Genomic DNA, 55274 nt, shown 5'->3' with positions numbered 1-55274 from the left:
CGCCTTCGTCGACCTTCGCCTGGTTCACCCAGTTCCTGAGCGCGCCCTCAGGAAGGTCGAGATCTCGAGCCACCTGAGAGATCGGCTTGCTTGACCGCTGGCAGATCTTGACGGCCTCGGCCTTCTGTTGCGGTGTAAATGTCCTGCGTTTCTTGCGTGGCACGGTGCTTGTCCTCCAGTTTCCTTCTTCCGGAGGTGTCCATCAAACTGGGGCAGATCTAGTGGAGAGGTCGAGGGAGATCGTCCCTTTCGCCTCTCGCTCGTTCAGGATGAGCGCCTGTAGCCTTGACACCAGGGGCGGCAGACACTCGACGAGAGCCGCGTCATAGTCGACACCATAGTCGGGGTTCTCGTAGTAGCCTTGGCACTGAGCGGGATACGAGTTTATAATCTCCAGCTCTGCACATACGATGTCATGGATGATATATGGCCAACTGCTACAGTCGAGGGCATGGATTTTAAAGTAGAGCTCTTGCTCGAGCTCTTTTGTTTGAGGCAGCTCAGCCTGCTTCCTCAGCGCAGCTAGAGACTCACCCTCCTTCCCCCCGACGTCAACGGCTTTCTTCATCTCCTTCGCAACGTTCGCGAACGTGTTCCCATCGGACATCTCAGAACCCGCGCCCACGACATACCTCCGCATCTCCTCGAGGTGTTTGAAGATGCGATCGAAGGCGAGCTTCTTCTCACCCGTCACCTTTCGCGTGTCGTCGGCGAGCGCAGACGCCTCCTCGATCCATCGCTGTCGGGCTGATTCGTCGAGAAATATTCGCCCTTCGACGGTGGTGATCGGGGGCAATGTGGGGGTTCGGTTCGCCTGCGGACGCTCGAAGGGCCGCGGGCGGTCGGGGGCATTTGCCTCGCGCAGCGCCTTCTCTGCCAGGTGCATATCGGCGAGTGACTTCCGCGCAGCAATATCCTCTCGCATGAAATTGTACTTCAGGGCTGGATACTCCGGCAGCGACTCCAGCATCTTGAGGCTGGGATTTGCTCGCACGATCTTCAGAGAATTGACCTCGAGCCGAATATCGGCTCGAGTTTCGAACCAGCCGTAGGTCGACAACGCGATCCCTAGTCCAGTAGCAACGCCACCGAGCAAGGCCAACCATGAGAACTTGCCTCGCGGCGGTGCTTGGACGCCGGACGGTCCCCCGTCCGGCGAAGATGGAGCGTTAGAATCCTGCATTGGGACCCTCGAGATCGGATGGTGAGATCGAAAGAAGGGGACCGTCGCGCGGCCCTCCGGATCCTCGCCTCAGGTGCTCGGGGCGCCCTCGATGTCGTAGCTGATCTCGAACCGGGTCTTGAAATTGGTGAACGCCGCGTCCCAGTCTCGGCTCAGATCCTCGTCGTCAATCTCGGAGCCCACGCAGGTTCCAACCACGCGAGCACCGACGATATCACCAATCGCCATGGCGAGACCGCCCGCTGCCTTGAAGAGGGTGCCAGCGAGCTGGCCGGAACCCGGGACCCCGCTGACGATCGTCCCGGCCGCCTCGGAGACGGCGCTGATGACCTTCGCGGCCTGCTTCGCCGTGTCCGTGAGCGTGAGCGTGGCGACCCAGCCGAGGGCTTTGGGGGGCGCGTCGAAGGACGCGATGAGCAAGCCGTCGCCGCCCGCTCCGGGCGTCGTGTGGAGGAAATCCACACGCTTCGTCTTCAGTTTGCGGGCGAATTTGATCGCCGGTATTGCGGCGACCGGCCTGATTCCATCCTTCCCATCGTAGGCGACCGCGGAGATGACCCCCCATCCGAGGAGTTTGGTCGGCTTGTGGGCGAGGAGCGTGCAACGGGTGAGGCGTAGCGTGACGTGAGACATTTGAAAGCACAGTCCGCGTTCGCGCCAGTCCCGTTCGTTTTTTGCGGCCCGAGCATTCGCGTGCACCACGCGGGTGGGTGTTCGCGCTTGGGCCGAGCGTCCTCGAGACGCTCCCGCGCTTGGAGACACGTTGGCGACGGCCGGGGTCGGCGGGGCCTCGACTTGCGCGCTGCAGCGACTGCTGGATCAACGCGGTCGACCTTGGATGGGTGCGCGATGCCGAAGATCCGGCGCGGCGCTGATCGATCGCTGGCGCCGTGGCACTAACCCCATGATGCTCCCCCTGACTCGCAGGCCCCTGGTCCTGGCTTGGCTCGCCGTGCTCGCGCTCGCCGGGTGCAGCGACGAGCCCGGGGTCGAGGCCGGGGACCCGGTCGAGGACCCGTTCGAGGACGACCCGCTGCTCGAGGACCCCGAGCCGTCCGGGAACCTCGTGTTGCAGCTCGGAACCATCGTCCGGTTCGACAACCTCACCCCGACCTTCGTCGGGCAAATGGCGCTCGCAGACGTCTCCCTGCCGGGGGCGCTCGACCTGTCCGTGGTCACCACGTCGGATGTGTCGCGCGGCGACCTCTTGGTCGAGCGCGCGCCGAACTCGAGCTGGGTGTTGTACGAGTTTGAAAACGGCGACGCTGCCGAGCTACAGGGCGACGGGTCCCAGTTCCTGGTCGATCTCGCTCGGGCTCCCACGGTGCCCGTGCCGCTCGCGGGCCACAACCCCGTCGCACGTTTCGCCCCCGACGGCCGGTACCTCGCCCGCGTCGACGGCGAGGGCCAGCGGACGCTCGCGCTCCATCCCCTATCCGAAGCTGGCGTCGGCGAGCCGACAGAGCTGGCGAGCGCAGACAGCATCGAGATACTCGGCTTCTCGAGCGACTCCGACTACCTCGTGTTCACGAGCACGGGTACGAACGCGGACCGCATCCAGCTGGGGGCCGTCCGTCTCGGCGCCAACGGACCGAGCGAGGCGCTGGTGTTCGCCGAGCTCCCCGTAGGCGCGGATCTCCGGGAGCTCCGGGCTCTCCCGGCGCGCGTCGACATCTCCGTCGAGCGCCTCGACGCCGAGACCGGGACCTGGAACGAGCGGCTCTACGCGATCGAGCTCGACAGCTGGCCCGAGCCCACGCTCGAGGAGCTGCACCACCACGCGTCCAACATCGAAGGTCTGCTTCGCTGGCAGTTCTCGAGCGACGGAAAGTGTGCCATCGCCCAGGAGGCCGACCGGTCGACGCTGCTGCTTCGGTTCGATGACGAGGGGCGGGTCATCCACGATCAGACGCTCGTCGACTTCGGCCTCAGCAGCAGGTGGAAGCTCTCTCCCACGGGCTGCTTCGGCTTCGTGACGAACTCGGTCGTCAGCTTCTCCTACGTCGGCTACCAGGACCTCCTGCTCGAAGGCGAGGTCCCGTTCCCGCAGTTCACCGACCCGCAAGGAGCCCGGGACACTCCCATGTACGTCGGCAACGACTGGGCGACCTGGAAGGGCGAGGACGAAGCGCTGATGGTCATCCGCTTCGACGTAGAGACGCGCGAGGTCAGCCCCTCGGCGGTGATGATGCCCTACGCAGGGTACGGACTGGAGGTCCACCAGTTCGGCGAGCGGGTGTTGGTTCGGGAGGCAAGGACGCTGTCGCTGTGGGATCCGGCGGGGCCCAACGAGCTCGAGCCGTTGGTCGCCTTCCAAGACGGCGCGGGCTTCGAGCAGCTCGCCTACTCGCCCCTCGACGGGCGCGTGTTCTACACCTACGACTGGGTCGACAGGCTCGAGCTCGGCGTGGTCGATGCAGACCAGCCGGGTCAGGCGCGGACGGTGCTGCGCGAAACCACGGACACCTACGGCCCGCTGTTGGACCTCTACGCCCCGGGCTACGGCGAGCTGCTGCTCGATTAGCCCTCCCAACCCATCCAGCGCCGGAAAGTCGACGTCGCCGATGAGCGGAGCACGCTATGATCCCGGCGATGGCACGCGCAGCCAGCTTTGTCGCCGCGGTCTCGATCGCTGGCTGCACGTTGCCCAACCCGGCCTTCGATGAGCGCGAGGCCGAGACCCGGGCCGAACTCGGTGACACGCGGAGCGACGGCGATGGTGACGGCGACCACGACGGTGAGAGCGGCGAGGCGAACGGCGACGGCGACGGCGACGGCGAGAGCGAGAGCGGCGACGGCGATGGCGACTCCCCGTGCCCGCCACCGCTCAGCGACTGCGAGGGCCAGTGCGTGGACCTCGACAAGGATCCCAACAACTGCGGCGACTGTGGTGCGCCATGCGGGCAGCACGAGGTGTGTGCCTTCGACGGCTGCGTCGAGAGCAAGTACATCTTCGTGACCTCGACCCCGACTGTCGGCGGACTCGGTGGCCTCGAGATGGCCCACGAGCTGTGTCAGACACACGCGAGCGAGGCCCGGCTACCCGGCGACTACTTGGCGTGGCTGAGCACCACCAACGTGGGAGCGGCCAGTTTCCACAGCCATGTCGGCCCCTACGTGCGCCGCGACGGCAAGATCATCGCCCACAACTGGCAGGATCTCATCGATGGTCAGCTCAATGTGCCGATCGATCTCGACGAGACCGGCGCGCCGATCGAGCCTGCGGCCGCGCCAAGCTGCCAGCTCGACTTCGCGGTCTGGACCGGAACCGACAACGCAGGCTCGTGGGGCGGCGACACCTGCGGGGAGTGGGCGTCCTCCCCCGAGATGGACGAGATCGGCAACGTGGGCAACGCCAAGAGCGTCGACGCGTGGTCGACCAGCGGACAATGCAGCGAGGCGTGCGAGCTGATGCTGCCGCTCTACTGCGTGCGGCAATGAGAACGTGGGTGGGCAGCTAGCACGGTAGGGACCCAGGCAGGCCCCTAACCTAACCCGGGATCGCAGACACCAACCGCGACTCGACCGGCGCGAAGTCCTCGAGCCGCACCTCCGAGTACCCACCCGCAGCGTGACGCAAGTACGCAACCACCTCGAACTCGCGCTCGCCCGCATCCCGCAGCGTGAACGCCTCGAGCTCCGGCACCGACGACTCGTCCCGCCCCCGCACAAACTCCATCAACGACCCACGAACACGATCCAGCTCAGCGCACAGCTGCTCCGCATGATCAAACAGATGCCGCCCAAGCGGAGAGTCGTCATGCTCATGGCGGAACAAGTACCGGATCCCGGCAGCGTCGTGCCCAACCGACGGATCCCCCGGGTCACCGCCATCGAGCTCGATCAAGTTCAGCCCAAAGTTGCGCTCCCACTCGGGCTCGCTGTTCCACGTCAGCCGCCACCACAGCTGGTGCGGCGACGGCAGCAGCAGCTCGTCGGACGCGGCTTCGAATTCTCGCAAGAGCTCACCCGGCAGCGCCTTGGCCTCGACGCCGCAGCGAGCGACGAACTCCAGCCACGGCTCACCGAGCTTGCGCGAGAGGCTGCGCTGAAACACGCGAGCGTGCCGAGGACCGGCGGTGGGCAGCGCTTCGGTGAGCGCGCCGTCGCGGTCGAGCACCAAGACGACAGCGACCGTCGCTGAGCCCCGCTCGGTGAGGGCGTCAATGACGGTCGGGAGATCGGCGAACGACCATGCGGCCTGGGGCCGCGCGTGTGATCTGTAGCGTCGGGCTAGTTCAATTGCTTCACCAAGTCGCATGTGACCCCCATACTCGCGAAAACCACGGCGCATGGCAAAGTAGCGCATAGCCAATTTCGGTCACTGGGTCATGCACACGCGCGCCGCGTGCCACCAGGCGCAGCGCGCGGGAGTCGTGGGCGGGCTGCCGCACTGCGATTAGACTGAGCCCGCCCATGCCCTACCGCGCCTGGTTCTCCTGCGTCGCTGGCTGCCCCGGTCAGCACCCCCTGTCTCAGGTCATCTATCGGTGTCCCGCGTGCGCCGGGTTGCTCGAGGTCGTCCACGACGAGGACGCGCTGGGCAAGCGGTCGCCCGCGGCATGGATGCAGCTGTTCGACCAGCGCTTCTTGCGAACCAGCTGGCCCTACGGCAGCGGCGTGTGGGGCAAGAAGGAGTGGGTCCAGCCGATGCTCAGCGCGGACAACGTCGTGTCGCTGTTCGAGGGCGGCAGCAACCTGTTCTGGGCCGAGCGCTACGGGGAGCAGCTCGGGGTTCCGGACCTGTGGATCAAGCAGTGCGGCACCAGCCACACCGGCTCGTTCAAGGATCTCGGCATGACCGTGCTCGTCTCCACGGTCAAGCAGATGCGCGCCGACGGAGCGGGGATCCGCGCGGTCGCGTGCGCGTCGACGGGCGACACTTCGGCGGCGCTGGCGGCCTACGGTGCGGCAGCCGGGATCCCCGTGATTGTCTTGCTGCCCGCGAACAAGGTCACGGCGGCGCAGCTGGTTCAGCCGATCGCCAACGGGGCCCTGGTCGTCAGCCTCGACACCGACTTCGACGGCTGCATGCGGGTTGTGCAGCGGCTGACCGACACCGAAAAAGGTGACAGCGGGATCTACCTGGCCAACTCGATGAACTCGCTGCGGGTCGAGGGCCAAAAGACAATCGCCGTCGAGATCGTGCAGCAGTTCGACTGGGAGGTGCCCGACTGGGTGCTGGTCCCCGGCGGCAACCTCGGCAACGTGTCGGCGATCGCCAAGGGCTTCCTGGAGATGCAGCGGCTGGGCATGATCTCGACCCCTCCCCGCCTGGTCTGCTGCCAGGCTCAGGCCGCGAACCCGCTGTTCCTGGCCTACGAGCGGGCGCGGGCGGCGGGGCGCGAGCTGAACCTGAACGACTTCGAGCCCGTGAGCGCGCAACCCACCTTGGCGTCGGCGATCCAGATCGGTGATCCGGTGAGCCTGCCCAAGGCCGTCAAGGCGATCGTCGAGACCAACGGGATCGTGCTGCAGGCCAGCGAGGCCCAGCTCGCCAACGCGAGCGCGCGCGCGGATCGAACCGGGCTGTTCTCGTGCCCGCACACGGGGGTGGCGCTCGCTTGCCTCGAGCAGCTGATCGAGGCGGGGACGATCGGTCGCGACGATCGGGTGGTCGTGGTCTCGACCGCCCATGGGCTCAAGTTCACCGAGTTCAAGGCGGGCTACCACGAGCAGCGGTTGGGCTTCGACAGCCGCTACGCCAATCAACCGGTCTCGATGACCGGCGATCCAGACCAGGCGATCGGCGAGCTGCACAGGCTGCTCGACCAGCGCGGCTGACTACGGCTGGTCGTCGTCTGCGGGCTCGCCTGACGGCTCATCGGACGCGTGGCAGCGCAGGTTGGCGGGCGGATCCGGGAGGTCGCGCGTGGCCGTGAACCCGGCCGCGATCTCGCGGGTGGTCTCGGCGCGCTCGCCTGGATCGGGGTGGGTCGAGAGCACCGCGAAGCCCCGGCGCATGCCCTCGGGCATGGCCTCGTACTCCTCCTCGAGCCGCTCGAAGAAGGTCGCCATGCCGATCGGGTCGACGCCCGCGGCCATCAGTAGCTCGCGGCCACCGTCGTCGGCGTCGCGCTCTTGATCGCGGCTGTGCGCTTGCCCGACGAGACCCTCCGCCGCGTAGGCGATGGTCTCGAGCCCGGTGCCGCCGAACATCACCGAGAGCACGGTCACCGCACCGAGCCGCCGCATGACGGCTCGCATGCCGTGGCGATTGGTCACGTGGGTCATCTCATGTGAGAGCACGGCCGCGATCTCCTCGCCGTTCTCTGCAGCCTCGAGCAGGCCCATGTTCACGGTCACGAACCCGCCCGGCAGCGCGAAGGCGTTGATCTCTTCGGACTCGACGACCACGAATTGAAATTCGAACTCGCTGTTGGCCTCGTCCACGAGTGGTTGGGCCAGCTCTTCGACGTAAGCCAGCGGACCAGGATCGGTGCAGTGAGTCGCGGCCGGAGCCACTTCTTCCCAGCTCGACTCACCGATCTCGACATCGACCGTAGTGGGCACGAAGCCGACCATGCGCGGCGGAAGCACCCACATGACCAGCCACAGCACGACGGCGATGCCCAGCAGCGCCAGCATCCCGTTGCGCCACAGCTTCTTGCTGTTGCGCTTGTCGCCAAATCCCCCCTGCTGCGGTTGAACGCCCGAGGGCGGAGGAGGCGGTGGCGGTGGGGTGTAGTTGCTGCCACCCGCGTCGCCGCGCGAGTAGGTGGGCTGGGGTTGGCCGTGAGTTGGCGGTTGCCCGTACGCGGGGGCCTGTCCGTACGGCTGCTGCGGTTGGCCGTAAGGCTGCTGCGGTTGCCCGTACGCCTGCTGTTGGGGCTGAGCGTAGGGCTGCTGCGGCGGCGGAGCGTACGGCTGCGGCTGAGCGTAGGGCTGCTGCGGCGGCGGAGCGTACGGCTGCGGCTGTGGAGCAGCGTGATGCGTGGGCGTAGGGTGAGCCGCGTCGGGCCCTCGCGGACCGACGTAGCCCCCTCGAGCGGGCGGGACATGACCGGCGTGCCCGGCATGACCGGCATGACCAGCATGACCAGCATGACCAGCGTGTCCCTGAACGTAGGGATTGGAAGGAATCCACGCGCCCTGGGAGCCCGGAGGCGGCTCGGGACGCGTGGGGTCACTCGGATGTCCTGGTGAACCCACTTGCGGCAGCCCCACCGAATATCCGATTGTTTGCCCCGTCCTGCAACCCGCCGCGGGCTCCGCCGGCGGTTTGCACTCCCTTTCTTCCCATCCCACCCCGACTTTTCCCGCTCACCCCTCGCTGCGCAGACACGCGCAGCCACGCGATCCCGCGCCATCTCGCGCGCCTCTCGGAGAGCTCATGCAGCACCAAATCGAATTCGGGCCGTCCTTCGCATGGTTGAAGGTCCAGCTCGCTCCCAACGAAATGATCCAAGCCGAGGCTGGGGCCATGGTCCGCCAGACCCCCGGCTTGCAGATGGACACCCGCCTCAACGCCGGCCGCAACGCCGGTTTCTTCGCGAAGTTCAAGGCGTTCTTCGCGGCGATCGCCCGCAAGTTCCTTGGCGGCGAGACCATGTTCGTCAACGACTTCCACGGCCCCCAGGGTGGTGAAGTCGTGCTCGCGCCGTCGCTGTCTGGGCACATCATGCACCAGCAGCTCGACGGCAACCGCACGCTCTTCATCCAGGCCAGCGGCTACCTCGCCAGCACCGGGAACGTCGACACCAAGCTGCGCTTCGGCGGGCTCAAGTCGATGATCGGCGGCGAGGGCCTGGTCCTGCAAGAGTGCAAGGGCACCGGCGACGTGTTCATCAACAGCTACGGCGGCATCACAGAGATCCCCGTCAACGGCTCGTTCATCGTCGACACGGGGCACATCGTCGCGTTCGACGGCAACATGAACTTCAAGCTCAAGGGTGTGTCCGGCGGGCTCAAGTCGTTCTTCTTCTCCGGTGAGGGGCTCGTCTGCGAGTTCTCGGGTCAGGGTCGGGTCTGGATTCAGTCTCGCAACCTCGGCGCCCTCGTCGGCTGGATCACCCCACACCTGCGCTAACGGAGGTCGACCCAATGGAATTCCAAATCCTCTACCGGCCGGCTCACTCGCTGGCGATGTGTCAACTCAACCCCAACGAGACCGTGCGCGCCGAAGCTGGCGCGATGGTCTCCATGACCCGCAACATCAACGTGGTCGCGGCCGCCAAGAACCCCAACGAGGGCGGGCTCAAGCGCCTGTTCAAGGGGCTCAAGCGGATGGCGCTCGGTGGTGAGTCGTTCTTCACGAACACCTACACCGCCATGGACCAGCCGGGGCACGTCAGCTTCGCGCCGTCGCTGACCGGCGACATGGTCGTCCACCAGTGCCAGGGCGAGCAGCTGATCATTCAGGGCAGCAGCTACGTCGCGGCGCCCGACAGCGTCACGATCGACACCGCCTTCCAGGGCTTCAAGGGCTTCTTCTCGGGCGAGTCGCTGTTCTTCTTGACCGCGACCGGCCACGGGCCCGTGCTCATGAACGCGTTCGGGGCGATCGAGACCATCGATCTCAACGGCGAGATGATCGTCGACACCGGCCACATCGTGGCGTTCACCGCCGGCATTCAGTACTCGGTCGTCAAGGCGTCCAAGGGCTGGATCTCGAGCTTCCTGTCAGGCGAGGGCCTGGTCCTCAAGATGCAAGGCCAAGGGCGCATGTACGTCCAGAGCCGCAACCCCAACGAGTACGGCTCGACGGTCGGCGGCATGCTGCCCCCGCGCGAGAACTGATCGAAAGGACCAAGAGCCATGCAACACCAGCTCATCGATACTCCCGACTTCGGGATGCTCCAAGTCACCTTCGACCAGCCCGGCGAGGTCATCGTCGCCGAGTCCGGCGCGATGGTGGCCATGGACACCGGCATCGACATGAAGACCAGCATGCGGGGCGGCCTGCTGGCCGCCGCCAAGCGCAAGCTGCTCGGTGGCGAGTCGCTGTTCCAGAACACCTTCACCGCCGGCGGGGCGGGCCAGCGCCTGTACCTCGCCCCCGGTCCCGAGGGTGATCTCCGCGCCATGAACCTGCAGGCGGGTGAGAGCTTCTTCCTTCAAAGTGGCGCCTACGTGGCCCACGTTGGGGATCAGCTCAACCTCGACACCAAGTTCGGCGGCGTGAAGGGCTTCTTCGGCGGCGCCGGGTTCTTCATGCTCCGCGTCACCGGGCCCGGCACCGTGTACTACTGCGCCTACGGGGCGCTGCACGAGATCGACGTCCCGCCCGAGGGCTACACGATCGACAACGATCACCTCGTCGGCTTCAGCGAGGGACTGCAGTACAACGTCCGCAAGTTCGGCGGCATGCGTGGACTGTTCTTCTCTGGCGAAGGCCTGGTCTGCGACTTCTCCGGCCAGGGGAAGATCTACCTGCAGACCCGCAACGCGGGCGCGCTCGCGGCGTTCCTGCACCCGTTCCGGCCCGTCAAGGCCAAGGGCTAGCAGCCCGCACGACGGGATGCGGATTTCCGCAACGATGGCGCGGCCTTGGCCCGCATCCCGCCGTGATTGTTTGGGTTTCTCGTGCCGTGTGGTCCCGGTGAGGGCTTCGAGTTTTCGGGTCTACCCAAAACAGAGGCTTCGAGCGTGTGGATTGTACACAACCGGGGGTTCTGCTCTCTACCGTTCCCGAGTTGGGGCGGTCGTTCACGCATAGTGGATCGCGCCGCCCGAGTTCGACACCGCGTTCAGGGCCATGCTCCGGGAAATGGGGCGCCGGGCGGCGATGCTCTGAGCGTACCGCTGAGGCGCCAGTTACCCCGCGCCTCAGCCCGCGCGAGGATCGCGAGCCTGGTCCGGCTCGCGGTTCGAGCCACGACGCCGCCATCGCAACCTGGTTGGGGTCGCGTCGCTCAGACAGCGAACGTCAGCTCGAGCTGGCCAGGGAGCGGCGGCCTCGGTCGCGCTGGTGGCCGCAGCCCGAGCCCGACTGTCGCTAGACTCGCGCGATCGGGTCGCGGTGTTGAAGTTGGTGCTCGTGAGGGCTAGCCGCCGCTACCCAAGCGAAAACGGCCGGCCCCACACGAGGGGTCGGCCGTTTTGTTTTGGAGCTCGGGCTCGTGGACGCAGGTCAGGAGTCGGACGTATAGCCGGCTCGCCTGAACGCTGACCGCTCGCGGAGTCGGGCCTGGACCTCGGCGAGCCGGGACTGAATCTCGTCGTTGGTCTCGCGCACGATCGCGCCCGAGTTGCTGATCGAGTCGGTCGACGAGCCGCCCGACGCGGACCCGTGGGTGTAGGACGACGCGCTGGTCTCGTCGGTGGTGACGGAGCCAAAGCGGTCGCGCAGCGCGATGATCTTGGTCCTCGCGCCGATCCGCTCGGCGCGGTCAAAGCCGACGAATTCACACGCAGAGTGCAGCTCGCCCCACCGGAACGACTTGATGTTGGTGCCGAGCCACGAGGCCGCCTTGGCCAGCGCCGCGTTGTGGCGAGCTTCGGTCACGACCGCGACCGTGAGCTGCTGCTCGCGCATCTGCTTGTTGGCCCGGCGCCACTGCTGGTTGCTGGGCGCCGTGGGACCCCACGCGCAGATCATCAAGTACCCGGTGGTCGGCTGGGCGACGGCCTCGAGCCATTGATCCCAGAGCTTGTCCTGGAACGGGGTGTCGGCCTCCATGTACGTGACCAAGCACGGGCCAAGTTGGAGCCACCGAAGCTCGCGCTTGCCTTCAAACGTGACTTTGTCGGCCATGAAGACACCCTACCCGTGTTCACGGCGATTGCTAGTGGTCGCTGCCACCGCCAATCATAATATTTCAATCGGGTCACCATGGGACTGTAGCGTTTCGGGGCAGTTCGCCGATTGGGTCTAAATGACCACTGGGGCGGTCTGGAACACCAGCAGAACATCGTTGCATATCCCGCTGGTGGACACTCTGGAGCGCACGCCCCACCTCGTCATGAGTCTGTTGAATAGTGAGTGCTACGTGTCGGACAGCGTGCGCCATACTGGACACTCTGTGACGCGATTACAGCGCCGGGCGGTTTCGAACCTGCGTGGATACGCGCGGCGGGCGGAGGTCGTCGCCGCCGGGCCCCGCCGATCGCAGCCCGCGTCGGCTACCCTCGCGTCAACCCATGCCAGCTCCTCCAAAACCACCGCCGAAGACGGTCAAGCCGCGGTCGCGCCTCGGACGGGTACGATCGCGTGTGCGAAGCGGCGTGCGGCGGCTGCAGTCGTCGGCGCACAACGTTCAGGAGATGGTCGAGTTCGGTCGGCTCGGGGATCCGTGGGGCTCGCCCTACGAGATCGTCCACGCGAGCCAGCACTATCGCCTGCGTCGCTACGCGGGCGCACACGACAACGGCGAGGCGAGCTCCGAGCCGAGCGCGGGCGCGTTGCTGCTGGTGCCGCCGCTGATGGTCACCTCCGAGGTCTACGACGTCGCGCCAGACGTGTCGGCCGTGGCTGCGCTGACAGCCGCCGGTCTCGACGTGTGGCTCGTCGATTTTGGCGCGCCCGAGCGCGAAGAGGGCGGGCTCGAGCGAACCCTGGACGATCACGTGCTCGCGGTCGACGACGCGATCGCTCGGGTAGCGACGACGACCGGTCGCCCGCTGCACCTGGTCGGCTACTCGCAGGGCGGGATGTTCTGCTACCTGGCGGCGGCCTATCGCCGCTGCGAAGACATCGCCTCGCTCGTGACCTTTGGCAGCCCGGTCGACATCCACCGCAACCTCCCGGCGGTCGACGCTGCGCTCGGCGGTCGCGTGATCGGAGCGGCCCGCCGGGCGATCGCCAAGCCGCTCGCGGGGCTCGACGCGCTGCCGGGGGTCCTGACCTCGACCGGCTTCAAGGCCCTGTCGCTGCGCAAGGAGCTGCAGCAGATCAGCGAGTTTTTGACCAAGCTCCACGACCGCGACGCGCTGATCAAGCGCGAGAGTCGGCGTCGGTTCCTCGGCGGCGAGGGCTTCGTCGCGTGGCCGGGCCCGGCTCTGCGCACCTTCATCGACGAGTTCATCGTGGCCAACCGCATGAGCGCGGGCGGGTTCGTGATCGCCGGACGAACGGCCAGCCTGGCCGAGCTCACCGTCCCGATCTTGTGCTGCTACGGCGAGCGCGACGACATCGCCCGGGCGGCCTCGGTCCGGGCGATCGTCGAGGCCGCGCCGCAAGCCGAGATCCACCAGCTCGCCCTGCCCGCCGGTCACTTCGGTCTGGTGGTCGGCTCGACGGCGACGCAGCGGACCTGGCCGACCGTCAGCGAGTGGGTGGCCTGGCGGGATCTCGACGGTCCGCGGCCGCGCTTGATCGCCCCACCGGAGGCGCAGGCCAGCCCCGCGCTCGACGACGGCTACGACGAGATCGAGGGCCTGGAGATCGAGGCCGACTTCGAGCCGATCGTCGACATCGTGGGTGACGCCGTCAGCTCGTTCGTCGGCTCGGTCAAGGACGCCGTCGACCACGGCAGCCGCGAGCTCGGCGGGGCGATCGACGACTTCCGCTACCAGCTCCCGCGCCTGCGCAAGCTCGAGCGACTCGACGCGACGACCCGGGTCAGCCTGGGTCTCGAGCTGTCCGATCGGGCCGCGCGACACCCCGAGCGAACCTTCTTCTTGTGGGAGGGGCGCGCGTTCTCCTACGCCGAGGCCGATCGTCGGGTCGACGCGATCGTTCGCGGTCTGATCGATCGCGGCGTCAAGCCGGGCGCCCGCGTCGGCGTGCTGATGGACGGGCGGCCCAGCTACCTCTCGGTCGTGGCGGCGATCAACCGGCTGGGTGCGATCGCGGTGTTGCTCAAGCCGGACTCGGCCCGGGCCCGCGACGATGATCCGCGCAGGCTCGAGATCCTCGCGACCGCGGTCGCCGGGGCCGAGCTCGTCGCGTTGATCGCCGATCCGCTCAACGTCGACGACGCGATCGCGGCGTGGGCCTCACAGACCCAGTCCGGCAAGCAGCCAGTGCTGGTCCTCGGTGGCGGCCGCCGCAGCCCCGAGCGCCCGCTGCCGGCCGACTGCTACGACATGGAGACGATCAATCCAGAGCTGGTGCGACTCCCAGACTGGTACGTGCCCAATCCCGGGCGGGCCGCCGACGTGGCCATGACGATCGTGACCACGCGAGCGTGGGCGCCCGCGCGCGAGGCCAACATCAGCAATGGTCGCTGGGCGGTGTCGGCCTACGGGGCCGCGGCGACCTGCCTGCTGTCGAGTCGGGACACGGTCTACTGCGTGCTGCCGCTGCATCACCCCGCGGGGGCGTTGGTCGCGGTCGGCGGCGCCCTGGTTGGGCGCGCGCGCCTGGCCCTGGCGCGAGACTTCGACGCGGCCACGTTCTGGCCCGAGGTCCGCCGCTACGGCGCCACGGTGGTGTTCTACGCGGGCGAGATGTGCCGCGCGCTCATCAACGCCCCGCCCTCGGCCTCCGAGAACAACCACTCGCTGCGCCTCCTGGCTGGCTCGGGCATGCGCGCGCAGCTGTGGCGGGACCTCGTCGAGCGGTTTGGCCCGCTCGAGATCCGTGAGTTCTACGCCTCGACCGAGGGCAACCTGGTGCTCGCCAACGTCACCGGTAAGCGTGGCGCGCTGGGCCGGCCGCTGCCGGGCACCGACGAGATTGCGATCGTCGCCTATGACTTTGAGCGCCGCGACTTCGAGCGCGACGCCCAGGGGCGGGCCCGACGCTGTCGCGTCGGCGAGGCCGGCCTCCTGATCGCCAAGGTCGGCCCCACCCACCCCAGTCACGGCAAGCAGGGCAAGGCCGGGACCGACGCCGTCGCCAGCTTCGAGCGCGGGGTGTTCGGCGGACGGCGCACCACCTGGTTCGTGACCGGGGACATCGTTCGCTGCGACTCCGACGGCGACTACTGGTACGTGGATCGCAGCAGCCACCTGATCCGCGGGCCTCACGGCTGGATCGCCAGCCGCCAGATCGAAGACGCGCTGTTCGAGCTGCCCGGCCTGGACTTCGTGGTCGTGTTTGGGCTGGATCGCGCTCGGGTCGAGCCCAGCCTGCGCGAGCGGATCGGGCTCGACGACCTCGGGACGACCCAGGTCGTGGTCGCCGTGGTGATCGTCTCGGAGCCCGAGACCTTCGATCCGGCCCGACTCAGCCAGCGGGTCGCCACGCTGCGCCCCGAGCAGCGGCCAAGCCTCGTGATCCTGCGGACCCGCGTGCCCCTCACCGACGGGTTTCGCCCGCTCAAGACCCCCCTGGTCGCCGCGGGCGTCGACGCGAGTGATCCCGCCCTGCTCATTTGGGACGCCGCGCAATCACGGTATCAATAGCCCTCGCAGCCGCCGGCCCCCGCTCTCGCGCCGCTGAGTCTCCATGCCGACGATCTTCGTGTTCCTGCTCGACCTGATGCTGACGGCGCTCGCCGTCGAGGCTGCGGGTTGGATGGTGCGGCTTGGATTTCACCCCGACGCGACCCTGGGTCTGCAAGGCACGACCGTGGCCGCGAGCGCGGCGATGTTCACCGCGGCGCTCGGCTGCTACCTGACCGGGCTCCACGCGCCCTCGTTGCTGCTGCAGCGCAAGCAGATCGTCGCTCGGGTCGCGCTGGTCAGCGTGGGCGCGATGCTGGCCACCTTGGTCGTCGCCTACTTCGTCTGGTACCAGCCGATCGGCCGGACCGGGCTGGTGTTGATCGGCGCCCTCACCTTCGTGGTGCTCACGATCTGGCGGCTGACGTACGCGCGCTTCATCGCCAAGGGGCCGCGGATCCCGATCCTCGTGCTCGGCCGCGGGCCCGTCGAGCGTCGGTTCGCGGGCCGACTCAACAGCCTGGCGCACACGCGCTACGAGATCCGTGGCTTCGTCGAAGGCGGCGAACTGGCGACGGAGCTGCCGCCCGAGAGCAGCGCCGTCGTGCTTGGCGAGCCGATCCCCGACGGCCCCGAGCCACCCGTGCTCGGGGCGCTCGCCGACGTCATCGAGATCTGCCAGCGCGAGCAGATCACCCACGCCGTGATCGTCGGGGTCTCGGGTCTGAGCGAGGCGCAGGTCCGGGCGATGTCACAGCTGCAGGCCCACGGCATTCGGGTGCGGACCGCGGCGATCATGTGGATGAACCTGGCCCTGCAGGTGCCGATCGACATGGTGGACGCGCGCTGGGTGCTCAACACCTTCGAGCAGCTCGATCGCCCGGTCGTGCTCGCCGCCAAGCGGCTGCTGGATCTGTTCGTCGCTGGCCTTGGCCTGCTGCTGTTCGCCGTGATGTTCCCGGGGCTGTGGCTGCTGCAGCGGATCGACTCACCGGGGCCGTTCTTCTACAGCCAGGATCGAGTCGGCGTCGCTGGCCAGGTGTTTCGCGTGCACAAGATCCGAACCATGCGCGTGGCCGAGCGCGAGGAACAGCGCTGGGCCAGCCAGGCCGACGACCGCACCACCGCCTTCAGTCGGCTGCTGCGACGCTCGCGGATCGACGAGTTCCCACAGTTTTGGAATGTCGTGCGCGGCGAGATGTCGCTGGTCGGCCCGCGCCCCGAGCAACCCAAGATCGTCGAGGAGCTCGAGCGCAAGATCCCCTACTTTGGGTACCGGCACCTGGTGAAGCCGGGCATCACCGGGTGGGCCCAGATCCACCAGGGCTACGCCGCGTCCGTCGACGAGTCGGCCGTGAAGCTCTCGTTCGATCTTTATTACGTCGGGCGGCTGAGCATCCTGATGGACCTCGACATCATGCTGCGGACCGCGTTCGTGATGCTGGCCCGGATCGGCAGCCGCTAGCCGATCTGGCGAGAATTTTGCGCTTTTCGCCTCACGACTACATTCGTAGTTGACACATCGACAGGCGTAGTACTACACCTGTCGTCGTGGAGCAGCTCAGCGAAGTCCAGCTCGCGTTCATGCGCGCGCTGTGGGCCCAGCCCGGTTCGAGCGTCACGCAGGTCAAGGACTTCTTGACCATGGAGGGGCGAGACCTCGCCCCGACCACGGTGGCGACGCAGCTCGGTCGGCTGGAGAAGAAGGGCCTCGTCGATCACGGCGTCGATGGGCGGGTGTTCTTGTACAGCGCCCGCGTGTCCGAGCAGGAGGTCCAGCGCTCGGTGCTCGCGCGGGTCACTGACGGGCTGTTTGGCGGTGACATGACCGCCCTGGTTCATCAGCTGCTCGAGCACGACGAAGTGAGCGCCGCCGACCTCGCCGAGGTCAAGCGCCTGATCGCAGCCAAAGAAGCACAGGAGGCATCATGAACATCACCTTGGCCCTGAGTTGGATGCTGACCTACCTGATCCACAGCACGATCTTGGTGCTCGCGGTGTGGTTGATCTGTCGCGCGATTCGACCGCTGGCCCAGCGGATCGGTCCCGGCGGCGAGAACGTGGGATGGAAGCTGGCGCTGGTCGGTGGCCTCGTGACCGCGACGGTGCAGGTCGCCGCGGGCGTGACCCCGGCCCTTGGCGCGCTGGAGCTCGAGACCGGTCCCAAGCTGGTCGAGCAGGCCGCCCCGGCCGCGCAGCACGAACGCGCGGCGCAGCTGGTCCCCGTTGGTCAACACGGTGAATTCGTGGCGCTGGGTGTACGTCCGCTGCCGAGCGCGGCTCCGGTCGCCGCGGTCGAGCCTGTGGTCGAGCGCAGCCCCGCGCCGCTGTGGCCCGTGTTGCTGTTGTTCGCGTGGGCGCTCGGGGCCGTGATCGCGCTGGTGCGGCTGCGGGGGTCGGTTCGCGGCCTGCGTCGGCGGCTCGCGGATCGCAGCGAGGTCCTCGAGGATCCGGTGCTCGAGTCGTTCTTGACGCTGTGCCGTGACGCCGAGGTCAGCCGCAAGATCCGGCTTACCCAGTCCACGCGGATCGCCGCTCCGATCGCGCTGTGGCGCAGCGAGATCGTGATCCCACGCCGTGCGATCGAGGAGCTCTCGCCCGCTGCGATGCGCTCGGTGCTGGCCCACGAGCTCGCCCACCTCGAGCGTCGTGACCCGCACTGGCTCGCGCTCGCGGGCGTGCTCGAGGCGCTGCTGTTCTTCCAGCCGCTCAACCGGCTTGCGCGGCGGGGCATGCAGGAGTCGGCCGAGCTGCTGTGTGACGACTGGGCGATCGCCCACACGGGTGACGGTGTGGTGTTTGCCAAGTCGCTGGCTGAAGTTGCGAGCTGGACCAACGCGAACCGATCGTCGCTGTTGCTGGCGGGGATGCTCAGCGGTGAGCGGCCGCTGGTTGGCCGGGTCAAGCGGGCGCTGGACGGAGATCCGCAGCGCTTTGATCCCGACGACGGCGCCCGTCCGGCGCGGCTGCTGGTTGGGCTTGGGGCCCTGTCGGCGCTGATCATGTTCGCGCCTGGGGCCGTCGACGCGAGCCCGCCCAAGCGGGCCGCGGTGGATGAGAAAGAGGACCGCGAAGATCGTCGGATCCGAAAGGCACGCGAGCAGGCTGAGCGTGACGCTGCCAAGGCCGAAGCCCGCGCACGAAAGGCGCGCGAGCAGGCCGAGGCCGCCGAGCGAGAGGCCGCGCGGCTCGAGCAAGAGGCCGACCGCGCCAGGCAGAAGCTTGGTCGAGGTGGGGCCGCGGCCGGGGGGCAGCATCTGATCATTCGTGATGGTAAGAACTATTTGATCGTCGATGAGAACGGCCTGCGACTGCACAGCGACGAGGCTGACATCGAGATTATCGAGGGGAGCAATCCCAAGATGCGCCTGCGTGTGCACGAGGATGATCTCGACTTTGACGTGGACGTGGACTTCGACACGCTCACCGGTATGGCCGAGATGTTTGCGGGTGAGCTGTTTGGGCCTGGTGGGTTTGATCCGGGTGAGCTCGAGGCGTTTGAGCAGGGCTGGGACGCGTGGGGGGATGAGCTCGAGCGTGAGCTGGAGCAGCAGTTTGATAGCGACGCGATCGAGCGGCAGGTTGAAGACGCGGCGCGGCAGCTGCTCGAGCATCAACGTCGACATCGGCAGGGTGGGCCCGGCGCTGCACCTACGCCGCCGGGCCCACCTGCAGCGCCGATGTCACCTCCACCGCCCGCTGCGGCGCCACCGAAGCCGCCGCTGCCTCGTGGGTGGGCGCCGACTGCGCCGGTCGCGCCGACTGCCCCGGTCGGGCCGACGATTCCAATCTGATTGGGGGATTCGATATGAGTAGTTTGGCTATCGCGGCGCTGATCCTGCTCTTGCCGCTGTTGATCGACGACGTTTAGGCGGTACTGCCCGTATCACCTGCAGGTCACCGTGCCGTCCACCTTCGTGAAGCTACCGGCGCAGGCCAGGACGCTGCTGCACGAGTCGATCTTGTCCGAGCCGATCGTGACGCAGCCATCGCCGGTCTTCGTCTTTACGTCGACCTTCTGACAGCAGAAAATGTGGACCTTCTCGATGTCATCGGGCGGCTTCTTCTCAGGCCGCTCGGTCGGCGGCTCGGTGGGCGAGTCGCTGGAGTTGACGCCGCATGCGGCGAGGAAGGCGAGGAGAAGCGACTTGGTCAGCATGCTCGATCCCCTAGCACCGCCTAGTCGCGCCGCTAGAGCGCCGCTCGATGACACCTCTCAGGCTTTGAAGCCGCTTGCAGATGGCACCGAGACATCTGCACTTGCACGCCCGATCTCGCTGGCGGAGGATCGCAACCATGAAGCGTCTACTCGCCGGAGTCCCCCTGCTGTTCGTGCTCGCATGCGAGGACGCTGCCACGACCGCCCCCTGTGACGTCGCCCCCGCTCAACCCGCTCAACCCGCGGCCAGCGGTGACAGCCCCGCACTGAAGCCGGCGATCCGCGAGGTCGCCACCTCAACCGCCAAGATCGAGCGGGTCAAGCTACGCGTCGACGAGGCCGGGGTGATCGTCAAGCAGAGCGTCTACCACGACGACGCCTCAGCGATCCCCGAGGCAGTCCGCAAGCTGGCCGAGCAGCAGTTCCCCGGCTCGACCCCAATCAGCTACGAGACCGAGCACTACGCCGACCTCGGCGACATCTACGAGGTCGAACTCAACACCGCGGACGGTCAGCAGTGCGAGGTCGCCGGCCGGGCCGACGGCAGCTTGGTCTACACGGAGTGTCGGCTCGACCCCGCGTCCATGCCCGAGCCAATCGCGGCCCAGGTATCAGCCGCGATCCCCGGCGGCGAGGTCGTCGAGGCCGAGCGCAAGACCAGGGACGGCTCCGAAGAGTTCACGGTCGAGGTCACGCACGACGGGCGCGAGTTCTATCTGCGGATCGCGGCGGACGGCTCGCTGCTGTCCAAGCACGTCCGGTTGCCGGCTCTGCTCGAGCTGCCCGTGCCCTGATCTCAGTCGCTCAGTACCGAGCCACAGAGGCGTCAACCTCTTGCGACCAGGCATCGATGCCACCGGCCACGTTGTAGACCTCGGTAAACCCCATCCCGACGAAGTGCTGCCCCGCCGCCAGGCTCCGCATGCCGTGGTGGCAGTGGAAGTACAGCGGCGTATCCCGCGGCAGCTTCTCGATCTCGTCGGCCACGTCCGCGTCCAGCAACACCGAGCCCTCGATCCGCGCGATCTCCCGCTCATCCTCGCCGCGAACGTCATACAGCCGCAGGTCGCCCTCCTTCATCCGCCGGGCCAGCTCCTTGACCGACAGCTCGCTCACGTGCGGCGGCTCGTTCGGGTTCTCGATCTTGAACCCGGCCCCTTCCGCCGAGCTCACGAAGTCGATCACGACCCCCTTGGCCCGCCTCGCGCTGCGCGGGTCCAGCACCAACTGCACGCCGTTGCTCTCGACCTGCACATCCCCGCCCTTGCGCGCACCGATGCTCAGATCATTGTGAAACCGCCCGTCGATCGTCAGCCGCAGCACGTCGTCGTCCTCGATGTCGGACCCCTCGATCGCGGCCTTGAACTGGGCCGCAGCGGCCGCCGTGATCGTCAGCTGCGGCACCTCGGGCGGCTTGGCGCCAAGCGTGGCGGCCAGCTCTCCGCTGTCCTCGAGCTCGCGCACGATGTCGGCCCCGCCGACGAACTCCCCGTCCACGTAGATCTGCGGGATCGTCGGCCAGTCCGAGAACGCCTTGATCGCGTCGCGCAGCTCGGCGTCCGCGAGCACGTCCACCGTCGCGTAGTCGTCCAGCCAGCCGTCGAGCAGCTCCACGACCGAGGCCGAGAACCCGCACTGCGGCGAGCGGCGCACGCCCTTCATGAACACCACCACGCGATCGCTGGCGACGAGGTCGTTGATCTTGGCGCGGGTCGACTCGGATAGCTCGCTCACAGGGGCGACCATATCGAAGCCAGTCCGGTCCGCAACGCGCAACCCTCGCGAAGTTCTTTCCGCCCCACCTGAGCGGGTGAGGCGCCGAAGTTGGACTTGGCTGGCGCTGCGAACCCGCGGCCCCGGTCCGAGCCCTGCCGAGGCCGCCCGCGGGGGCCGGATGCTCGAGGCTGATCTGTCCGGGTTGCCCGAGCCCAAGCGCGAAGCGGGGTTCGGAGAGCCGCTCAGAACTCCGCGGCGATCGCCTGGCCGATCTCCGCGAGCGCGCCGCCGAAGGTCTCGTCGCAGATCGACCATGCGCGCTGGCCACTCGCGGGCCCGTGTGTCTCGAGCACCGTCCAGATGCGCCCTGGCGGGACCGCAGCCTCGAACCCGTTGCTGGTCATACCCGCGCAGCCCGGTCCGATGCCAAAGCTGTTCTGAAACTCGGGGTCAGTGCCGGCCACGTCGGCGTAGTGGGGCGCCCCCGAGCAATCGACGCCGACGATGCCGAAGGTCCGCAGCGCCGAGGAATTGCTGGCGTTCCAGCAGATCACAGGCGCCTGCTTTGCTCGTCCCCTGGTCAAATGAACCACTGCGGCCTCGAGCCGGCGGACCGTCGCTGCAATCACCCACGCGGTGACGAGCCGCGCCTCCGCGACCTTTTCCCCTGACGGGGGCCACATGATCGGGAGCACACGGCATGTGATGAATGTGGTCTGTCTCGCGCTGGTCAGTTGACAACCAGTGACCTAGGTGCCAACTGTCACGCGTGCACACGGTCGTTCGAAGTCAAATAGCGACGATGATCTTGGTGTTGGGCAGCGCTTGTCATCAGACGGATCCCATCGCTGCACAGGACGCGACTGGAACTTCGGACGCGACTTCGGACGCGACTTCGGACGCGACTTCGGACGCGACTTCGGACGCGACCACCAGCGACACCAGCGACACCACCACCCCCGATGACACCGGCGACGAAACCGGCCAGAACACCGGTGCCTGCGACGACGTCGACTGCGGCAACGGGGTCTGCGTCGAACAGAGCGCAGAGGCCACCTGTGTATGTGACGAGGGCTTCCACGCGCAGGGGCTGACCTGCGAGCTCGACCTGTGCGAGGGCCCGGACTGCCCGATGACGGTCGAGGAGTTCCAGCTGATGTTCGACGAGGTCTGGGACGGCGAACAAGGCCAAGACTGCATCGACCGCGCCGCGAGCACCGGCTACGCGCAGGAGTACTACTTCCTGAGCTACTGCATCGATGGGCTGACCTCGATGTGGCGTGCGACCGGGGAGCTCGAGTATCTCGACACCGCCCTCGAGCTCGTCGACAACACGCTCGCCGACACCATGACCGACGAAGACGGCTACCGGCGATGGGACTCGAATCTCGGACCCGATGGGGTCCCGCTGTGGGAGACCTACTACTGGCGCCACGTGATGACGATCATCGTGGTCCTCCACGATAACCCGCAGCTGCGAGCGATGGCCGACTATCAAAGCCAGTACGAGGCGCTCTTGGCCTTCTCGCAGACCCACATCTGGGACAAGTGGCTGCAAGCCGGCATCGGTAATTTCTACCGTTCCCAGACCCACATGGCATCCCACCCGGCTCGGATCGGCCTCGACCTCTACCTCTTGACCGGCGAGACCGCGTACCTCGATGTGTTCAACGCCATCTCCTTCGAGGGCATGCCCAATCGCGACGGGGCCAACCTCGCCGACCAACTCGAGGTCAACCCGGAGACTCCATCCGCGTTGTTCTGGTCTCGCTCCTGGCCGCCCGAATACGACATCCAGGACACCAGCCACGCCGGGGCGATCGTCTCGTTTTGGGCCCACGCCTACGATGTGGGCCAGGGCTGGGACATCACGCATATCGAGGCGTTGATCTCGACGCTCCTGGACGTGGTCTGGCGGCCGGACCTCGATGGGGCCTACGCGCGCAACGTGGATGGGACCAGCTCGGAGCTCAACGGGGATCCGGCGAACCCCTACGCGATCCCCAACGCCGGAGGACCAACCGGGCGCCTCCACGAGTGGCTGGTTCTCGGTCGCTACGATGACCGGGTTCAAGAACGGATCGAGGACGTCTACCTCGACCCGGCCCACAAAAACCTGGCCTTCTTTGGACACCAGGCTTTGGGGATCGCGGCTCTGAACGCTCGCATCCTCGCCTATGGTGAGCCGGTGTACTGAGCGACTCGCGAGCTGTCGCTCGCTGCGATACGCTTGGGCGAGCGTGACCACGGCGTCCAAGCGCAGCGTTCAGTGCAAGCCCAGCGCTCAGTGTTCAAAGAACACGCCGTCCATGACGGCGACATCCTCTGGTATGAACGAACGAGCAACCTACGCGCTGCGCTACCTCGGTGGGACTCGCAAGATCAACGCGATCAAGCTGGTGCGCGAGCTGACCTCGCTCGGGCTGGCGGCCGCCAAGGCGATCGTCGACGCGCAGCAGGTGTTCGCCACCGGGCTGGAGCTCGAGCGCGCGCGTGAGCTCGTCGCGCGCTTCGAGGTCGAAGCCGACAGCCAGCTCGCGATGATCGCCGAGGCCACGTACAGCATCGGCTTCGATCCACACCACCGGGCGCGCGCCAGCCAGGCGCTCGTTCGGCTGCGCTGCCACGGGCTCGAGCTGGGGTGGGCGCGGGGCCGCATCGGCGAGTGGACCCACGAGCGCGGGCAGACCTTCACCGACCTCGCCCAGCGCGACCGGGCGATCGCGGCTGAGCACGCGCGCTGGGCCGCGCGGGGCCTCGCCATCGCCGAGCACGAACTCGAGGTCGTCGCGGCCACGAGCGCGCGCGCGCCTGTGCTCGAGCAAGCGATCCGCGACGCCGACGACCCCAGGGATGCGATGCAGGTCCACGCCGACTGGTTGCAGCGCGAGGGTGACCCACGCGGCCTGGTCGCCGCGCTGGATCTCGCCCGGGCCCAGGCCGTGTCGGCGGACGCTCGCGACCGCCTGGATCGGGCGTTTGAAGCGGCGCTCGTCGAGCATCACGCCCACTTGTTTGGCCCGCTCGGCCCGGTCCACCTCACCGGTTTGCAGTGGATGGGCGGCCTCGTGATCGGCCTCGACGTCGCGGCCGATACCAGCGCGGAGCCGCCCCACACGGGGATGGAGCGGCTCGCCGCGCTGCTTGGGCTGCCGATCTGCGCGTGCTTGCGCGCCTTGAGGGTCCGTCCGCGGGTCGACGACCACACGACCGTGCTCGGCAGCTGCGACGCCGCGCTGCTCGGTGGTGTGCGCGAGCTCGACCACGGCTGGTTTCACCGCAAACCTGACGGGTTCGACTGGTCACGGATGCCCAACCTCGAGCGCGTCGAGTTGGTTGGTGAGATCAGCTCGCCGTTCCGGCTGGCCAAGCTGCGCGAGCTAACGATGACGATGTGGACCCCCGAGCTCACCGTCGAGGCGCTGCGCCACAGCTTGCTGCCGCGGCTGCGTAGGCTCACGCTCATATTTCATGGCGACGAGGAGTTCGGGCCACCTCCGCTCGCGCAGCTGCTCGCGCTGCCGTTGATCACCTCGCTCGAGACTCTGACGCTGCGTCAGCTCGACGACGAGCTGTGGCCGAGCGAGCTGGCGCGAGCGTTGGTCGACGCCGCGAAGCTGCGCCCGCTCGCGCGCGTCGACGTGTCAGCGCTGGCGTTCACGGCCGCCGCATACAAGCTGCTCGTCGACGCGCACACCTGCGTGCCCAACTTGGTGCTCGGGCCTGCGGCGACGCTCGAAAGGCAGAATCGCCCTTCTGGTTGACGTGATCGATCAGGAGGCTGGAACCCGGAGCGTGTCTTCATCGTGGACGTCGACGGCCCCGTACCCGCGGAGCGACTCGCCCGCTGCAACAGCCTGCGCGCCCTGGGCCTGCTCGGCTTCAACGTCGGCGTCGAGGCAGCGCAGGCGCTCGCGCAGCTGTCCGGCCTCACCTCCCTCGACCTCAGCAACAACAGCGACATCGGCGTCGGCGTTGAAGGAGCCCGCTCCCTCGCGCAGCTCCGCAATCTCAGCTGGTGGCCTGGGCAGGGATTGGGACGACCACAAGCGAGCCCCACGCCACAGACGCGGGGGGCTACTCGAAGGACTCGATCATCTCGCCCACGAGTCGCATGCTCTTCATGACCTTGTCGTGGGGAAGACCACCGACCTGCTGAAAGCACATCAGCCGATCGACGCCGAGGTCGCGATAGGCCTCCATCTTTCGCCGGCAGGTCTCGGGGCTGCCGACGACCAGCGAGTCCTGCTCGCTGAGCGCGTCGAAGACCTCCTCGTCGGAGACCTGCTCGCCGCCCATGATCCGACCGATGACGATCTGCGCACGGTTGGGCGGAGCGTCAGCGCGGGCCCGCAGGAATTGTCCGGTGAGCCCGCCACCGGCCAGATCCCGCATCTTCGCCTGCTCCTCGGCCGCGGTCTGCATGAAGACCTCTCGGGCCTCGAAGAAGGTGAAGGCCATGGACGTGTACCACGCCGCGGCCGTCGCGGCGCCGTTCTTCATCGCCTCCTCGTCGGTCTCGGCGCAGTGAACGAAGGTGAAGAAGGCGACCTGATCGTTGACGAACGAGCCGACGGGGCTCTGGGTGCTCCGGACCGCCGCGCGGTAGATGTCGATCCATTCCTTGACCTGCGCGGGCGGAGCCCACAACGTCACGCCCAGCGCTCCGACGCCGTTGCGACCAGCTTGCTCGAAGGAAGTCAGGCTCGAGCAGGCCTGCCACAGCGGCGGGTGAGGCTTTTGATAGGGCTTGGGCACGACGCTGACGTCGCGGATCTGATAGTGCTCGCTCTCGTACGAGAAGTGATCCTGCGTCCACATCTTTGGGACCATCTCGAAGGCCTGCTGCATCTGCTCGCGCGCCTCGTTGGCGGGTATGTTGAACAGTCGCCACTCGGGGACGGTCGAGCGGGCCATGCCGAACTCGACGCGACCCTGGCTGAGGTGGTCGAGGTACGCCGCGCGCTCGGCAATGCGAATCGGATGGTTGAAGCGATAGGGGGCGAGGACTGCCGAGTGGCCAACGCGAATGTTCTTGGTCTGCTGGGCGATCGCCGTGAGCATGAGCTCGGGCGCCGACGACAGACTAAACTCGCCGCCACAGTGGTGCTCGACCAGCCAAAAGCAGCCGTAGCCCAGCTCGTCAGCGAGCCTGGCCTGCTCGAGCGTCTGTTGAATTCGTCGATGCTCGTGATCCTCGCTCCATGGTTGAGGGTCCTGGATTTCGGTAAATATATCAATCTTCATGAATGCGCCCGTGGTGTATCAGACACTGGATAGAGGAGACACTGGGTCGGGCCCCGGCGTCAAGCGGATTTTAGACCGAGCGGGGCCGGACCGGGCGGATGGCGATCGTTTTGGTATAGGCCAATACAAATTCGATGCGCATCGCGTTGCGCTCGGTCGGGATTCCCGGGCGCGAGCTGACGGCAGTGTGGACACAGCTCGGGTCTGGTCGGTCCTCTCAGACGTGCAGAAACTACGGCAACGCTGTCACGGTTATGGAATACCTTGGACTGGACATTCATCGCCGACAGAGCCGCCCGGCTGCGACTGGGGTGGGTGTGAGTATTTGTGTCAGCATAGAATAGGCACCCTATCACAGGGTACACTGGGGGCACCGATCATGGGCAAGCGTAGCGAGCAGACAATTGCGAGGAGCCTCACCCTGGTCGCGTCGATTGCATCCGTGGTCGCGTGTGCGCCCGCGTCGACGCCAACTTCATCACTCACCCAGCCCACCGCGGACACAGGCACCGACCCGGAGATCCGCGCGCCCGTGGAGCGGAGTCCTGCCCCGGCTGCGAGCGAGACGAGCGAGGCCGACTCGCCGCGAGAGCCGAAGCCGCTCACCGGCCCGCCGCCGGGTCTCAGCGTCGTGGTCGACGCGACGCCGGTGCGGACCGAGGGTGGCTACGCCCTCGATCTGCGCGTCGTGGTCACGGTCACCGAGGGTCCGGGCTTCGATCTAGCCGGGTTGCCCGCGCCGAATCTCACGGGCGAGACCACCGATCGCAGCGGATCGGCGGGCGGGTTCGCCGACGGCTGTTACGCGAGCTTCGATGGGAGCACCGTGGTTCGGCGCGGCGAGTCGCGTGTGTTCGAGCGTCGTCACGGCGAGAATGTTCTGGACGTGACGCAGCCAGGTCAGACGCTGACGCTCGAGGTCGGTCTGTGTCGGGTCGGCCTGCCCGACGGGCGTTGGGAGCCAGTTCCGGCGGCCGAGGTCGTGCTCGAGGTCAGCGACTCCAGCGTCGCGCAAGTCAGCGTCACCACGCTCAGCTCGAGCCCTGGCTCGGGCTCGGACAGCGGGGCGGCGGCCAACTAGCGAATGGTTGTTACTTCTTGACCAAGGTCGCGCACTGGCCCTTGTGGACCTCGACGAGCAGCTGTGACTCGCTGCCGTTGAGGTTCTTGCAGGTAATCTCTTGCTCGCCGGCGGTCATGTTCATCTGGAAGCTGTAGCTGACCCAGCCGTCGCCGGTGGTGGTCCACTCGAGCAGCTCGGGGGTGTCGATCGTGAACTCGATCTTGGTTTTGTTGGCCTCGGCGCTCTTTTGGAGCATGGCCTTGACCTCGGCGAAGTCGGTCTTCGTGGGCAGGAAGATCAGGTCGAAGCCGTCCTTGCCGGCGGCAATTCGGGCGGCCTTGCCGAGATCACCCATGACCTTCGCGGATTTGGGGCCCTGGGCGACCCAGCCGGCCCACTCGGGGCCAATCGTCGAGAGGTCGTGCTCGGTCATCACGAAGTCTGGCTTGGCGGGGGCTTCGGGCTCGGCGGGCTTTTCGGGCTCGGCTGGGGCTTCTTTCTTTTCCGCGGTCTTCTTGTCGTCGGTCGTCTTCTCGTCGGTCTTCTTGTCGTCTGCCGGCTTGTCGCACGCGAGCGCCAGGCAAAGGGGGAGCAGGAGACCGAGGTAGCTGAGAGGGTTGCGCATTGTGCAAGACGCTTACGCGTCGGGGATGCTCGGGGTCAACCCAGCTCGGGCTCGCCTTCGCTCGGCATGGTGACACCCGGGCTGACACTTCCCAAACAAAGCTGACATGAGGCTGTCACTCCGGCATGCGAGAAGGGCCCTCGAACCGGCGCACCGACGCGCCCAACCCCAGGAAACCAAATGAGCATCACCTTCTACTTCGCCCCCATGTCCACCGCTTCCACCGTCCGCTGGAGCCTGGAGGAGCTCCAGATCCCGTACGAAGGCGTGCAGGTCGACATCAAAGACGACGCCGACAAGAAAACCAAGCTTGGACCGGTCAACCCCAACATGGCCGTGCCGGTGCTGGTGCATGACGGCGTGGCGATCTTCGAATCGGCGGCCATCCAGATCTACCTCGGGGAGACGTTCGGCGTGGACAAGGGTCTCTACCCCAAGCCGGGTCCCGCGCGTGGCGAGGCGCTGAAGTGGCTGGTGTGGGCCAACGTCACCCTGGGCGGCGCGATGTCACGCTGGCTGGGCAACACGCAGGGCCCGCAGGAGCAGCGAAATGCGGCCGCCGGCGCACAAGCCCGCAAAGACCTCGACCGCCTGATCGGGATGGTGGAGGAGAACCTCGGCGACAGGACGTACATGCTGGGGGACACGGTCTCGCTGGTGGACTTTCACCTCGTGTCGTTCTTTCAATGGTTCGGCTTCTGCGGGGTCGACTTTGCCCCGTTTCCCCAGCTGGGAGCCTTGATCGGGCGTTGCTCGGGGCGCCCCGCCAACCAGAAGCTGATGGCGGCGGAGACCTAGCAGGCCGCGCCGAGATTTTCCCCGGCCTGCTAGAGCGCCACGGGCAGGATGGTGGCGCGGGTGATGCGGTCGAGTCGAAAGTGACGCCGCTCGCCCGCGTCGAGATCCTCAGCATCCAGGCGCGTCTCGTGGCGCTCCATCAAGACGGCGCGAATCCGGATGCGCCGGGTCGTCTCGACATGGCTGCCGTCGACGTAGACGATCCGCAGCGGCTGCTGCTCGAACCAGGCACGCTCGACGGTCGCGCGGACCTTCTGGTCGCTGGGCAGCGCGGGTACGCCCACAAAGGACAGCTCCCCAAGGCGGGTCAGCAGCTCACGCTGGGCCGAAGCGGTCAGGGCAGCGCGGACCTTGTCGAGTGCAGACTCGAGGGTGTCCGTAAAGGGCATCAGTCGAGTGCCGATGGCGTGGCGTCCCAGCGCGACCAACAAAGCCGCCTCCCGTGCGGTGAAGTTGACCGGCGGTAGGCTGTAGCTCTTGTCGAGCGCATAGCCACCTCCGCGACCGCGCTCGGCGGCCAGCGGCAAGGATGCTTCGCGGAGCGAATCCAGATCGCGATAGATGGTGCGAAGCGTCACCCCGAAGCGCTCGGCAAGCGCCGCTGCGGTGACGCCGGTCCGACGACCACGCAGGTACTCGGTGAGCGCGAAGAGACGCTGCGTACGCTTCACGCAGCTGACATACCGCTGACACGTCCGCGGTTCAACTGGGCTGTCTCGAGTGACGCCCCGTCGATGGCCAACGGCGCTACCTCGGTGTTCCGACCTGCTACAGTCAGCCATGCATAGCCTACGGCTTCCCCGCGCTGTCATCTCTGCCCTCGCCTGCGTCCCGCTCGCGGCCTGCGTGATCATCGATGGGTCGGGGCTCGAGGGCGACGACGCCGGGACCGAGGCGAGCGACACGACCGGCGACGGCGACGGCGACCCGGCCACTGGCGACGGCGACGGCGACGGCGACGGCGACCCGGCCACTGGCGACGGCGACGGCGACGGCGACCTGGGCCCGTTTGTCTACTCCGAGTACGACCCCGACGGCGTCGCGATGATCGACGCCCTGTTTGTGCTGACCGAGGCCGCCGTCGCGGAGATCGCCGACCAGGGCCAGACGCCCGAGGAATTCCTCGACTGGCGCATCGACGACCTCAACGCCGCCCTCGCGCGCAGCCTCGTCGACAGCTCCGTGGTCCGCTCGCTCGGCTACCACGTGCTCAGCGAGGACGACTACCAGCGGACGGGGGCGTGGCCGGGGCCGACGGACTTCAACATCAACGCGGCGCTCGGGTGGCTGTCGAGCTACCGCGCAGCCTACGGGGCCGACAAGCTCCTGATAATTGGTAGCACCGCCGAGAGTCAGTCTCCGGCGGCCTGGGGCGGCGGCGCGGTCTCCTCGTACTGGGTCGAGTTCTTGCCGATCAACCACGAGTTTGGCCACTGCATGGGCGGCAGTCACTGCAATGAGGGCGACCCCGACAACTACAACTTTGGCTTCCCGCTGGCTGGCTACGACGAGGACGGCTCGCCCAACCCGTCAGGCCTCACCGGCGGCACCATGATGTGTGGCAACAACGTCAACTTCTTCTCCAACCCCGAGGTCACGCTCACCCTCGCGCAGATCGAAGCCTACGTCGACGAGGGGATCATGCCGGCGCAAGACTACGCGGCCGCGCTCGGGCAAGGCGGCACGCTGCAGCTCGGCGACCCGGTCTACGCCAACATGGCCCAGACCTGGCGTGACAACGAGCTGCCCGCGGCGCGCTCGGTGCCCACGGCCAAGTACCCCGGCGACCCCGGCACCTACTACGCCAAGGATGACTGCGCTGGGTTCTACGCTGGCGAAGGCTACACGGATTTGGCCTTCGAGCTGTGCAGCGGCGAGACGGCGCAGGACCTCGCCGATCAATCGATCTCCTCGGTCATGCTCGGCCGCGACGTGCACGTCAACCTCTACACAGACACCGACTTCGGGGCCGGCTCGACCTGCGGCGGGATCCTCGAGCGTCTGGCCTTCTCGAGCCCGAGCCTCGAGGCTATCTGCAAGCACCACGGGCTCGAGAACATCGACGGCGTGGTCGCGGCCGCGGCCGTGTACCCCCCGATCGATCGCGCGACCCACCGCATGTTCGAGGGTCGCTTCGCGTTCTACTCCTCGGGCGAGCCCCCGTTTTGCTCGTCGATCGACGGCGAGACCCTCACGGTCTTGCGTGACAATGTGGCCTGGACCGGGACCGCGGCGATCATCGATCAGACCCTCGCGCTGCCCTACTCGATCGAGTTCGACTACCGGTCGCAGCACGTCGGGGCCGATCCCGCCGCCGACGGCATCAGCGTGTTCTTCGCCAAGGACCCTTTGGCCTACGCCAGCCAGATCCCGCCACGCGAGAACCTGGGCTTCATCGCCGACGGCAGCGGCTACGCGATCGAGCTCAACATCTGGACCAACCAGGTGTCGCTGCGCGACGGCGACTACATGACGATCGGCCAGAGCGTGAACACCAGCACCTATACCGATGGCGCCTGGGTCCCCGTTCGTGTCGACGTCGCGCTCGACGGCGTCACCCTGTGGTTCGACGGTCAGCAGCTCTTGTCCCAGGCTGTGGCGATCGACGAGAGCCACGCTGGAGTCGGGATCGGGGCTGGCAGCGGGCTGTACACGAGCGAGTTCAGCGTGCGCAACTTCGTTCTGGTCCCCGGCTGATCGCTCCCTACTCGAACGGGCGGTGAGCGCCACAGCGTGCTTGCGGGACCTGTGTTACCCATCGTCGCCATGTGCCGCGTTCGCTCGTTGGTCCTCTCCGCTCTCCCGCTCTCCCTCGCGCTGGTTGCCTGCGACCGCGGCAGCTCATCGTCCGAAGCCCGCAGCGACGACTCCCCACCGTCTTCGGACACGGCGAGCGACACAAAGACGGCAACTCCAACCAGCGACGGCCCCACGGTCTACCTGACCCTCGAGCGCGGCGGTTTGATGGTGTTGCGCAGCGGCGGGTTCGAGCGCGTCGAGAACTCACCGATCTCGCGCATGCACGACTACCCGATCAAGCTGCCCCAGGGCGGCTTCTACACTTACGCCAATTCGATGGTCCGCTACGACGGCACCGTCACGGATCTCGGCGTCGCCAAACAGACCCACGTCTCGCGCCCGCACCAGCTCACCGACGACGGCAAGTTGATCGCATCCGGGACGACCTCAGTCGGCATCCACGACGGCAGCCGCTGGGAGACCTGGGACATGAAAGAGGTCCTCACGGGCGTCGAGGTCAAGAACGCCTCGGTCAGCAGCGCCGCCTTGGCGCCCGACGGCACGCTCTACGTCAGCTTGCCCCGCTACCTCGCGGTCCGATCGCCGGATGGGCAATGGAAGGCACTCGAGCCGCCGATCACCGGGTACCACGGCGGCGAGCTAGCCGTGGGTGCCGACGGGGTCGCGCTGTTCTCGATCAGCGGCGGCGTGGGCAAGAAGTCGGGAACCTTCACCGTGTCCGGCGATGGGTTCAACAAGCTCTCGTCGAGCCTGCTCCCCGATCCCTTCGTGGTCGACGGCGTGGTTCACAGCCTGTCGCTCGACGGCAAGACCGTCCATCGCGTGGTCGAGGGCGAGCTCGAGACGGTCCACGGGCACTCGGGCCCTGGTCGCCTCGCCAACCTGCAGCTCGGCGCCGACGGCAAGCTCTATGCGCTCGCCGCCGAGCGAAGGCAGGTCATGCGAATCGCGAACGGCGAGGCCACGGCGCTCCCGCGCGAGCCGGGGGCCCTGCCGTTCTCACTCAACGACATCCACGACAACTACGACGTCGACGCTGCCGGCCGGGTCTGGCTGCGGTCGGCCTATGGCCTCCACGTGATCGACGACGACGCGGTGATCAACCTGCTCCCGGGCCAAGGCGAGCCGATCCCGTCGCTGGTCGAGCGTGTGGTCGTCTCGGGCTCCGGCCCCGCTGCGCTGCCCGAGTGGACGAACTCCAAGCTGATCACGAGGACCGGCAAGGTCGTCGGCAAGGACGGCACGCCCGCGGCCGACGTGACGATCGAGGTGTGTTCGCTGCTCATCAGCAAGGACTCGCCCCATTCCTCGCAGACCTTCCGCGGCAAGACGCCCTGCGCCACCAGCGATGATGTATTTGGCAAGCTCACGACCGACGCCGAGGGCCGCTTCACCGTCGCAGACACGCCGCGGTTTGGGACCATCAGCGTCGCCTATCTCGATGGCAAGAGCTGGAACATGTTCCTCACGAAACACGGCCTGCAATCTTGCTCCGGGACCCCCGGCGGGGGAACCTGCGATGTGGGGACCATCGAGTTGGAGAATCGGTAGCGAGCGGGAGGCTCCAAGGGGCTGCGAAGCCCCTCCATCAAGATCTAGATGCTAGTTCGCTGCATCTGAAGTTCCGCCAGGAACTTCAGATGCATCGACTAGCAAGCCGAGCCCATGTTGCCGGCTTGGTCGCAGGCGCCGTCGATGATCTGCTGGTAGCGACAGTCCTTGCCCGCCTGGTCCCACATCTCGCAGGCGGCGTTGCACTCGGCATCGCTGGCGAACTCCGTGGACAGCCCGGGCTCGGCGCAGAACTGAATGTAGGCGACGCAGTAGACCGAGCAGGTGGTGTCCCCGCTGGGCCCGGTCTCTTCTTCCGTCGCGCCGTCCTCGGTCGTGTCGTCCTCGGCGTTGGTCGCGTTGGTGTCGGTGGTGTCACCGTCGTCACCACCGTCGCAGGCGGCCATGGGGATCGACAGGCAAAGGGCGATCAGGCTGGTCGTGAAGAGCTTGCTGAGTTTCATGGGAACGCGAGAGCATAGAGCATGCTCGGCGAGACATGCGACCGCAGACCCACCCCGGATGTGGAGAATGGACACGCCGCGCGCGTGCCCGCGGCTACAGCTTCGTCACCCGCGCAGATGCGCGACCAGCCATCCCAGGCCGATCACGATCATCCACTTGAGCACCCAGAACAGCAGGAAGGTCTTGGCCACGGACGGGCCGTAGAAGCGCAGCACTTGCCAGGCGCTGAGTCGGCGGATCATCGAGTCCCAGCTGGGGCGTTCGCGCAGCTGCGCGTACCAGCGCGCGACCTCCGGCCTGCGGTGACTGCGGAGCGATCGCGCGAAGCCGATCTGCTCGAGCTTGGACAGCACGGCCGTCCACATCGCGTCGGCCAGGGTGTAGTTGGGGCCGGCGAGCCACTCGCGCTGTTCGAGGGTGACCTCGATCTCGTCGAGCAGGACCTCGACCTCGTCGACGAGCTCGCTCATGCCGATGCGGTGGTGAATGCCGCGCTCGAGGCCGTCGAGCTCGGCGCGCTTGGCCTCGTAGATGTCGCGCAGCTCGGGGTTCTTGCGGATCAACCGGCGCAGGCGCGAGCGCTGCTGGCGGAGGCTCCAGCGCTGAAACCACCGGACCATGCCCTTGGTCCGCGCATAGCCGAGCTCGCGCAGCGGGAACTGATCTTGGATCTCGATCCACCGCAGCACTTCGTCGCGCTGCTCGGGCTCGCTGGGCAGTAGCTCGGGGCCCGGGAAGTGCTCGTTGACGAAGCCAACGATCTGGACGGCGCCCGTGACGATCGTGGTCCCCACCACCAAGGTGGGCACGACGAGCTGGGGGTTGAGCTTGGCGTACCAGGGCTCGAGGTTCTCGAGCGCGGGCCCGGTGTTGACGATCTGCCCGTCCCACGCGACCTGCTTCTCGGCCAGGACCAGGCGGACCTGCTGCGAGCCGAGCGAGATCGGGAAGTGATACAGCGTGGGCGCCGACTTGGACTGCGCGGCGATGCCGGGAAGCTCGAGCAGCTCGCCCCCTTCGACCTTGGCCTTCGCGGAGCTCAACCCCGACACTGTAGCCCCGATCGGCGGCCGCCTGACGCCGAGTTTGGCGAGTTCTGTGGACGTGGGGCAAAAACCCGGTCCAACGGCCATGAGTGGTATGTTTTGGGCCCATGGCGAAGGCGCTGGCCGTCGAGATTCGGACGCTGCGTGACAGCGAGTTGCCGCAGGTTCATGACCTGGTCCTGGACGCGTCGGCGATCTACCCGACGCCGATCCGCCCATCGGTGGCGCAGCTCGGGGCGATGCTCGAGCGGCGCGGGGTCGACTGGGCGTCGAGCTTTGGGGCGTTCTCCGAGGGCCGCCTGATCGGCGCGACGATCACCGCGGTCGACGAGTGGCCGGCGCTGCACATGGGCGCGTACGCGATCGTGTCGGCGGTTCGCAAGGGTTGGCAGGGCAAGGGCGTGCTCTCGGCCTTGTTCGAGTGGCTGAGCCTGGCGCTGGATCGGCGCGAGGTCACCCAGATGCAGCTCGAGGTCCGGATCGACGACGCGCGAGCGCGCCGGGCCTACGAGCGGCTGGGCTTCGACGCCGAGCGCCACCTGTTTTGTTTCGAGCTCCCCCGACTGAGCCGGCCGCAACGGTTTCAGGAGAGGCTGGGCTTCGACGTGTACGAGGGCGACGCCGCTGCGGCCGCCGAGGCCGAGCGCGGCGAGCTGTGGACCAGCTTCTGGAGCCTGACCCCGGCGTGGACGGGCAGCACGTGGACGGTCAAGCGCAGCAAGTCGCGGGTCGTGTTCGAGGCCCGCTGGCAGCAAGAGGTCTGCGGCTACGCGGTGGTCGTGCCCGAGACCGCCGAGCTCGTGCAGATCGCGGTCGCGCCCGAGCACCGCCGCAAGGGCGTGGCGACTGAGCTCATCCGTGCGTGTCACCAGCGGGTGCACGGGCCCGCGCTGCATGTGCTCAACGTCGATGATGGGGCGGACCGGGGGGTGACGATCGGGTGTCTGCGCTCGCTCGGCGCGACGATGAGCGCGGTGCAGCTCGAGATGGTGCTGCACCGCGTGTCGTGAGGCTGCTAAAGTCACCGACGGGGTGCGAAGGACCGTAATGATTGCGCGGTTGGGTACGCATCCCGTCGGAATCGTTGAGGTTCTTCGTGGAGTGGTGTTCCGTTGGGTTCCCGACGAGAGCGTGCGGGTGCCCAAAGGCACCCAGCCTTAGGGTGCGTCTAGCGCTCAGCTATGGCAAAACGGCGTGCGTCGAATATGCGCGTCGATTTTCTCGCGCTCACTAGCGAGAAATGGGAGGTTTTTGGCCTCACTGTGCCATGTCTCGAGGGCGCGATCGCGGGCATCTCGCGCCCACGTCTGGACCTCAGTCGCAGCGACATGAATACCTCGGGCAAGGTTCTCGAACGACTCGATCCCGATCGCCCGGAAATCTCGTGTTCCGCCAAGCGAGAGCGCAAGGTCATCGCGCGGTAGGCGGGCGATGGTCGAAACCAAATCATAGGCGGGGCTCAGTCGTGGCGTTCGCCGGTCGCTATAAATGACACCCCAGTTCTTGAGATGGGCGTCGCCGTTGCCTGAGACGATCATGAACGCCAATCGCTCTACATACTCGCGAAGATCGTCGCGCGCGAGCGCAGCCAGCACACTGGCGAGCGCCTCGTAGCTCGCGTGATACTGCTCAGCGCCGGCGGGGAAGTCGAAGATCTGGCCAAAGTCTTCCACATGTATCGAACCTTCTGCGCTTCGATCGAAGCGTGACGCTAGAAACACTTGTCCGTCCCCAGTTGGGAGCGCCTCCGGCAGTTTGGCGAAATCCTGGATCGAGACCAATTGGGCCTGATGGGCTCGGATCCCGGCAGCCACCGCCCACTGAGTCGTCGAAAATTCGAGCGTTGGTAGACCAGGCATCCGTGGGTCGTCGAACTTGGCGATCCAACTACCTTGTTCACCGCCGACGGGAACGACGAGGCCACCCTCGCCGTCACGAAGGGAGAGCTTGAGCTGCGCGCCCGGAAGCGAGAACCCAGCGGCGTTCAGCAGAGGCTTGGCGGGGACACTTCGAGTCGCAGCGTCGGACACCCATTGTGTCGATGGAGCGAGGGTCACAGCGCCCGGGAGGTCGGCGCCAATCGCCAAGAGCAGCTCGAAAGGATCGGCGTCGGCCTCGTCGAGTCCGGCCACGCGTTGAAACAAGCGCCGCGAGGGGCCCTGCGGCAGCAAATGGTCGAACCAGCAAAACATGCCCGAGGTCTTTATCTCGTCGGGCATATGATCGAGGAAGACCTGCCCGAGAACCGGGCGATCGGGATCGTCGAGCCACTCGGGTGCGAACCCAAACACGTAGTCTTGCCATGTATCGTCGATGCGCTGAAAGGAACCGACCCGGCGGCCATGCACGTATACGCTCGCAGCCAGCATCGCTTCAGCCTGTTAGTTTGCGAATTGGTGGACGATCGCTCTCGTCGGGAGCGGCGCGGAGCTCGATGAGTCGGGCCAGGCGCGCGTCGAGGAACTCGACCCGTGCGCTGACAAAGGCGTCGGCGTCCCCACGACGCACGGCGTCGGCGGCGACTCCCTCGATAGCGAGGCTGTGAAGTACCTCTTCCGATGCGTCGCTGAGGTCATCCTGCGATTTGGGTAGGAATACACGCGCTGCGATCTCCGGGTTCGTCCCCGCCAGTGGACGGCGAAAGAACTCACCGATGTGCCGGTTTGGCTGCTCGAGCTGGGCGAGCCAGCCAAGTAACTCGACGACGGTCCAGGCCTGACCCGAGCCAGGATCGATCGGATGAGCAGCCAGCATGCATGCGGCATGAAGGCGCGTGCTGGCCGCCTGCCCGTTCCATTTCTCGATCGCTGACGGCACCTTACTCCGTTTTGGTACACGCGCGAGCAGGCGCTGGATGCTCTCGTGCTCGTCGTCGCCGATATCATCGAGGTGTGAAGCGACGTTGGCGTGGCTGCTGTTGCCATGAAGTTTTGCGAGCGCCCCACGCCAAATCCACCGGGTCAAGAGCGTCCGGCTGCGAGCAGCCGGTTTGGGGTAGCAATGAAAAAAACGAGCCAAAATGATTAGCGGAAAGCGGTAGGGTAAGACCGAGGCATGGAGGAACCCAACCTCATGCTGCAAAAAACGGATCGCGGCTCGCATCGAAGTGCTGGCATGGGCGAGCAGTTCATCAGGTGGTGGGCGATCTTCGGTAAACCGAAGCTTTGGGTTGAGCTCGGCGATGGCTTTGAGGCAGCGCAACAGCCACGCCTCGGGGAGCTGGCCAAATCCAGTCTCGTGGTTGAGCTCGGTAGCGAGCGCGGTGATCGGTTTGGACTCGCCCTCGCTCCCGAACAAGGCCTGGAAGACCTCAGGCTCATTGAGTGGCACGCCAGAGTGATTGACGCGACTGAAGATCAACCGCAGCGCGGGCTCGTCTGCGTTACGGACGATATACGCCGGTAGTTCGTAGCGAATGATCGTCTCTTCGATGCGAAACGCACGATCGACGATCTCATCGGTCTGTTCGCCATAGCTCGCGGCACGTGCCCAGTGCTGCAAGCGACGCCGCTCGCCGATGATATTGAGTGGGAGCCATCCCTCTTGCGAGACCGGCTGCTTGCGCAACACAGAGAAGCTGCCTTCGAGAAGGTTGAGCCATAGCGCATGCGTTCCGGCGAGCGGGGGCTCATCGGGATGAAGGAGCGCGCCGACGAGAGCGGTCACGCGCTGCTGGCCATCCACGATGAAGCGAGCATCCGCGCATGCGGGAGCGTCGACTCGAAGCGGGCCAAACGCCAACTGCTCGGCCGCGGCCTCGCGTTGCCACAGCAGCAGGCCCCCGATTGGGAAGCCGCGCAGGATGCTGTCGAACAGCTCCTCGACCTGCTTGACTTTCCAGCGCAGCCCCGTCTGGAAGGACGGGACCCGCAAGCGTCCAGCCTGAGCCTGGGCGAGGATGTCTCCGACAGTGAGAACCTCGGCCTTCGGCCGCGCCGGAAGCGTGGGGAGCTTCATGGGGCCAGTCTAGACCAGATGGGATTGCGGTCCACCGGAAGTGTAGCGGTGGGCGAGCAGGCACGCCTAGATGTAGGCTCTGCGCCTACACCTGATCTCGGCAACCTCGTCGTGACAGCAGCGGTGCCGATGACCAAGCGGCTCGCGTCGGTGCTCGGCAAATACACGGCGTCCTGAGAGCTGCCGCCGCAGCTCGCAGGACGCTCACGCGCTCAGTCCGTAAAATCGAACCGCCACCCACCTTCGGGCGACAAACCGATCTCCAGCCGCGGCGGGACCTCGCCCTCGGCCATGTACTCGAGCAGCGACTTCGCCAGCGCTGGCATCAGCGACGCCCGCAGCGTGTGGTCGACGTTCCGCGCCCCGGTGTCTGCGTCGGTGCACCGACGCACCAGCTCGTCGAGCAGCTCGTCGCTGAACGTGGCCTCGACTTCGTGGGTCTCCATCAACCGCCGCTGCAGCTTGCGCAGCTTCAAGATCGCGATCTCCCGCATGATCTCCGGCCCGATCGGCCGGAACGGCACCATCGTCATGCGAGCCAGCAGCGCCGGCTTGAAGTGCGCGCTCACGGTCGGCCGAATCGCCTCGGTGACGTCGGCGGTGCTGGGCGGCTCCTCCGCGTCATACATGCGCATGATCGTGTCCGAGGCCAGGTTCGAGGTCAGGATGATGATCGTGTTCTTGAAGTCGACGGTCCGACCCTCACCGTCGTTGAGCACGCCCTTGTCGAACACCTGATAGAACAGGTTCATGACGTCGGGATCGGCCTTCTCGCACTCGTCGAGCAAGACCACCGAGTAGGGCCGCTGACGGACGGCCTCGGTCAGCATGCCGCCCTCGCCAAACCCGACGTAGCCGGGCGGTGAGCCGATCAGCCGTGAGACCGTGTGCTTCTCCTGGAACTCCGACATGTTGATCGTCGTCATGAAGCGATCACCGCCGTAGAGCTGGTCAGCCAGGGCCAGCGCCATCTCGGTCTTCCCGACCCCGCTGGTGCCCACGAACAACAGCACGCCGATCGGCGTGTTTGGATCGCGGACCCCCGCGTACGACATCCGCACGGTCTCGGCGACCACGCCAACGGCGGGCTCTTGGCCCTTGACCCGGCCACCGAGCACGTCCTCGAGCGCGAGCACCGAGCCGATCGTGTCGGCCTTCATCTTGCCGACCGGGATCCCCGTCCAGTTGGCGACGACCTTGGACACCACGTCCGCGTCGCACTCGTGGTGAACCAGCGGATCACTGTCGCCACGGATCTCATCGAGGGTCTTGATCGCGGCCTCGACCTTGGCGCGCAGCGACGCGACGCTGTCCTCGCGCTCGGCGGCGGCGGCGGCCGCGTCGGGGGTCGCGATCGGTGGTGGCTCGTCGGGGTCGACCTCGCGCGCGTCGCCGTCCTTCGCGGCCCGCTCGGCCTCGGCCCGCTCGGCGACCCGCAGCAGCTCACACGCCTCGTTGAACGCCCGGACCGCGTCGCGCTCGGCGACCCAGCGCGCCGTCATCTCGCTGACCTGCTCCTTGACCGACTCGATGTCGCCGAGCAGCTGCGCGTAGCTGTCTTGATCGACCTCGATGTGCTCGGCGATGTCGCGCTCCAACGCGATCCGCCGCCGATCCATGGAGGCAAACTCCAGCTCGAGCGCCTCGACCTCCTGCGGCTTGGCGCCCTGCTCGACCTTGACCCGCGCGGCCGCGGTGTCGAGCAGATCCACGGCCTTGTCGGGCAGCTGCCGCCCAGAGATGTAGCGGCCCGACAGCTCGGCGGCCGCGACCACGGCCTCGTCGCGGATCGTGACCCCGTGGGTCTCTTCATACTTGCCGGCCAGCCCGCGCAGCATCACCACCGTGTCGGCGACGCTCGGCTCGTCGCACTTGACCGGCTGAAACCGCCGCTCGAGCGCAGGATCCTTCTCGAAGTACTTCTTGTACTCCGTCCACGTGGTGGCCGCGACGGTGCGCAGGTCACCGCGGGCGAGCGCAGGCTTGAGCAGGTTGGAGGCGTCGTTGCCCCCCTTGCTGCCGCCCGAGCCGATGATCGTGTGGGCCTCGTCGATGAACAGGATCATCGGCGTGGGCGAGGCCTTGACCTCGGAGATCACCGCCTTGAGCCGCTTCTCGAACTCACCCTTGACGCTCGCGCCCGCGTTGAGCAGGCCCATGTCGAGGTTGATGATGTCGGTGTTCTTGAGCAGATCCGGGACCTCGCCGTTGACGATGGCGAGCGCGAGCCCCTCGACCAGCGCGGTCTTGCCGACGCCCGGCTCACCCACGATGATCGGGTTGTTCTTGCGACGCCGCGCGAGGATGTCGATGATCTGCCGGATCTCACGGTGGCGGCCGAAGATCGGATCGATGCGACCCTCGCGGGCCTCCTTGGTCAGCGACACGGTGAACCGCCCGATCGCGCTGTCGGCCGAGGGCGAGCCCGCCTGCGAGGCCGGGACCGCGCCGCCACCGTCGCCCTGCACGGCGATCTCGTCCATCTCGTTGGAGTTGCGCACGATCGCGTCGAAGTCGCGACGCAGCACGTCGATGTCGATCGCCTCGATCTCCGGGAACTCCTCTGCGGTGTAGCGAGACGAGCGCTCGATGAACTGCAGCAACAGGTGACCCGTGCGCAGCTTGTTCACGCCGTACAAGAGCGAGGCCAGGGTCCACGAGTCTTCGATCCACTGAAACAGGCTCTCGGCGAACACCGGCCGCCCAGCGTTGCCGGTCTTCATGCCCTTGAGCGTCTTCTCCACCCGCCCGAGCAGCCGCAGCCGATCCTGATTGAAGAACTGCAGGATCTCGTTCGCGTCGGCGTCTTCTTGCCCAAGGATTCCGTAGAGCAGGTGCTCGGGGACGATCTCGTAGTACTGACCCTGCGCGGCCCGGCCGACGGCGGCTTCGAGCATCCCCGTGCAGATCGGGCTGAGGCGTTGGACGAGGACTTTTGGTTGGACGCGCATGCGGAGCTCCTGAGTGGTCGGGCGACGAGTGGGAGTGAAGGCAGGGCGAACGCCCGACCGGGGGCGTCGAGTGTGCCCGACCCGAGCGGTCGCGCTCAACAGTCGGTTTGGGTTTTTTCAGCCGATCACGGATCTGCTCGTGTCGGTCTGGCCTGCGGGTCTGGCTGATCGTTTGGACGTGACCGCGCGGCAGCGACCCCGCAGCGTCACCGCTCCGGTCCCATCACTGTCGGCCAGCGAGCTCGCTCAGCCAGTTTCGAACCTGGGCCGCGAGCTCGAGCACCGACTGTTGCCGGGCATCCATCGACTTCTCGAGTCCTCGCATGCAGATCCGCTCGAGCGCCAGCGGTACGTCGGCCACCCACTTGCTCGGGCGGCTCGGCGGCTCATGGGCGACCGCGTCCATGACCGAGAGCACGTCGTCACCCCGAAACGGCGGCCGACTGGTCAGGATCTCGTAGAGGATCGCCGCGAGCCCGTACACGTCGGTGCGCTGATCAATGAGATCGTTGAGCCCAAGCGCCTGCTCCGGGGCCATGTACGCCGGGGTCCCGAGCCGCTCCCCCGGCATCGTCGCGGTCACGGCCCCCAAGCTCGCGGGCGCACGCGCGCCGCAGCTGGCCGCGACCCGATCGCCTCGCGCGAGATCATCGGCATGCCCTACGCGCTTGGCCAGGCCCCAGTCGAGCACGACCACCTCACCAAAGTCCCCGACGATCACGTTGTCGCCCTTGAGATCGCGATGCACGACCCCCTTCGAGTGCGCGAACGCGATCGTGTTGCAGACGCTGCCAAAGTGCTCGAGCAGCTGAAAGAACGGCCCCGACAGCGTCGGCTCACCGAGCTCGACGCGACGCCTATGAAACGCCGAGATCACCTCGCTCAAGGTCCGCCCCTGAACAAAGCGCATGGTGTAGAAGCAGCGCGAGCCGTCCTGGTCGCAGCTGTAGTCGTACAGCGGCACGATCCCCGGATGCTCGAGCTGCCCGGTGATCTGCGCCTCGCGAAGAAAGTACGCGCAGTGATCCGGGTGCGACGCCTGATCGTGCCTGAGCCGCTTGAGCGCGACCTCGCGACACAGGACCTCGTCAAACGCCCGCCAGACCTCGCCGATGCCGCCCGAAGAGTGCAGCTGGGTCAGCTTGATCCGCTCGCAGACGGTCATCGACGCCTCGCTAGGCCGGTCGTCACCACCACCAGCTTCGTCGAGCGTCGTGAGGTCCTCGAAGGAGAGATCCAGATCGAGCTCCAGATCAAAGTCGAGCTCGAGCTCCTCGCTGCCGCGGGCCTCGACCGGAGCCGGGCCCGGCAGCGTCAACGTGGCCGCGTCCGCCTGCTGTCCGTCGGCCAGCGAGGCCTCGAGCAGCTTCTCGATGTGGGCCCGCTGCGCCGCCGTCAACCACCCGCGCTCGGCCAGCACGCTCGCCAGCGACCCCTGAGCGCGCGTCGCCCACGACGCGCAGGCCCGGGCGAACTGCTGCGCGTCAATGAAGTCGCACTGCAACGCGAGCGCTCCAAACCGCAGGTTGAGGTCGTTCGTCGCCGCCAAGGTGCCATTAACCCTGACGACATTTCGTGGGCTGCCAAACGCAGAAGCAAGGACCTGACGCTCAGCGCCAGCGAAGTGTCTGCGCTTGATCTCGTTGATCCCCGGCGATCTCGGCAGCGTTCGCCGGTCGCGCCAGTCGTCCGCTCCAAATTGCTGATATAACGGCGCTGGATGCGTCCAGGCGCTTGGCTGAGTTCCGTACTGCTGATGCTCGCGGGTTGTCTGCCGGACAATCCCAGCCTCGACACGGGTGAGACCGGGGACACCAACACCGACACCGGCCAAGACGTCGTCGAGACCGGGCTGCTCGGCTGCCCCAGCGGTGAGGCTTGTACGATCGTCGCCGTCAGCCAGACGCTCGACGATCGCGTGGACCTGTTCACGGCTGCGGGCGCGGGTCCTCGCTATCGCGGCTCGCTGGATCTGGACCTCGATCCCAACCTCGGCGGCGACATCAGCGGTGCGACCCTGGACGAACCCTACGGCCTGGCCTGGGACGGTGACGAGCTGCACGTGCTGCTTGGTCACCACCCCACCCGCGAGCTCGGCTCGCTGCTGAGCTTCCCCGCCGCCGGGCTGAGCGACTACGAAGCAGGCGCGCGGGTGTCCGTTGACGACTGGTTCAGCGGCGGTGAGGCGACCGGCCTGGGTGTGCGCGTGACCGGCTTGAGCCGGACCGAGCCGCTCTCGATGTTGCTCCATCCGGCCAGCGGCGACCTGCTGATCTCCGTGTTCGCGAATGATCTCATGGTCCCCGATGACATGTGGACCCAACCGAGCGAGCTGCTCGTGCTGACCCCAGGCGCGGCCGACGTTCAGGTCGCCGATCCGGGCTGCGCTGGCGCGTGGAGCATCACGGCGCTCGACACCGACGCCGACGCGGTCGCGCTCGCGTGCGACGCTGACGAGCGGGTCGCGATCTTCGACACCTCGTCGCTCGCCGCCCCCACCCTCACCTGCGTCGCTCAGATCCCGTTCATGAACAAGCGAGTGCGCTACCTCGCCGCCGATGGTCTCGGTGGGGTCGTCGTCGGCGAGCACCCGCAGATCGTCAGCTCCAGCGAGGACGCCCGCCTGTGGTGGTTTGACGGTGGTTGCCAGCTGCGGGGGTTCTCGGTCCTCGACGGCGACACCTCGTGGATCGTCCGCGCGCTCGCCCTGCTGCCCAGCGCCGGTCAACCCCGCTGGCTCCTCGCCCGCGCCGACTCGGATCAGCGCGGCGTGGTCGTGCTCGCCGGGGACACCGACGCGGGCTCGATCGCCCAGTGTGGCCGGCTAGACGGGCTCGACGAGGCCGGCCTGTGGATCGCCGCGGGTGGGCCCGAGCCGCTGCGACCGCACGCGCTCGCCCTCGACAGCGAAGGGGTTGGGCTCGCGATCGCGGCCGGCCCCGCCAACTACGCCAACGCCGGGCCGGGGTACGGCAGCGTGTGGTGGACGCAGCTCGACTATGCCGACGAGCCGTGTGACGCGGTCGCCCTCGCTCCGATCGAGCTCAGCGACTCCGCGCCGGCCGTGGATCCACAGCTGCCGCACACCTGGAGTCGCGCACCGGACGTGATCCACTTGATCGAGGTGCAGGGATGAAGCCGCGGATCCACCTGCCGGTCGTCCCGGAGTTCGGGCCGGAGCCCGAGCCCGACGACCCGCTCGAGCTGCTGCGAGGTGGCCGGTTCGCGCGGGCCTTCGCCCTCATGCTCGGGGTCTTGGGCTTGGTCTGGATGATCGCCCACGAGGTCCACGCCGAGTCGCCGGGCGCCGAGCTCGAGCTGGTCGAGAAGGTGCACACGGCCGTGCGCGGGACCCCACCGATGCCGCCGGTCGAAGACATCACCCCTGATCGGCCCGATCCCGACAGCGAGCCCAGCGCGGCGCCCCCGATGCCGCCGATTGAGGACATCACCCCCGAGCGCACGACCGACGACGGCGTCACCGTCGATCGCTTTGGCCAAAAGCGCACCGCCTCGGGCGCGCTGATCCTCGAGGACGGCGAGGCCGAGCTCGGGCTCCCGCAAGCCACGATCACCGCGCTCGACCAGGGCGGGTTCTTCGATCCCAGCGCCTTCGACGACGCCGAGAAGGTCAAGACCAAGGCGTACGTCCACCTCATGCCCGGCCTGCCCAACGAGGTCGTCTACGTTGGTCTGGGCCTGATCTTGCTGCTCTCGTTCGTGTTGTTCGAGCGCTACGGCAAGCGCAAGGATCCACGCGGAACCGGGGGCGGTGGCACCCGCGAGCAGCGACCCTACTGGCGGTTCGAGCTGACCCGATTCACGTGGCTGGGCCGCGCGATGAAGAGCCGGTGGTTTCAGCCGGCCGTGCAGCTGCCGGTCGTGATCGGCTTCCTCGCCGTGATCGTCGCCGGCCTGATCGGCAGCCAAGAGCCGGGCCGCAACATCGCCCCCGTGCTCACCTGGAACATCTGGTGGATCGGCCTGATCTTCGTTGTGATGTTCGCCGGCAACCTGTGGTGCTTCATGTGCCCGTGGACGGCGATCCCCGACTGGATCATGCGCCGCTCGCTGGTCGCGGTCCGCAAGATCAAGACCCTCGGCCTCAGCTACCCGCGGTTTCGCCTGTGGATGTGGCCAGCGATCGTGCTGTTCGCGTTCGTGACCTGGCTCGAGCTCGCCTACGACGCCGCCAACCGCCCGTGGCTGACCTCCATGTTTGCGATCTTCATGGTCGCGCTCGCGTGGCTGTGTCTGGTGCTGTTCGACCGCAAGGCCATGTGCCGCTACGTGTGCTTTGTCGGCCGGGTGTCGGGCCAGTACGCCACCATGGGCATGCTCGAGCTGCGGCGGCGCGACAACGCCGTGTGCCGCAGCTGCACCACCTCCGACTGCGTCCACGGGCGCGAGGGCGTGGGCTATGCGTGCCCCACCAGCGAGTACATGGGCGCGATGAACGACAACCAGTACTGCACGCTGTGCACGGAGTGCGTCAAGAGCTGCCCCCACGACAACATCGCGCTGAACGTGCGCAGCAGCGGCGCTGACTTGCTGCACCCGCACCGGGCCAAGATCGACGAGGCCTACATGGCGATCTTGGTGTTCATCGTCAGCGCGTTTCATGGCGCTTCGATGATCCCCGCGTGGAAGCAAGCCGAGACCCAGCTGCGCGGATGGCTGGTCGACAGTGATCTGCTCGGCACTGGCTCGCTGTTTAGCGGGAGCGACGGCGGGGTGCTGACCTTCACCTTGATGATGCTCGCGTGCATCGTGGGGCCCGGGGTGTGCTACTGGGGCCTGTGTGTGGGTATGCGGCTCGCTAGCGGGCGCCGCGACGTGTCGGTGCGCAAGCTGTTCATTCGGTTTGCGTATACGTTGCTGCCGATCGCGCTGTTTTATCACCTGGCCCACAACGCGACGCATGTGTTCTGGGAGTGGTCGAAGCTGCGGCGGTTGATCTCGGATCCGCTGGGCTGGGGTACGGATTATTTTGGTACCGCCCACGCGCCGCTGACCTCGCTGTGGACGCCGGAGACGATCTGGTATCTGCAGGTTGCGCTGATCGTGGTTGGGCATGCGTATGGGATCTTTGTCGCGCAGCGTGAGGCGTTTCGGGTGTATGATGGGGATCGCAAGGCGAGCTTTCGTGTGCACCTGGTGATGATCTTGGGGATGATCGCCATGAGCCTGCTTAGCTTGTGGTTGCTGGCCCAGCCGATGTACATGCGCACCGCGGACATCTGAGTCGTGCCGCGGCGCTGACGAAGGTGGTTCACGCGGTGCTCGGCGTGGCGCTGAACGATGCGGAGCCGCACGCCGAAAGCCTCGGCGTGACCCTCAGCGGCCCGCCCCTCCCGGGCCCACGTGCGCGCGCGCGAGGCCACCGTCGCGGTCGGCAACGGCTGCCTGACCGGGCGCGATCGTGCTCGTGAGCGAGGCAGCGGCCAAATGCTGCTCTGGGGTTCCCCGCGGCGGCACCTATCGGGTACACCGGATGCCAGGACTTTTGATGTCTGCGGCGACCGGCAACCCCAACGAGTTCGAGATCGACGGCGTGCGGTACACGTGGGACCGCGAGCGTGACCTGATGCTGATGAACGACATGCCGGTGGCGGCGCTCCTGGTCGAGAGCACGCTCGCTGGGATGATGTGGGGCGTCGAGCGCATGGTCGGGCGAGAGCGCTTCGAGCTGGCGATGCAGGCCGCGGGCCGCAGCAGCATCGAGGGCGAGTGGCTCACCTTCATTTCGCAGATGCCGGCGCCCGAGGTCGGCGTCGCGGTGCTTGGGAGTTTGACCCCGCTCGGCGGGCTCGGCCGCTGGCAGGTCGTGGAGTTCGACCACGCGCGCAAGTTCGCGGTGTTCCGGGTCACCGCCGGGTTCGAGCCGATCTATCAAAAGAGCCTGGGCGTCGAGTGGGGGTCTTCATTCCTCGCCGGCAAGTTCGCGGGGTACTGCACCAAGGCGTTCGGTACCCACTGCTGGGCCGAGCAGACGCGATTTAACGTGCGCGGCGACGAATTCGACGAGTTCGAGGTCCGCCCCTCCGACCGCAGCGTCGAGGATCGCCTCGACGCCATGCTGTTCACCGCGGAGTCGAGCGCGGTCGACCTCGCCGCCGCGCTCGAGCGGCTGCGCCGTGAGGTGGAAGAGCGCAGCGCGGTCGAAGCCCGTCTGCGCGAGGAGGCCGAGGTCCGCCGACGCGTCGAGGACGAGCTGCGTGGGAAGCTCGAGACGATCGAGCGCCAGGCCGAGGACATCCGAGCGTTGTCCACGCCGATCCTTCAGGTCTGGACCGGGGTGCTGACGGTGCCGGTGATCGGTCGCCTCGACAGCCAGCGCGCCGAGGCGCTGACGGAGGCGCTGTTGACCGCCGTGGTCGATCGGCGAGCTCGCACCGCGATCCTCGACCTGACCGGCGCCGAAGCGCTCGACGCCGCAGCGCTCAACTCATTGCTACGGCTCGCCCGCACGGTGAGCCTGCTCGGGGCGCGCTGCATGGTGTCCGGTATGTCGCCGCAGGCCGCCCGGATCGCCGTCGACCTCGGGATCGACCTCAGCGGACTGGCAGCCCACGCGACCCTGGAAGCGGCCCTCCACGCAGCCATACGAGCGATGGAGAACGCGTCGGGGGCCGGGGGACAGGTCACAAAGGACAGGTAGGAACGAATGCCCGCCGAGGATGATGGATGAAGCAGGACGGCAAGGAGTCCTGCGCGTGCCTGCATGGCGTTCTTGGTGCTCATCGTCAGCGCGTTTCATGGCGCTTCGCTGATCCCCGCGTGGAAGCAAGCCGAGACCCAGCTGCGCGGCTGGCTGGTCGACAGCGACCTGCTCGGCAGCGCTCAGGATCTCGCCCCGGTCCTGCTAGTCCGGCTTGCCGAGATATACGCAGAACTCGGGTGAAGAGAGCGCGCGTAGTTATCCGCGGTTAGGCCGTATGAGATGTGGCCACAAAAGAGCGCCATTCGCACTGGCGACGCCTGCGCGGCAAAGATCGCTCGCTCAATTCTCGACTATTGCGTTGGGTTTGGGCCAGGCGTCCGTCGCAGGCTCGTAGTGGGTCGGCGCCTCGCTGCCCCAGGTTTGATTGCCCTGTTCGTCGAAGCCGCGCTCCCAGATCTCGACAGCGTCGGCGTCCAGACGCATCTCGGTGATCATGTAGGCGTCGCCCGCGAACTCGCTCGCGCACTCGCCCGGCTTCGAGGCGCCGGTCCAGACTTGGTGCTCGTAGTCGCCCTCGCGGTGCAGGCTCAGCTTGCACCGCTCCCGGCCACGTTCGGGGTACGCGAGGTCGTCCGACCTGACATCAGGGCCACAGCTGCCGAGCCATTTCTCCGGGTGGGTCGGCTCGTAGAAGGTCACCAACACGTCACGCTCGTCCTTGCCCCGGTCCACAATGTAGATGAAATTGCCGCGGACCGGCGTCGACGTGCCAGCCTTTGTCACCGTGCTCCGCTCGCTATACAAATGATCCCCATAGCTCGCGCCGAGGGTCGGTTGGTAGCAATTCTCCATGGTGTCGAACGAGCCGTCGGCTCGTGGTCGACGGGATGAATCTTTGCGCCCGTCGAGCATGCCGTTGACCCACAGCGCACCATCGAAGCGCCCGTATGCGTCCCCCCCCGGGACAAAGCGGTGGCCGCAAGCACGCGGGACTCGTTCGTTTGGATCCTCGCTCGAATAGCGAGAGAGCCAAACGTCGTGCAAAATTAGCTGGTTGGTCGAGTCGATTTCGTAGCTACCCTCCCCGTCGATATCATGGGGATAGACGCCCGAGAAAGAGAACATCCTCAGCGCCTTGGTTGCCTCATCGACGTCGAATTTTCCGTTGTAGTCGTAGCGCGTCTCGAGCGGGACCATCGTGAGGCGAAAGCTCCCAGGCGCCCAAAATACCAGCTCGCGGATCGGGTTGAAGGGCTCGTACTCCGGCCCGCCGTCACAGGGGATTCGTGCGATCTCCTCCCACTCGCCGACGAGTGGCGAATTGGCGTACTTGGGGGCGGGGAGGTTGGAGAAGTCGGGCACCCGCCGCCAGGAAACGGGCCACTCCTGGTACACGACGACGGCCACGACGACAGCGGTTGTGACGGCGAGCGCCAGTGACAGTCGGGTGGTCGTATTCATGCGGTGGCCAAGCTGGTGAGTCAGGTAGAAGCATCGAGGGTGATGAACTCGGTAGCGAACATCGCCCCACGAATGGGGTACGGCCCGGACCCGAGCCGCGATGGACCGGTGCGAAATAGCGGCATGAACGGGGTCTGGCCGGGCAGCGGCTCGGCCGGACCCAGGTAGTCCTGCCAGGACGCCTCGATGAGGTAGCGGCCGGGCTTGGGCGCGCGCCAGCGCAGGCGCAGCTCGAAGCGAGCGTTGGGTCGCAGCAGCAACGCGGGGGACTCGGGCTCCGTTCGCGGGGGGATCGGCAGCTCGAAGTATATCGCCGGGTCGGCGTCGGGGCACTGGGCATCAAGCTCGCCCACGCGTACGCGCAGCCGAGGCGGCTGCCCCGGAGCAACCGACAGCAGCGGATCGCTCAGCACGACGTGACCCAGCCCGCGCGCGCGCAGCCTCAACGTGATCGACACCGCCAGGGGATCGTCGGGCTCGGACGCGAGCTCGAGTTCGAGCGTCGCCGTGCTCGCGGCGGTCTTACACGCGCGCATCATCGCTTTGTCGAGTAGTCGCCACAGCGGCGCGATCGCCTCGAGGAAGTTGCCGCTGGCGGTCGAGAAGCCCCGCGAGATCTGCTTGGTCCCACACTCGTAGTTGATCCTCAACGTTGGGGCGCCGTAGTAGCCGCCCGCAGGCCGCGGCAGATCCAACCATGGCGTGGTGTCGATCGTGCGGCGCAGCGCGTCGAGCTCCGCGAGCTCGAGGCGAGCTTGAAACAGGCCAATGGCCTCGCCCGACCGGTCATCCATGCTGCGAGCCATGGCCAGCAGCACCAGACCGTCCGCTTCGAAGGCCGGCGGTACAAAGCCGGTGACGTCGTCACTGTCGGGGTCGATCGTGGGCGCGACGAAACCAGTGACGTCGCTGCGAATCCGCAGCCACGTCGTCCATTCGCGCAGTTCGAGCTGGTCCTCGTCGGGAGAGAGCGTGTCCATCGGGCGACCGCGGGTCGCCGTCAGATCGAGGATGAATGGGGGCTCGTGCTTGCTCATTGGACCTTGAAGTTGAACATGAAGGGCACGCCGAGCGCCTCGCGGGCGGCGAGACCGAACGCGAGGGTCACGGTGCCAAAGTAGCGCGAGCGGACGGTCCTCCCCCCGCCCATGAGTCCGTCATGGTCGATCCCCGCGGTGGCGCCATCGCCATTGACCGTGGGATCCACAGTTCCGGCTCCGGGGTACTCGTCGGGGTTGCCGAGGTGATGGCCAAACTCGTGGGCGGCGGTGTCGTCGTCCATGTCCCAGCGCCAGGCCGAATCGTTGGCGCGCGCGCTGTTGGCCGCAACGACGATCACTCCCCGCTCCTTGACGAGGACCTCTTCAAAGTCCGCCCGACAGAACAGCTGATGGCTGCAGCAGGCCGTCTCGGCGTGGCAGGTCACTCGCTTGAGCTTAAATTTCTCAGACCATGCGTTCTCGATGGCTGCAACCCAGGCGGCGAGTTTCGCAGGCAGCTCCGCAACATTGGTCGCGGGCCAATCGGTCGGCACCGGGTCAGGCCACGGCATCTTGCCATACTGCGTCTTGACCTCACCGTTTTCCCGCCACACGGCAAAACCCAGGCACCGGGTCCCGATCGGGCTCGCCCAGAGCATGGGCACATTGAGCCAGGCGTTTCCATCCCAGTAGTAGAGATCGCCGGCCTTGGCAGCGCCCTTGAGAGGCTCTTCCCCGCGCCGCTTCTTCGCGTACCACCAATTGCGGTGCCCATTGATCTTCCCGCCGATGCGCCCCCTCATATCGTCAACGAAATCGGTGAGATCGACGATGTAGTACATCCAGCCGCGCACAAACGGGATCGTCCCGCCAATGTAGCCCGCCCCGTTCTCCATCCACACCGAGAAACGCCCGAAGCCACTCTTATATCGGTAGGCCGGCAGCTCGGTCAGAAATTTCAGCTGCACCGGTACGGGTGTGCGATGTCCGGCCAGCGTCGCCACGATCGGGCGCTCGGACTCGAGCGTGTCGCCGACGCTGCGGGGAAGCAGCCCCTGGATTGTCACGGGCACCGAGAATGTCAGGCCCGTGCCGAGCTGCGACTGGGTCGCGTTGAGTTCGGAACCGTCGACTCCGTCCCCAAGCACGAGCCGCTCGGTCCTGTCCGCGCCGGAGCGGTCAAAGCCACCAACAAGCTGGGTCGCCACGCTGCACCACACTTCTGGCTTGGACCAGGCGATCCCGATCAACGCGCGCTCGTCTTCGGGCTGATCGGGCTTGGACGCGGGGCTGGGCGGCGGCGGCTTGCGTGGTGGCACCAGCGGCGGCACCTCGTGGGGATTGACCGTGATCGGCTGGTTGGAGCGCTTGGCGCTGCGGCCCGACGAAGCCCCGCCACCGCCGCCGGGACGTCCGTCATCGGCCACGTCGGCGTAGACCGGGGTATAGAGATCGAAGTCCCCGATCTTGCCGGGCGACAAGGCCGACGACGACTCGCCCCCGGAGTTGAGTCGGATCATCGGACCGACAATGTCGATACCCGCGTGACTAATCGTGATGAAGCTGTCACCGACCTTGAGATCGAGGTGATTGTTGCTCTCAATCACGACCCGCTCGCCGGCCTGCATACTCAACAACTCACTACCGGACAACACCAAGTTGTTGGCCGCGTGACCGCTGGTCCCACTCACACCGACGGTCAAATTGACCATGTTGAGCGCGGCATCTTCGGCGTTGTATTTATGATTGGCGAGGCGCTCGAACACATCGCCCCTGACGTGGTGTTGCTCCTCTCCCGTTAGTTCGTAGCGGCTCCCCTCCACGCGCTCGTTGAGGTTGTGTCGGATCATGCTGTTGAAGTCGCCGCTGTCCGTCTCGCCGTCGCCGGCCGGGCCGACGTGGAGCTCCTTGTTGGCGCCGACCGTCTCGTAGGCGGCCGTGCGCACGCGGGTGTCCATGCGCCGCTGGGCGTGCACGAAGATCTGCTCCCGGCCCTTGGCGTCCTCGACCATGAGTTCGTTGAAGCCGTCACCGCCCGGCGTCGAGCTCGACTTGAAGGTCGAGCGGCTGAGCTCGGTCGGCAGCGGACGCGGTGGGGCGTTCTCGCCGTTGTAGACGCAGCCAGTGATCAGCGGGCAGTCGGGGTTGCCGTCGACGAACGAGACCACAACCTCCATGCCGACCCGCGGGATCACCATCGCTCCGTAGCCAGGCCCCGCCCATACTTGCGCGACGCGGATCCAGCAGCTGCTCTGCTCGTCTGACCCAGCGCGACGGTCCGCGTGAAAGCGCACGCGCACGCGGCCGAGCGCGTCGGTGTGGACTTCGTCGTCGCCAGGGCCAACGACCACACCGGTCTGGACACCATGGACCCGGGGCTTGAGCGTGCGCAGGGCTGGACGAAACGGCGTGGCCCGCGGCACGCACTCGAATCGATTGGCGTATGTGTAGCTGGCCGGCTGCCCATCCTCGCGCTTGGCCTGATGGACGACGCCGATCAGCAACAGCTCGGACTCGAGCGGAGCGCGGGGCTCGGCGAGCTCGAATACTCCACCCGCCGCGAAGCCAGTCGCGTTGCTGTGACCGCGACCGACGTTGCCGTCGACCACCAAGCCTTGCAGCAACACCCGGGCCTGACGACCGCGCTGATCCAACCCGGATCCGTCGAAGGTTTGAGCCTCGGGATCATTGACGGGATCGTCAATGATCTGGCGGCGCTCACCATCGAGCGCGAATTTGCGAACGTCGGGGTTGTGGTGCTCAAAGGCCTCCGCGATGCCCTCGTCGACGCGCCTTGGCAGCTTGTAGTTGTACCCGCGGGTCAGGACGCGGTTCGGTGTTCGACGACCGCGCCAGTCGAGACGCAGGAGGCTCTCGTGGTCGAGCTCGTCGGGCGCGTGCGACACGATCGTCAGGGGCTCGGGGGCCAGCAGCTCGACGGCGGCGTAGGCCTCGTTGTTGTCGACGAGGACCATGAGTTCGCGCTGACCGCCGGAGTCTGGCACGAACACATAAGCGATGCCCTCTTCCTCCATCAAGCGGCTGCAAAAGTCGAAGGTCGACTCGCGAAACTGCACGCAGTAATCCCGCCGATCATAGCTGCCGGCAATCCGGGACTCGAAGTCGACCCTGCGGCCGTACCGAGCGAGTCCTTCTCCCAGACGCTCGGCGAGGATCTCGAGCGCCGTCTGGCCCGCGTGAAAGCGGGTGTCGACTTCCTGTTCGAGTAGCCGAAACGCGGGTGCGAGCCGGAGTCGGACCCTGACGCCCTGGTGTTCGGGCGCACCGAGGACTGAGACCTCGACCTCGACCTCGACGATCACTCCATAGCAGATACGGCTGAGGCCGCCGCGCTCAATCAACAGCTCGGCGTCGGCTCCGAGCGCAGCCTCGAAGTCCGCGCCCGCGTCTTCGCAGAACAACGCGAGTTCGAACTCGAACGGCCGGGCAAGCGCCTCCTCGCCGCGCAGCTCCATCACATGCCAGGGCAGATCGGGTCCGTTTGGGCACCACAGCTCAACGTGAACGGGATGCAGGCGCTTCGCCGCGTCGTCGCTGGTGGTCATCACGACCGAGCTTGCCAGCTCCCGTGCCTCGAACACAACCTCGAGGGCACGCCGCCTTCGCTCACCACCGAGATGGCGGTCCGAACCCGAGGCCGCGGATCCACCTGGACCTGCGATTCTGCGGATATTTGCTGCTCTATCCGTCTTTCTAGCGATTGAGTGATTCCTGCCCAAAGGTCCTGTGCCTACATATTCGCCCAACTGGACAACTGAGCAGGTTCATCTTGGGCCGAGGTCGCGCCCGAGGTTGACCCGAGGCAGAAAGTCGACATACGACAGCGGGCTTGAAGCGCACAGTTCTAGCCGACCGCCCCCGAGGTGAACAACCCGACCGCGCCGCTTCGCTTGCGTGCACGTCTCATCTCGTCCGCTGCCCGGCGCCGCCGAGCGAAGCAAAGATCGAGACGGGTGGACGTCTGATCGGGCGAGTACTGGCCGCGGCATGTTGCGTGGGAGCGCTGTGTTGTACATTGTCGGAGACACGCCACGTGGACCCAGGGCTCGCAGCGCGTACTCTATGGCGCTCGATCAGCATCGGAGCACCATAGAGTACACTCATCTTCGAGATGGCTGTGTGCCCGCCGACTTCATGGATCACAATGAAAAACCTCGACGCAGCCGACCCCGCGGACTACTGGGATCAACGCTTTCGTCTGGTAGAAGAACCAGCAGGTTTGCGAGTCATTAGTGCCGGCAGGGACGGTGAGTTTGGCACGGAGGATGACCTGCTGAGCGATGCTGTGGTGGAGGCGAAGTTCTGTCAGAGGGAAGAACCAGGATGAGGGTACGCTCCACGAGAGGATGTTCAGCGGCAAGCTTCTCGAGGAGTTTCGAGTTGAAGTTGTCGCCAAGCCGCCACCACCACCACCAC

The 55274-nt window shown here is 66.7% G+C and carries 45 protein-coding genes; 22 read left to right on the top strand and 23 right to left on the bottom strand.

Annotated features, from left to right (window positions below; all coding sequences use genetic code 11):
* The 3 genes from ENSA7_RS46165 to ENSA7_RS20695 form a co-directional block, all read right to left on the bottom strand.
* A partial coding sequence (locus ENSA7_RS46165) for a transposase (protein ID WP_146157933.1) occupies nt 1-163 on the bottom strand: 163 nt, incomplete at its 3' end.
* Between the two features lie 39 nt (nt 164-202).
* Nucleotides 203-1060 (bottom strand): hypothetical protein, encoded by an 858-nt coding sequence (locus tag ENSA7_RS20700; protein WP_106091047.1) that lies wholly within the window; start codon nt 1058-1060, stop codon nt 203-205.
* Nucleotides 1061-1252: 192 nt separating this feature from the next.
* Entirely contained in the window at nt 1253-1816 is a 564-nt protein-coding gene (locus ENSA7_RS20695; protein ID WP_106091046.1) for a hypothetical protein, read from the bottom strand.
* A gap of 274 nt (nt 1817-2090) precedes the next feature.
* On the opposite strand from ENSA7_RS20695, the gene ENSA7_RS20690 reads away from it, so the two are divergent.
* Both ENSA7_RS20690 and ENSA7_RS20685 read left to right on the top strand, forming a co-directional pair.
* Nucleotides 2091-3707: a hypothetical protein gene (locus ENSA7_RS20690; RefSeq protein WP_146157932.1), complete on the top strand. Its 1617-nt coding sequence runs from the start codon at nt 2091-2093 to the stop codon at nt 3705-3707.
* Nucleotides 3708-3775: 68 nt separating this feature from the next.
* Nucleotides 3776-4624, top strand: coding sequence for a hypothetical protein (locus ENSA7_RS20685; protein WP_181233947.1), 849 nt, complete (start codon nt 3776-3778; stop codon nt 4622-4624).
* 49 nt (nt 4625-4673) lie between these two features.
* Here ENSA7_RS20685 and ENSA7_RS20680 read toward each other — a convergent pair whose 3' ends face one another.
* Nucleotides 4674-5444: a hypothetical protein gene (locus ENSA7_RS20680; RefSeq protein ID WP_146157931.1), complete on the bottom strand. Its 771-nt coding sequence runs from the start codon at nt 5442-5444 to the stop codon at nt 4674-4676.
* Nucleotides 5445-5599: 155 nt separating this feature from the next.
* On the opposite strand from ENSA7_RS20680, the gene thrC reads away from it, so the two are divergent.
* On the top strand, nt 5600-6967 hold the full coding sequence (thrC, locus tag ENSA7_RS20675) for a threonine synthase (RefSeq protein WP_106091042.1): 1368 nt from the start codon (nt 5600-5602) through the stop codon (nt 6965-6967).
* On the opposite strand, the gene ENSA7_RS43970 is transcribed toward thrC, so the two are convergent.
* A complete protein-coding gene (locus tag ENSA7_RS43970; protein WP_106091041.1) occupies nt 6968-7771 on the bottom strand; it encodes a M48 family metallopeptidase in 804 nt (267 codons plus the stop codon).
* Between the two features lie 745 nt (nt 7772-8516).
* Between ENSA7_RS43970 and ENSA7_RS20660 the strand changes: the two genes are divergently transcribed.
* Genes ENSA7_RS20660 through ENSA7_RS20650 form a run of 3 tightly spaced genes read left to right on the top strand, consistent with a single transcriptional unit; the run spans nt 8517 to nt 10627 of the window.
* Nucleotides 8517-9212: a TIGR00266 family protein gene (locus ENSA7_RS20660; RefSeq protein WP_106091039.1), complete on the top strand. Its 696-nt coding sequence runs from the start codon at nt 8517-8519 to the stop codon at nt 9210-9212.
* Between the two features lie 14 nt (nt 9213-9226).
* Nucleotides 9227-9922, top strand: coding sequence for a TIGR00266 family protein (locus ENSA7_RS20655; RefSeq protein WP_106091038.1), 696 nt, complete (start codon nt 9227-9229; stop codon nt 9920-9922).
* Between the two features lie 18 nt (nt 9923-9940).
* A complete protein-coding gene (locus ENSA7_RS20650) occupies nt 9941-10627 on the top strand; it encodes a TIGR00266 family protein (protein ID WP_106091037.1) in 687 nt (228 codons plus the stop codon).
* A 628-nt stretch (nt 10628-11255) separates the two neighbouring features.
* Here ENSA7_RS20650 and ENSA7_RS20645 read toward each other — a convergent pair.
* Nucleotides 11256-11879 (bottom strand): hypothetical protein, encoded by a 624-nt coding sequence (locus ENSA7_RS20645; protein ID WP_106091036.1) that lies wholly within the window; start codon nt 11877-11879, stop codon nt 11256-11258.
* A 458-nt stretch (nt 11880-12337) separates the two neighbouring features.
* Here ENSA7_RS20645 and ENSA7_RS20640 point away from each other — a divergent pair, with 458 nt between their 5' ends.
* From ENSA7_RS20640 to ENSA7_RS20625, 4 genes are all read left to right on the top strand, one after another.
* Nucleotides 12338-15415: an AMP-binding protein gene (locus ENSA7_RS20640; RefSeq protein WP_181233946.1), complete on the top strand. Its 3078-nt coding sequence runs from the start codon at nt 12338-12340 to the stop codon at nt 15413-15415.
* Between the two features lie 43 nt (nt 15416-15458).
* Entirely contained in the window at nt 15459-16859 is a 1401-nt protein-coding gene (locus ENSA7_RS20635; protein ID WP_106091034.1) for an exopolysaccharide biosynthesis polyprenyl glycosylphosphotransferase, read from the top strand.
* A gap of 86 nt (nt 16860-16945) precedes the next feature.
* Nucleotides 16946-17326 (top strand): BlaI/MecI/CopY family transcriptional regulator, encoded by a 381-nt coding sequence (locus ENSA7_RS20630; RefSeq protein WP_106091033.1) that lies wholly within the window; start codon nt 16946-16948, stop codon nt 17324-17326.
* Nucleotides 17323-19188 carry a M56 family metallopeptidase gene (locus ENSA7_RS20625; RefSeq protein WP_106091032.1) on the top strand — a complete coding sequence of 622 codons (1866 nt, stop codon included), beginning with the start codon at nt 17323-17325 and terminating at the stop codon, nt 19186-19188. The genes ENSA7_RS20630 and ENSA7_RS20625 overlap by 4 nt, the downstream gene beginning before the upstream one ends.
* 92 nt (nt 19189-19280) lie before the next feature.
* Here the strand turns inward: ENSA7_RS20625 and ENSA7_RS20620 are convergent, their stop codons facing one another.
* Nucleotides 19281-19553, bottom strand: a complete 273-nt coding sequence (locus ENSA7_RS20620) for a hypothetical protein (RefSeq protein WP_106091031.1) — start codon at nt 19551-19553, stop codon at nt 19281-19283.
* 137 nt (nt 19554-19690) lie between these two features.
* Between ENSA7_RS20620 and ENSA7_RS20615 the strand changes: the two genes are divergently transcribed.
* Nucleotides 19691-20347, top strand: coding sequence for a hypothetical protein (locus ENSA7_RS20615; protein WP_106091030.1), 657 nt, complete (start codon nt 19691-19693; stop codon nt 20345-20347).
* Nucleotides 20348-20357: 10 nt separating this feature from the next.
* On the opposite strand, the gene grxD is transcribed toward ENSA7_RS20615, so the two are convergent.
* Both grxD and ENSA7_RS20605 read right to left on the bottom strand, forming a co-directional pair.
* Nucleotides 20358-21287 (bottom strand): Grx4 family monothiol glutaredoxin, encoded by a 930-nt coding sequence (gene grxD, locus ENSA7_RS45830; protein WP_280524025.1) that lies wholly within the window; start codon nt 21285-21287, stop codon nt 20358-20360.
* Between the two features lie 224 nt (nt 21288-21511).
* Entirely contained in the window at nt 21512-21823 is a 312-nt protein-coding gene (locus ENSA7_RS20605) for a hypothetical protein (protein ID WP_106091028.1), read from the bottom strand.
* A gap of 248 nt (nt 21824-22071) precedes the next feature.
* Between ENSA7_RS20605 and ENSA7_RS20600 the strand changes: the two genes are divergently transcribed.
* On the top strand, nt 22072-23466 hold the full coding sequence (locus tag ENSA7_RS20600; RefSeq protein ID WP_106091027.1) for a hypothetical protein: 1395 nt from the start codon (nt 22072-22074) through the stop codon (nt 23464-23466).
* 133 nt (nt 23467-23599) lie between these two features.
* On the top strand, nt 23600-25033 hold the full coding sequence (locus ENSA7_RS20595; protein WP_181233945.1) for a ribosomal protein L7/L12: 1434 nt from the start codon (nt 23600-23602) through the stop codon (nt 25031-25033).
* Nucleotides 25034-25042: 9 nt separating this feature from the next.
* Here ENSA7_RS20595 and ENSA7_RS20590 read toward each other — a convergent pair whose 3' ends face one another.
* Together ENSA7_RS20590 and ENSA7_RS20585 are read right to left on the bottom strand one after the other, a co-directional pair.
* Nucleotides 25043-25318 (bottom strand): hypothetical protein, encoded by a 276-nt coding sequence (locus ENSA7_RS20590; protein ID WP_106091025.1) that lies wholly within the window; start codon nt 25316-25318, stop codon nt 25043-25045.
* A 28-nt stretch (nt 25319-25346) separates the two neighbouring features.
* Entirely contained in the window at nt 25347-26516 is a 1170-nt protein-coding gene (locus ENSA7_RS20585; protein ID WP_106091024.1) for an LLM class flavin-dependent oxidoreductase, read from the bottom strand.
* A gap of 379 nt (nt 26517-26895) precedes the next feature.
* Between ENSA7_RS20585 and ENSA7_RS20580 the strand changes: the two genes are divergently transcribed.
* Nucleotides 26896-27597, top strand: a complete 702-nt coding sequence (locus tag ENSA7_RS20580; protein WP_146157929.1) for a hypothetical protein — start codon at nt 26896-26898, stop codon at nt 27595-27597.
* Between the two features lie 10 nt (nt 27598-27607).
* Here the strand turns inward: ENSA7_RS20580 and ENSA7_RS20575 are convergent, their stop codons facing one another.
* Complete coding sequence (locus tag ENSA7_RS20575) at nt 27608-28204, bottom strand: hypothetical protein (RefSeq protein WP_106091022.1); 597 nt, start codon at nt 28202-28204, stop codon at nt 27608-27610.
* Between the two features lie 180 nt (nt 28205-28384).
* Here ENSA7_RS20575 and ENSA7_RS20570 point away from each other — a divergent pair, with 180 nt between their 5' ends.
* Nucleotides 28385-29002: a glutathione S-transferase family protein gene (locus tag ENSA7_RS20570; protein ID WP_106091021.1), complete on the top strand. Its 618-nt coding sequence runs from the start codon at nt 28385-28387 to the stop codon at nt 29000-29002.
* A 29-nt stretch (nt 29003-29031) separates the two neighbouring features.
* On the opposite strand, the gene ENSA7_RS20565 is transcribed toward ENSA7_RS20570, so the two are convergent.
* A complete protein-coding gene (locus ENSA7_RS20565) occupies nt 29032-29673 on the bottom strand; it encodes a helix-turn-helix transcriptional regulator (protein WP_106091020.1) in 642 nt (213 codons plus the stop codon).
* Between the two features lie 109 nt (nt 29674-29782).
* Here ENSA7_RS20565 and ENSA7_RS20560 point away from each other — a divergent pair, with 109 nt between their 5' ends.
* The gene (locus tag ENSA7_RS20560; protein WP_146157928.1) at nt 29783-31699 is read left to right on the top strand and encodes a hypothetical protein; all 1917 of its coding nucleotides are present in this window, start codon (nt 29783-29785) and stop codon (nt 31697-31699) included.
* Between the two features lie 69 nt (nt 31700-31768).
* Nucleotides 31769-33313, top strand: coding sequence for an NHL repeat-containing protein (locus ENSA7_RS20555; protein ID WP_106091018.1), 1545 nt, complete (start codon nt 31769-31771; stop codon nt 33311-33313).
* A gap of 98 nt (nt 33314-33411) precedes the next feature.
* On the opposite strand, the gene ENSA7_RS20550 is transcribed toward ENSA7_RS20555, so the two are convergent.
* Together ENSA7_RS20550 and ENSA7_RS42375 are read right to left on the bottom strand one after the other, a co-directional pair.
* Nucleotides 33412-33777 (bottom strand): hypothetical protein, encoded by a 366-nt coding sequence (locus ENSA7_RS20550; RefSeq protein ID WP_106091017.1) that lies wholly within the window; start codon nt 33775-33777, stop codon nt 33412-33414.
* 105 nt (nt 33778-33882) lie between these two features.
* Nucleotides 33883-34821, bottom strand: coding sequence for a glutathione S-transferase family protein (locus ENSA7_RS42375; protein WP_181233944.1), 939 nt, complete (start codon nt 34819-34821; stop codon nt 33883-33885).
* A gap of 110 nt (nt 34822-34931) precedes the next feature.
* On the opposite strand from ENSA7_RS42375, the gene ENSA7_RS20535 reads away from it, so the two are divergent.
* Nucleotides 34932-35834, top strand: a complete 903-nt coding sequence (locus tag ENSA7_RS20535) for a GNAT family N-acetyltransferase (RefSeq protein ID WP_106091016.1) — start codon at nt 34932-34934, stop codon at nt 35832-35834.
* Nucleotides 35835-35999: 165 nt separating this feature from the next.
* Here the strand turns inward: ENSA7_RS20535 and ENSA7_RS20530 are convergent, their stop codons facing one another.
* The 4 genes from ENSA7_RS20530 to ENSA7_RS20515 form a co-directional block, all read right to left on the bottom strand.
* Complete coding sequence (locus ENSA7_RS20530) at nt 36000-37193, bottom strand: type II toxin-antitoxin system HipA family toxin (protein WP_106091015.1); 1194 nt, start codon at nt 37191-37193, stop codon at nt 36000-36002.
* 4 nt (nt 37194-37197) lie between these two features.
* The gene (locus tag ENSA7_RS20525) at nt 37198-38781 is read right to left on the bottom strand and encodes a DUF262 domain-containing protein (protein WP_106091014.1); all 1584 of its coding nucleotides are present in this window, start codon (nt 38779-38781) and stop codon (nt 37198-37200) included.
* Nucleotides 38782-38993: 212 nt separating this feature from the next.
* Nucleotides 38994-41732 carry a type VI secretion system ATPase TssH gene (gene tssH, locus ENSA7_RS20520; protein ID WP_106091013.1) on the bottom strand — a complete coding sequence of 913 codons (2739 nt, stop codon included), beginning with the start codon at nt 41730-41732 and terminating at the stop codon, nt 38994-38996.
* Between the two features lie 223 nt (nt 41733-41955).
* Nucleotides 41956-43281, bottom strand: a complete 1326-nt coding sequence (locus tag ENSA7_RS20515; protein WP_181233943.1) for a serine/threonine-protein kinase — start codon at nt 43279-43281, stop codon at nt 41956-41958.
* Nucleotides 43282-43488: 207 nt separating this feature from the next.
* On the opposite strand from ENSA7_RS20515, the gene ENSA7_RS20510 reads away from it, so the two are divergent.
* From ENSA7_RS20510 to ENSA7_RS43965, 4 genes are all read left to right on the top strand, one after another.
* The gene (locus ENSA7_RS20510) at nt 43489-44868 is read left to right on the top strand and encodes a hypothetical protein (RefSeq protein ID WP_181233942.1); all 1380 of its coding nucleotides are present in this window, start codon (nt 43489-43491) and stop codon (nt 44866-44868) included.
* Nucleotides 44865-46976, top strand: coding sequence for a 4Fe-4S binding protein (locus ENSA7_RS20505; RefSeq protein ID WP_106091010.1), 2112 nt, complete (start codon nt 44865-44867; stop codon nt 46974-46976). The genes ENSA7_RS20510 and ENSA7_RS20505 overlap by 4 nt, the downstream gene beginning before the upstream one ends.
* A gap of 265 nt (nt 46977-47241) precedes the next feature.
* Entirely contained in the window at nt 47242-48393 is a 1152-nt protein-coding gene (locus ENSA7_RS20500; RefSeq protein ID WP_181233941.1) for an STAS domain-containing protein, read from the top strand.
* A gap of 75 nt (nt 48394-48468) precedes the next feature.
* Nucleotides 48469-48636 (top strand): hypothetical protein, encoded by a 168-nt coding sequence (locus ENSA7_RS43965; protein WP_181233940.1) that lies wholly within the window; start codon nt 48469-48471, stop codon nt 48634-48636.
* Between the two features lie 99 nt (nt 48637-48735).
* Here the strand turns inward: ENSA7_RS43965 and ENSA7_RS20490 are convergent, their stop codons facing one another.
* The 4 genes from ENSA7_RS20490 to ENSA7_RS45065 form a co-directional block, all read right to left on the bottom strand.
* A complete protein-coding gene (locus ENSA7_RS20490) occupies nt 48736-49857 on the bottom strand; it encodes a CpcT/CpeT family chromophore lyase (RefSeq protein WP_106091007.1) in 1122 nt (373 codons plus the stop codon).
* 20 nt (nt 49858-49877) lie between these two features.
* Complete coding sequence (locus tag ENSA7_RS20485) at nt 49878-50894, bottom strand: hypothetical protein (RefSeq protein ID WP_106091006.1); 1017 nt, start codon at nt 50892-50894, stop codon at nt 49878-49880.
* Entirely contained in the window at nt 50891-54577 is a 3687-nt protein-coding gene (locus tag ENSA7_RS20480; protein ID WP_146157925.1) for a type VI secretion system Vgr family protein, read from the bottom strand. Before ENSA7_RS20480 ends, ENSA7_RS20485 begins: the two co-directional genes overlap by 4 nt.
* A gap of 413 nt (nt 54578-54990) precedes the next feature.
* The coding region (locus tag ENSA7_RS45065) for a hypothetical protein (protein ID WP_219908021.1) at nt 54991-55274 on the bottom strand (284 nt) is incomplete at its 5' end.

This window comes from Enhygromyxa salina (assembly GCF_002994635.1).
Taxonomy (GTDB): Bacteria; Myxococcota_A; Polyangia; order Nannocystales; family Nannocystaceae; genus Plesiocystis; species Plesiocystis salina_B.
Note: the sequence above shows the minus strand (reverse complement) of the source record. Positions and strands in the feature narration are given on the sequence as shown.

Coding starts and splice junctions, on each gene's coding strand:
- ENSA7_RS20695 (WP_106091046.1), bottom strand. CDS start 1,816: ATGTCTCACGTCACGCTACGCCTCACCCGTTGCACGCTCCTCGCCCAC.
- ENSA7_RS20690 (WP_146157932.1), top strand. CDS start 2,091: ATGCTCCCCCTGACTCGCAGGCCCCTGGTCCTGGCTTGGCTCGCCGTG.
- ENSA7_RS20685 (WP_181233947.1), top strand. CDS start 3,776: ATGGCACGCGCAGCCAGCTTTGTCGCCGCGGTCTCGATCGCTGGCTGC.
- ENSA7_RS20680 (WP_146157931.1), bottom strand. CDS start 5,444: ATGCGACTTGGTGAAGCAATTGAACTAGCCCGACGCTACAGATCACAC.
- thrC (WP_106091042.1), top strand. CDS start 5,600: ATGCCCTACCGCGCCTGGTTCTCCTGCGTCGCTGGCTGCCCCGGTCAG.
- ENSA7_RS43970 (WP_106091041.1), bottom strand. CDS start 7,771: ATGCTGGCGCTGCTGGGCATCGCCGTCGTGCTGTGGCTGGTCATGTGG.
- ENSA7_RS20660 (WP_106091039.1), top strand. CDS start 8,517: ATGCAGCACCAAATCGAATTCGGGCCGTCCTTCGCATGGTTGAAGGTC.
- ENSA7_RS20655 (WP_106091038.1), top strand. CDS start 9,227: ATGGAATTCCAAATCCTCTACCGGCCGGCTCACTCGCTGGCGATGTGT.
- ENSA7_RS20650 (WP_106091037.1), top strand. CDS start 9,941: ATGCAACACCAGCTCATCGATACTCCCGACTTCGGGATGCTCCAAGTC.
- ENSA7_RS20645 (WP_106091036.1), bottom strand. CDS start 11,879: ATGGCCGACAAAGTCACGTTTGAAGGCAAGCGCGAGCTTCGGTGGCTC.
- ENSA7_RS20635 (WP_106091034.1), top strand. CDS start 15,459: ATGCCGACGATCTTCGTGTTCCTGCTCGACCTGATGCTGACGGCGCTC.
- ENSA7_RS20625 (WP_106091032.1), top strand. CDS start 17,323: ATGAACATCACCTTGGCCCTGAGTTGGATGCTGACCTACCTGATCCAC.
- ENSA7_RS20620 (WP_106091031.1), bottom strand. CDS start 19,553: ATGCTGACCAAGTCGCTTCTCCTCGCCTTCCTCGCCGCATGCGGCGTC.
- ENSA7_RS20615 (WP_106091030.1), top strand. CDS start 19,691: ATGAAGCGTCTACTCGCCGGAGTCCCCCTGCTGTTCGTGCTCGCATGC.
- ENSA7_RS20600 (WP_106091027.1), top strand. CDS start 22,072: ATGATCTTGGTGTTGGGCAGCGCTTGTCATCAGACGGATCCCATCGCT.
- ENSA7_RS20595 (WP_181233945.1), top strand. CDS start 23,600: ATGAACGAACGAGCAACCTACGCGCTGCGCTACCTCGGTGGGACTCGC.
- ENSA7_RS20585 (WP_106091024.1), bottom strand. CDS start 26,516: ATGAAGATTGATATATTTACCGAAATCCAGGACCCTCAACCATGGAGC.
- ENSA7_RS20580 (WP_146157929.1), top strand. CDS start 26,896: ATGGGCAAGCGTAGCGAGCAGACAATTGCGAGGAGCCTCACCCTGGTC.
- ENSA7_RS20575 (WP_106091022.1), bottom strand. CDS start 28,204: ATGCGCAACCCTCTCAGCTACCTCGGTCTCCTGCTCCCCCTTTGCCTG.
- ENSA7_RS20570 (WP_106091021.1), top strand. CDS start 28,385: ATGAGCATCACCTTCTACTTCGCCCCCATGTCCACCGCTTCCACCGTC.
- ENSA7_RS20560 (WP_146157928.1), top strand. CDS start 29,783: ATGCATAGCCTACGGCTTCCCCGCGCTGTCATCTCTGCCCTCGCCTGC.
- ENSA7_RS20555 (WP_106091018.1), top strand. CDS start 31,769: ATGTGCCGCGTTCGCTCGTTGGTCCTCTCCGCTCTCCCGCTCTCCCTC.
- ENSA7_RS20550 (WP_106091017.1), bottom strand. CDS start 33,777: ATGAAACTCAGCAAGCTCTTCACGACCAGCCTGATCGCCCTTTGCCTG.
- ENSA7_RS20535 (WP_106091016.1), top strand. CDS start 34,932: ATGGCGAAGGCGCTGGCCGTCGAGATTCGGACGCTGCGTGACAGCGAG.
- ENSA7_RS20530 (WP_106091015.1), bottom strand. CDS start 37,193: ATGCTGGCTGCGAGCGTATACGTGCATGGCCGCCGGGTCGGTTCCTTT.
- ENSA7_RS20525 (WP_106091014.1), bottom strand. CDS start 38,781: ATGAAGCTCCCCACGCTTCCGGCGCGGCCGAAGGCCGAGGTTCTCACT.
- tssH (WP_106091013.1), bottom strand. CDS start 41,732: ATGCGCGTCCAACCAAAAGTCCTCGTCCAACGCCTCAGCCCGATCTGC.
- ENSA7_RS20510 (WP_181233942.1), top strand. CDS start 43,489: ATGCTCGCGGGTTGTCTGCCGGACAATCCCAGCCTCGACACGGGTGAG.
- ENSA7_RS20505 (WP_106091010.1), top strand. CDS start 44,865: ATGAAGCCGCGGATCCACCTGCCGGTCGTCCCGGAGTTCGGGCCGGAG.
- ENSA7_RS20500 (WP_181233941.1), top strand. CDS start 47,242: ATGTCTGCGGCGACCGGCAACCCCAACGAGTTCGAGATCGACGGCGTG.
- ENSA7_RS20490 (WP_106091007.1), bottom strand. CDS start 49,857: ATGAATACGACCACCCGACTGTCACTGGCGCTCGCCGTCACAACCGCT.
- ENSA7_RS20485 (WP_106091006.1), bottom strand. CDS start 50,894: ATGAGCAAGCACGAGCCCCCATTCATCCTCGATCTGACGGCGACCCGC.